The sequence below is a fragment of the Nocardioides sp. CCNWLW216 genome (genome assembly GCF_037120545.1).
GTDB lineage: Bacteria > Actinomycetota > Actinomycetes > Propionibacteriales > Nocardioidaceae > Nocardioides > Nocardioides lianchengensis.
Genome location: NZ_JBBBBJ010000009.1, coordinates 57672 through 108682, shown reverse-complemented (window position 1 = coordinate 108682; position 51011 = coordinate 57672). Strand labels below are relative to the sequence as shown.

The following is a 51011-nucleotide window of genomic DNA, read 5'->3' as shown; positions in this document are numbered from 1 at the left end:
GCCCCCCCCCCCCCGAGCGTCTCGAGTGGGGGGGGCGCGACCAACACTTGGGGCGGGCGCCCCCCCCCACCACTTGTGCTGACTCGGCGGGAGGCCCGGGGGTGGGTGGGTCAGGGGTTGATGCGGGCCTCGACGGCGGCGGGACGGAGGGAGTGCTCGATGGCCAGGGCGGCGCAGCCGACCAGGCCGGCGGAGTCGCCGTGGGCGGCGGGGAGGAACTGCAGGTCGCGGACGGCGGTCGCGGTGGCCAGGGCGTAGACGCTCTCGCGGATGCCGGCGACGAAGAGGTCGAAGGCGGAGGCCAGGTCGCCGCCGATGACGATGGCCTGGGGGTTGAGCAGGTTGACCGCGACGGCGAGGACCTCGCCGACGTGGCGGCCGGCGTCGCGCATCAGGCCGCGGGCGACCGCGTCACCCTCCAGCGCGAGGGCGACCAGGTCGCGGACGTGGGTGGCCGGCCGGCCCGAGGCGGTGAGTCGCTGGGCGAGGGCCCAGCCGCCCGCGAGGGTCTCCAGGCAGCCGGTCGCCCCGCAGCGGCAGACCAGCCCGTCGGCGTCCGGCACCCGGGTGTGCCCGATCTCGCCGGTGGTGCCGACCCGGCCGGTGACGATCCGGCCGCCGGACACCGTGCTCATCCCCAGCCCGGTGGAGGCCTTGACCACCAGCAGGTCGCGGACCGACGAGCTCGGGAACAGCTCGGAGCGGGCCAGCGCCTCGGTGTCGTTGGCGACCAGCAGCGGCGCGGGACAGACGTCGGCGAGGTACGGCGCCAGCTCGATGCCCTCCCAGCGACCCATGATCGGCGAGTCGACGCTCGCGCCCCGGACCGGGTCGACCGAGCCCGGCAGGCTCATCCCGATGCCGGCGACCGGAGGCTCGATCCCGACCAGCAGCTTGCCGAGCCGCTCGACGACCGCGGGCATCAGCTCGTCGGGACCGATCCCGACCTCGTGGTCGCGGGTGTCCCCCACCAGCTCGCGGCCGTCCAGGTCGAAGATCCCGAGCTGGCTGCGGGAGCGGCCGATCGCGGCCGCGACGACCACGGCGGCGTCCTGGTTGAAGACCAGCGCCCCGGGGGGACGACCGCCGGTGGACGGCAGCTCCTCCCCGAGCTGGAGCAGGCCCGAGTCCACCAGGGCCGAGACGCGGGTGACGATCGCGGTCCGCGAGAGCCCGGTCAGCCGGCGCAGCTCGGCGCGGGTGGTGGCCTGACCGGTCCGGACCAGCTGCAACAGGTCCGCGGCCGACGAGCCGGGCAGCACGAGACTCCCGGTCGTCGGGTCCAGCGGCGCGTTCATGGCCGGGATTGAATCACGCCGGAACCCAAGTCCGGGACCCTTCGATCTGAGAAAGTCCTAACTTCGGTTGCGCGGCGTACCTAAGTCTCCGTACCGTGGAGGCATGGAGATGCCCGAGACCTGTGACTTCACCGTCTTCGGAGGCACGGGCGACCTGGCGCTCCGCAAGCTGCTGCCGGCGCTCTACATGCGCGACCACGAGGGCCAGCTGCCCCCCGACACCCGGATCATCGCCGTGTCGCACAGCGACCTCGACGACGCGGCGTACCGCCTGCAGGTCCGGGCTGCGCTCGCCGAGCACCTCGCCCCCGGGGTGCTGCGCGAGGACGTGCTGGAGCGGCTGCTCGCGCGGCTGCACCACGTCACGCTGGACTTCTCCGACCCCGACGGCTGGCACCTCTTCCACGGGCTGCTGAAGGACCGGCCGTCGTACGACGAGACGGTCCGCGTCTACTACCTGGCCGTCGCACCGCGGATGTTCGGGCAGGTCTGCGAGCGGCTGGACGAGATCGGCGCCGTCGACGAGCACGCCCGCGTCGTCATGGAGAAGCCGATCGGCCACGACCTGGAGTCCGCCCGCGCGGTCAACGAGTCGGTCGGGCGGGTCTTCGAGGAGCGGCAGATCTTCCGGATCGACCACTACCTCGGCAAGGAGAGCGTCCAGAACCTCCTGGTCACGCGCTTCGCCAACACCTTCCTCGAGCCGCTGTGGAACTCCAGCTGGGTCGACCACGTGCAGATCACCGTGGCCGAGTCGCTGGGCGTCGGCTCCCGCGGCGGCTACTACGACCAGGCCGGCGCGCTGCGCGACATGGTGCAGAACCACCTGCTGCAGCTGCTCTGCCTGGTCGCGATGGAGCCTCCGACGTACGTCGACCGCGAGACCGTGCGCGACGAGAAGCTGAAGGTCCTCCAGGCGCTGAAGCCGATGACGCCGGAGGTCATCGACCGCGACACCGTCCGCGGCCGCTACGACGCCGGTCAGGTCGACGGCGAGGCCGTGGCGTCGTACGACGACGAGGTCGGCGCGGGCTCGCGCACGGAGACCTTCGTCGCCCTGAAGACCGAGGTGCAGAACTGGCGTTGGGCCGGGGTGCCGTTCTACCTGCGCACCGGCAAGAGGATGGACCGGCGGGCGTCCGAGATCGTGGTGGTCTTCAAGCGGCCGCCGCACTCGATGTTCCCGCAGGCCGAGGGCGTCACCACGCCGAACCGGCTGCACATCCTGGTCCAGCCCGACGAGGGCATGCGCCTGCACCTCACCGCCAAGGAGCCGGGTCCCGGGGGCTACCGCCTCCGGCCCGTCTCCCTGGACCTCGCCTACGCGACGGCGTTCGACCAGCGCCTGCCCGACGCCTACGAGCGGCTGCTGATGGACGTGATGAAGGGCAACCCGACCCTCTTCATGCGGCGCGACGAGGTCGAGGCCGCCTGGGCCTGGGCCGAGCCGGTCCTGCACCGCTGGGCCTCGACGCCCGAGCAGCCCCTGGGCTACCCCGCCGGAACCGCCGGCCCCACCGCCGCCGCGGCGCTCCTGGAGCGCGACGGCCGTACCTGGCAGGAGCTCGACTCGTGACCACTCCCCTCCACCCGGAGATCGCCGCCGTCACCGCCCGGCTCGTCGCTCGCAGCGAGCCGACGCGTACGGCGTACCTCGCGCGGATCCGCGCCGCCTCCGAGCGCGGCCCCGCCCGCGGGCGGCTGGCCTGCGCCAACCTGGCCCACGGCTTCGCCGCCTCCGAGCCCGCCGAGAAGCGGGCGCTGATCGGGTCGGTGAAGCCCAACCTGGCCATCGTCACCAGCTACAACGACATGCTCTCGGCGCACCAGCCGTTCGAGACCTACCCGCGGGCGCTGAAGAAGGCGGTCGTGAAGGCGGGCGGCATCGCCCAGGTCGCCGGCGGCGTGCCGGCCATGTGCGACGGCGTCACCCAGGGCCGCGACGGCATGCAGCTGTCGCTGTTCTCGCGCGACGTGATCGCGATGTCGACGGCGATCGCGCTCTCGCACGACATGTTCGACGGCGCGCTGATGCTCGGCGTCTGCGACAAGATCGTCCCCGGCCTGCTGATCGGGGCGCTCTCCTTCGGCCACCTGCCGACCGTGTTCGTGCCCGCCGGCCCGATGGCCTCCGGGCTGCCGAACGGCGAGAAGGCGCGCATCCGCCAGCTGTACGCCGAGGGCAAGGCCACCCGCGAGGAGCTCCTCGAGGCCGAGTCGGCGTCGTACCACTCGCGCGGGACGTGCACGTTCTACGGCACGGCCAACTCCAACCAGCTGATCATGGAGGTGCTGGGGCTGCACCTGCCCGGCTCGTCCTTCGTGAACCCCGACAACCCGCTGCGCGACGCCCTCACGCGGGCGGCCGCGACCCGCGCGGTCGAGATCACCCGGCAGGGCGGCGAGTACACCCCGATCGGCGAGGTCGTCGACGAGAAGGCCGTCGTCAACGCGTGCATCGCGCTGCTGGCCAGCGGCGGCTCGACCAACCACACCCTGCACCTGGTGGCCATCGCCAAGGCCGCCGGCATCGAGCTGACCTGGGACGACCTGTCCGACCTGTCGGCCGTGGTGCCGTCGCTGACCCGGGTCTACCCGAACGGGTCGGCCGACGTGAACCACTTCCACGCCGCCGGCGGGGTGCCGTTCCTGGTCCAGACGCTGCTGCGCCACGGACTGCTCCACGAGGACGTGCTCACCGTCTCGGGTCGTGGCCTGTGGCGGCACACCGCCGAGGCCAAGCTCTCCGGCGAGTCCGTCAGCTGGGAGGAGGGCGCCAAGGTCAGCGCCGACCTCGACGTCCTGCGGCCGGCGTCCGACCCGTTCGCGCCCGACGGCGGCGTCCGGGTGCTCTCCGGACCGCTCGGCCGGGCGGTCATCAAGACCTCGGCGGTGAAGCCGGAGCACCGGCTGGTCACCGCGCCGGCGATGGTCTTCGACCACCAGGACGACTTCCTCACCGCGTTCGGCGCGGGCGAGCTCGACGGCCGCGACCTGGTCGCGGTGGTGCGCTACCAGGGCCCGGCGGCCAACGGCATGCCCGAGCTGCACAAGCTCACGCCCGCCCTCGGCGTCCTCCAGGACCGCGGGCAGCGGGTGGCGATCGTGACCGACGGCCGGATGTCCGGGGCGTCGGGCAAGGTGCCGGCCGCCATCCACGTCACCCCCGAGGCCGCGCTCGGCGGCCCGCTGGCGCGGGTGCGCGAGGGCGACCTGATCACCGTCGACGCCGACGGCGGCCTGCTGTCGATCGACGTCTCGGAGTCCGACCTCGCGCTCCGCGAGTCCACCGGCCGCGCGCCGCTCGGCGACGAGTGGGCCGGGACCGGGCGCGAGCTGTTCGCGATGTTCCGGGCGAGCGTGGGCCCGGCCGACGCGGGTGCCAGTATCTTCCCCGGCGTGCCCACGCCCTTCCAGGAGGCCCCCGTTGTCCAGCCCGTCTGAGTCCTCGCTCCTCACCCTCGCCCCGGTCGTGCCGGTGGTGGTCGTGAGCGACCTCGCGCACGCCGTCCCGGTCGCGCGCGCCCTGGTGGCCGGCGGCCTGCCGGTCATCGAGCTCACCCTGCGCACGCCGGTCGCGCTCGACGCGATCCGGGCCATCGCCTCCGAGGTCCCGGACATCACCGTCGGGGCCGGCACCGTCACCTCCCCCGCGCTCGCCGCCGCGGCGGCCGAGGCCGGTGCGCAGTTCCTGGTCTCCCCCGGCGCGACCCCGGCCGTGCTGGCCGGGATGCGCGACACCGGGCTGCCGTTCCTGCCCGGCACCGCGACCGTCTCCGAGGCGCTGGCCGCGCTGGAGGCCGGCTGCACCGAGCTGAAGTTCTTCCCGGCCGAGGCCTCGGGCGGAGCGGCGTACCTGGGCTCGCTCGCCTCCGTCGTCCCGGCCGCGCGGTTCTGCCCGACCGGCGGGATCACGGCCGCGTCCGCGCCGTCGTACCTCTCGTTGGCGAACGTGGGCTGCGTGGGCGGCTCGTGGATCACCCCGGCGTCGGTGCTGGCCGCGGGCGACTGGGACCGGGTCAGCGCGCTCGCCGCGGAGGCGGCTCAGCTGGGCTGAGTCCCGCTGGCACCCCGCCGGTGGCAGCCGACGAGGTGCGGGTCGAAGACCCCGATCGCCTCCATCAGCGCGTACATCGTGGTCGGGCCGACGAAGGCGAAGCCGACCTTCTTCAGGGCTTTCGACAGGGCCTTCGACTCGGGCGAGGTGGTCGCCATCTCGGCGGTGTCGGCCCAGGCCGGCGGCTCGTCGGGCGCGAAGGAGAGCACGAAGGCCTCGAGGCCCTCCCGCTCGCGCAGCGCCACGGTGGCCGCGGCGTTGGTGATCGCGGCGTCGACCTTCAGCCGGTTGCGGACGATGCCGGCATCGGCCATCAGCCGCGCGCGGTCGGCGTCGTCGTAGGCCGCCACGACCTCGGCGTCGAAACCGGCGAACGCGGCGCGGAAGTTCTCGCGCTTGTTGAGGATCGTCGACCACGACAGCCCCGACTGGAACGCCTCCAGGGTGAGCCGCTCCAGGTAGGCCGACTCCCCGTGGACGCGGTTGCCCCACTCGGTGTCGTGGTAGTCGCGCATCACCCCGGGTCCGCTGCCCCACGGGCAGCGGGCGATGCCGTCCTCGCCGGTCACGGGTCCCATGGGGGCATCCTGACGTACGCCGCCGACAGTCCGCGGCGGCCGGTCAGGGCAGCAGCCGGTCGACCAGGGTCGCGACCACGTCGTCCACGTCGGTCGCGGGGTCGATCGAGACGGTCAGGCGGTCGAGCACCAGCCCGTCCATCGCGTAGTGGAACAACGCGATCTCGCGAGCCCCGCCCGGCAGGCCGGCGGCCTCGTTGTAGGCGACGTCCCCGGCGAAGCCGGCCACCAGCACCCGCTCCATGAGCGCACCCACCTCCGGTCGCCGGGCCGCCTCCAGCCGCAGCTCGAACCAGGCCAGAGTCACGTCCCGGTCCCGCAGCAGCCGCCGGGCGATGTCGCGGACGTGGCGCAGGTACGACGCCCGGTCCGGCGGGTCCGCGGCCAGGGAGGCCAGCACCTCGGGCTCGGGCGCCAGCCGCTCGCCGATGCGTCCGACCAGCCCTTCGAGCAGCGCCGCCCGCGAGCGGAAGTAGTTGGAGGTCGTGCCCGCCGGCACGCCGGCCCGCCGGTCGACCGCGCGGTGGGTCAGACCGCGCGCCCCCTCGGCGGCGAGCACGGTGATCGCGGCATCGGCCAGCTCGGTCCGCCGGGAGCTGTTGCGCGCCATCCGCCCAGAGTAGACGCAACCACTACAGGTGTTCTACTCTCCGCACCACTACATCTGTCGTGGAAAGGACCTGCCGTGCGCGAGCTCACCTACTACGTCGCCGTCTCCCTCGACGGCTTCATCGACGGCCCGGGCGGGGACGTGAGCCGCTTCCCGCTCGAGGGCGACCACATCGAGATGATCCTCCGCGACTACGTCGACACCCTGCCCGACGTCGGCCTGCGGGCCCTGGGCCTGGTGGCGACCGGTGAGCGCTTCGACACCACGCTGATGGGGTGGCGGACCTACGCCGCCGGCTTCGAGCACACCCGGGACCCGTACCCCCACACCCGCCAGTTCGTCTTCTCGCGCACCCGCACCGCGGCGGACGCACCGGACTCGATCACCGTCACCGACGAGGACCCGGTCGCCGTCGTACGACGACTCAAGAGCGAGCCCGGCACCGGCATCTGGCTGTGCGGGGGCGGGGCCCTCGCGGGGCGCCTCGCGGGCGAGATCGACCGGCTGGTGCTGAAGGTCAACCCGGTCGTGCTCGGCGGCGGGACGCCGCTGTTCCGCGATCCGGTGGTCGCGCCGGACTACCGGCTGGTGCGCAGCACGCCGTACCGCTCGGGGGTCGTGGTGAACGAGTACGCGCGTCGCTAGCGGCGCTCGCGCAGCCTCGCGTTGGGCAGCGCCGGGGCCGGGATCGGCGGGAGCGGGTCGTCGACGGGGATGCCGAACCGGCCGTCGACCAGCCCGTCGGGGGTGATCTGGGCCTGCCACTCCTCCCGGAAGGCGACCACCTCGTCGTGGCTGCGGCCGACGAAGTTCCACCACATCACGATGGCCTCGCCGAACGGCGGGCCGCCGAGGAGCAGCAGCCGGACCGGGTCGGCGCCGGCCCGCAGCGCGAGGGTGGCGGAGCCGGGCGGGACGTAGGCGAGCTCGTCCTTGTCCACGTCGGCGCCGGCCGCGGTGACCGTCCCGGCGTCGACCAGGACGCCGTGCTCGTACGACGGGTCGACGTCGAGGACCAGCGCGGCGCCGGGGTCGAGCAGCAGCTCGGCGCCGAGCAGCGGGGTGAACGTCGCGACCGGCGAGGTCTCGCCGAGCAGCGAGCCGAGGAACACCCGGGCCTCGAGGCCGTCGCGGGTGATCGGCGCGGGCGCGTGGTGGGCGAAGGTCGGCGCGGTGTCGCGGGCGGCCTCGGGGAGGGCGACCCAGAGCTGGGCGCCGTGCAGGGTCGTCGTGGTGGGCGGCGACACCTCGGAGTGGCTGATGCCGTGCCCGGCGGTCATCAGGTTGACCTCGCCCGGCCGGACCATCGCGTGGTGACCGGCGCTGTCGCGGTGCTCGATCTCGCCGGTGAACAGCCAGCTGACCGTCTGCAGCCCGGTGTGCGGGTGCGGGGCGACCTTCATCCCGCCGGTGTCGGCGACGTCGTCGGGGCCGTAGTGGTCGAGGAAGCACCAGGCGCCGATCAGCGAGCGACCGCGCTGGGGCAGGGTGCGTCGTACGCCCATGGCGCGGGGACCGCCCAGGGGGACGTCGCGCGGCGTCATGATCTCGACGCCGGGCACCACGTGCGCCGCGCAGGTCAGGACGTCGGGGTCGCGCTCGGGGTTGGTCATGCGCGCGCCGCGCAGTCCTGGGCGAGCACGCGGACCGTCGAGGCGGGGTGGCGCTCGAGCGCGGCCGCCGGGCGGATCGGCCGGGGTGTGAAGCCGCCCTGGCAGTTCGGACACACCCCGAGCAGCACGTTCTCGGCGCAGTCGCGGCACCAGGTGCACTCGAAGGTGCAGATCACCGCGTCGGGCGCGTCCGGCGGCAGGTCCTTGTCGCAGCACTCGCAGTTGGGTCGCAGCTCCAGCATGGGGTGATTCTCGCACCGGGTCGCGAGGAGTCGCGTCGGTCGTGGCTGGGTGGGCCGCAAAGGTTCATCGGCTAGCCGATGAAACTCACGCCGGGACGATGAACCTTCGTCGTCCCGGCGTGAGGTTCGTCGGCTAGCCGATGAAACTCTCGCTGGCCCCGCGACCACCACCGAGACGGATCAGGACAGCTGGTCGGGCTCGACGGTCCGCTTGGTCTCGTCGCCGCGGGTGTAGGTGCTGGCCAGGGTCGAGACGACCCCGGTCGTGCCGCCGTCGGAGGGGGTGAGGCGGACGATGATCGACTTGTACGCCGGCTGGTTGCTGCCCTCGGCGGTGTGGTCGAGGGCGATCAGCGGGTTGGTCTCGGGGTAGTACGCCGCCGCGCAGCCGCGGGGCTGGTCGTAGGACACCACCCGGAACGTCGGCACCTGACGGACCGAGCCGTCCTCCCACTCGCTGATGATGTCGACCAGGTCGCCCTCGGCGAAGCCCAGCGCGGTGATGTCGTCGGGGTGCAGGAAGATGACGCGGCGGCCGTTCTCGATGCCGCGGTAGCGGTCGGAGAGCCCGTAGATCGTGGTGTTGAACTGGTCGTGCGAGCGGATCGTCTGCAGCACCAGCTTGCCGGGCGGCACCTCCAGCACCTCGACGGGGCTCACGGTGAAGATCGCCTTGTCCACCTTGGTCGGGAAGGTCCGGGTGTCGCGCGGCGGGTGGGGCAGCACGAAACCGCCGGGCTGCGAGGCCTTCTCGTCGTACGACGCGCAGCCGGGGACGACCTTGGCGATCGTGCGTCGTACCTCGGCGTAGTCGGCGCGGTACGCCGCCCACGGCAGGTGGTGGCCCTGCCCGAGGGTGGCCTCGGCGATCGAGCAGACGATGTCGACCTCGGAGCGGAGGTACGGCGACGCCGGCTTCAGCGGGCCGTGCGAGGTGTGCACCGCCGACATCGAGTCCTCGACGCTGACCCGCTGCACGCGGCCGCCGGTGAGGTCGCGCTCGCTGCGCCCGAGGGCGGGCAGGATCAGCGCCTCGCGGCCGTGGACGACGTGGGAGCGGTTGAGCTTGGTGGAGACGTGCACGGTCAGGTCGGCCGCGCGCATCGCCTCCTCGGTGACGGAGGTGTCCGGTGCGGCCGAGACGAAGTTGCCGCCCATGCCGATGAAGACCTTCGCGTCACCGTCGCGCAGCGCCCGGATCGCGGCGACGGCGTCGTACCCGTGCTCGCGCGGGGGGTCGAAGCCCAGCTCGCGCTGGAGGCTGTCGAGGAAGTGACCCGGCGGGCGCTCCCAGATGCCCATGGTGCGGTCGCCCTGCACGTTGGAGTGGCCGCGGACCGGGCAGAGGCCGGCGCCGGGCTTGCCGATGTTGCCCTGGAGGAAGGCCAGGTTGGCGATCTCCTTCACGGTGGCGACGGCGTTGTGGTGCTGGGTGATGCCCATCGCCCAGCAGAAGACGGTCCGCTCGGACGCGGCCAGCAGGTCGGCGGTGTCCTCGATCTCGGCGCGGGTCAGGCCCGTCGAGCGGAGCACCTTGTCCCAGTCGAGCTCGGCCAGCGCGGCGGCGTACTCCTCGAAGCCGGTGGTGTGGCGCTGGACGAAGTCGCGGTCGACCGCGCCGCGCTCGATCAGCAGGGCCCCGAGCGCCTGCAGGAGGGCGAGGTCGCCGTTGCTGCGGATCTGCAGGTAGCGGTCGGCGAGGCCGGTGCCGTGGCCGACGACGCCGCGCACGTTCTGGGGGTTCTTGAACCGGACCAGGCCCGCCTCCTTGAGCGGGTTCACGGCCACGATCCTGGCGCCGTTGCCCTTGGCCTCCTCGAGCGCGGAGAGCATCCGCGGGTGGTTGGTGCCGGGGTTCTGGCCCAGGATCACGATCAGCTCGGCCCGATGGACGTCCTCGAGCGAGACCGACCCCTTGCCGATGCCGATGACCTCGGCGAGACCCACCGAGGTCGACTCGTGGCACATGTTGGAGCAGTCCGGGAGGTTGTTGGTGCCGTAGGCGCGGGCGAAGAGCTGATAGAGGAACGCGGCCTCGTTGGAGGTCTTGCCCGAGGTGTAGAAGACAGCCTGGTCGGGCTCGATCGCGGTGAGGTGTCGACCGATCGTCGCGAACGCGTCGCCCCAGGTGATCGGCTCGTAGTGGGTGCCGCCGGCGCGCAGCACCATCGGCTCGGTGATCCGGCCCTGCTGGTTGAGCCAGTAGTCGGTGTGCTCGGCCAGCTCGGCCACCGGGTGCTGCGCGAAGAACTCGCGTCCGATCAGGTCGCGGGTCGCCTCGTCGGCGACCGCCTTGGCGCCGTTCTCGCAGAACTCGGCCGTGTGCCGGTGGTCCGGGCTCGGGTCCGGCCAGGCGCAGCCCTGACAGTCGAACCCGTCGGCCTGGTTGAGCCGCAGCAGGGTCTGGGCGGTGCGCTTGACCCCCATGTGGCCGATCGCCCGCTTCATGCTCACGGCCACCGCCGTCGGCCCTGCCGCGTGGTCCTGCGGGGCGCCGACCTCGACGTCGGCCTCGTCGATCTCGCGCTGTCGTGAACGTCGGGCCATGACCCATGTTTACCCGGACCGCCGTACCGGTATGAGCACCCCCTGGCAGCAGGGTCGCACCACCCCCCGAACGGGTCATTTCCCGACCCTGGGGTCACCACTACCTTCCTGTTGAGTGCCGGCCCCTGCCCGGCCCGTCCCCCGAGGAGCCCGCATGTCCACGAACGAGCCCCCCGTCGACCCGCCCGCACCACCGCCGCAGGAGCCGCCCGCCGGGGGCCACCAGCCGTACGGTGCCACCCCGCCGCCCCCGCCTCCGGCCGGAACCCCGTACGGCGCGCCGCCGACCGGTCCGGCCTCCTGGGAGCTGGGCGCGGCCCTGTCCTACGGCTGGAAGAAGTTCCAGGAGGGCGCCGCCCAGTGGATCATCGCCGGCCTGGTGCTCTTCGTCGGCGTCGGCATCGCCTACGGCATCGGCTTCGTCATCATGATGCTGCTGACCAGCCCCGCCGAGTGCACCTACGACCCCGAGACGTTCTCGTCCACCTGTACCAACGGCTCCGGCTTCATCGTCACCATGATCGCCACCGCGATCCTGATCGCCCTGATCCTCTTCGCGAGCCTGGTGATCGGCGCCGGCCTCATCCGCGGCGCGCTCGGCGTGACCGAGGGACGGCCCTTCCAGGCCGCGTCGATCTTCAAGCTCGACAACCTGGGTCCGGTCGTCGTCACCAGCCTGCTGATCGCAGCGGGCACCTTCGTCGGCTACCTCCTCTGCTTCCTCCCGGGCATCGCGTTCGCCATCGCGACCAGCTACAGCCTCTACTTCGTGATCGACAAGGGGCTCGCCCCGGTCGACGCCATCAAGGCGAGCATCAACCTCGTCAAGGACAACCTCGGCAACGCCCTGGTCTGGGCGATCGTCGGCTACCTGGTCGCTGGCGCCGGCGCCATCGCCTGCGGCGTCGGTGTGCTGGTCACCTACCCGCTGGTGCTGATCGGCACGGCGTACACGTACAAGATGCTGACAGCCCAGGACGTCGCGGCCTGAGCCACGCGCATCGCCTCGGACGCCGTACCCGCCACCTCGGCGGGTACGGCGTCCGGCATTTCACGCCCGCACGTGTCGTGGTCGCCGTCCGTTCACCGCTCGCCGAGAGGGTGCGGGCGTGCGCATCGCCCAGCTGGCCAACTTCATCGGCCCCGCCTCCGGGGGGATGAAGACCGCCGTCGCCGCCCTCGGGCGCGGGTACGCCGGCGCCGGGGCCGAGCGGCTGCTCGTCGTACCGGGGCCCGTCGACGCGCGCACCCGCACGCCCGAGGGTCTCGTCGTGCAGCTGCGGGCGCCGCGGGTCGGGGGCGGCTACCGGCTGATCGTGGAGCCGTGGCGGGTGATCGACGTGCTGGAGGAGTTCGGGCCGACGTCGGTCGAGTCGAGCGACAAGCTGACCCTGCTGCCGGTCGCTCGCTGGGCCCGGCGGCACGGGGTCCGGACGGTGCTGTTCTCGCATGAGCGGCTGGGCGACATGCTCGCGATGCGCACCGGCCTCGACGCCACCTCGAAGGTGTCCATCGCGCTGCTCAACCGGCTGCTGGTGCGCAGCTTCGACACCGTGGTCGTGACGTCGGCGTACGCCCGCCGGGAGTTCCAGGCGCTCGCCGACTCCGCCGGATGCCCGGTCGAGCAGGTGCCGCTCGGGGTCGACCTGGAGACCTTCCGCCCTCCCCGCCCGGCTCCGCCGCGCCCCGTCGACGGGGTGCTGCGGCTGGTCCACGCCGGGCGGCTGTCTCGCGAGAAGTCGCCTCACCTGGCCGTCGCGACCGCCGTCGAGCTGCATCGGCGCGGGGTGCCGCTGCGCCTCGACGTGTACGGCGAGGGCCCGCACCGCGACGAGCTGCTCGCCCTGGCCGGCGACGCGCCGGTCGTCTTCCACGGGTTCGTCGACGGCCGCGCCGACCTGGCCCGCCGGCTCGCCGCCGCCGACGTCGCACTGTCGGTCTGTCCCGGCGAGACCTTCGGCCTGGCCGTGCTGGAGGCGCTGGCCTGCGGCACCCCGGTCGTCACCGCGGACCGGGGCGGTGCCCGCGAGCTGGTCGACGCGGCCTCGGGTGGCTGGGGGGCTCCCGACGCGGCCTCGCTGGCCGACGCGGTGCTGGAGGTCGCGGCCCGGCCGGTCCCGGTCCGCCGGGCGGCGGCCCGGGCGCGAGCGTCCCTCTTCCCCTGGTCGGCGACCGTCGACCGGATGCTCGGCGTGCACGCTGGGCGGCTCGTCGTACCGCTGGGGGCCTAGGGGTGCGGTCGCGGCGGTGAGCTGTCCACCGTTCTGATCGCGCAGAAGGTGGGCCGGCCACCGTGGATCAGGCGTGTCGCACGGACACGCCGCTGCGGCGGTGCGCCAGCCACCGATCGCCTGCCCGGATCGGTGGACTGCTCACCGCTGCCCCTGGAGCAGCCCGCGGCGGGAGCGTCGTACGGCGGAGCAGAGGCATGCGGGTGTCACGCGCGGAGGCGGGGCGGGGTTGACGTCACTTGTGGGCTGCGGGGGTTTCGACACGCTCAGGACTTCGTCCTTCGCTGCTCAACCACCGGGGGGCTTCGTCCTTTGCTGCTCAACCACCGGAGTCGCGCGCCCAGGTCCAGGAGTAGGCGTCGTCCTCGACGGCGAGGCCGCCCTCGCCGAGCTCCAGCGGGGCGAAGGTGTCGACCATGACGGCGGACTCCTCGAAGGCCTCGGCGCCGAGGGACGCCTCGATCGCCGAGGGCTGGGGGCCGTGGGGGTGGCCGCCGGGGTGCAGGGAGATCGAGCCGAGGCCGATGCCGGAGCCCTTGCGGGCCTCGTAGTCGCCGGCGACGTAGAACATCACCTCGTCGCTGTCGACGTTCGAGTGGTAGTAGGGCACCGGGATCGCGAGCGGGTGGTAGTCGACCTTGCGGGGCAGGAAGTTGCAGACCACGAAGTTGCGGCCCTCGAAGACCTGGTGCACCGGCGGCGGCTGGTGGACCTTGCCGGTGATCGGCATGTAGTCCACGATGTTCAGCGTGTAGGGGTAGAGGCAGCCGTCCCAGCCGACCACGTCGAAGGGGTGGGTCGCGCAGGTGAGCCGGGTGCCGACCACGCCGGCGCTGGTGCGGTGCTTGACCAGCACCTCGACGTCGGCGCCCTCGACCACCAGGGGTGCGGAGGGGCCGTGCAGGTCGCGTTCGCAGTACGGCGCGTGCTCCAGCAGCTGGCCGTAGCGGGAGAGGTAGCGCTTCGGCGGGGCGACGTGGCTGTTCGACTCGATCGCGTAGAGACGGGAGGACGACGCCGGCACCCAACGGTGCGTGGTCGCCCGCGGGATCACCACGTAGTCACCGGAGCGGTACGGCACCACGCCGAAGACCGTCTCGACCACTCCGCTGCCGGACTCGACGAAGACGCACTCGTCGCCGGTGGCGTTGCGGTAGTACGCCGAGGGCGCGTCCCCGGTGACGACGTACGAGATCCGGACGTCGGCGTTGCCGAGCACCAGCCGGCGGTCGACCACCGCGTCGGGGTTTCGAGACGGTTGCTGCGCAACCTCCTCCACCACCGGGGGGAAGAGCGCGTGCAGGCGCAGGTGGCGGGGCTTCAGCGGGTGGTTGGGGACCGTCCGCTGCGACGGCAGCTCCCAGACCTCGCTGGCCGTGATCGCCGAGGGGACGCCCCGGTGGTAGAGCAGCGAGGAGTCGGACGAGAAGCCCTCCTCCCCCACCAGCTCCTCGCGGTGCAGCCGCCCGTCGGGGCCGCGCTGCTGGGTGTGCCGCTGCCGCGGGACCTCGCCGACCAGCCGGTAGTACGCCACGATCCACCCTCCGAGCATGTCCGTTTATCGGACATCTGGTGCCGATATGTGCCGGTAGGGTAGTCGCGTGCCTCCCACCACGGAACCCTTCTGGACCGCGCTGGTCGACGACGCAGCGATCTTCCCGCCCGGCGACGCGGACCTCGTCGAGGCCGCTCACGCCTACGCCGTCCGCGACGAGCCGCTCGTCGGCAGCTTCGTGCTCCGCGACACCGACCTGCCCGTCGTGGCCGCCGCGACCGGGACCGACCTGCCGGTCTCCGTCGTCCTCACCGGCGGCGCCGGCCAGGTCGCCGGGCCCGCCGCGCTGTGCACCCGGAACGGGGTCCGGCTGGCCGGCTTGGAGGTCGCCCTGCGCGACCCCGACGACCTGCCCGGCAACGCCCGCCGGGTCGTCGCCGCGGTCGACGCCGCCCGCGCGGACGGTGCGCTCGACGAGGACACACCGGTGTACGTCGAGCTGCCGCCGACCGCGCCGTCGTACGGCTGGCTCGCGGCCGCCGACGAGGTGGCCGGGGCCGAGCTGCGGCTGAAGTACCGCACCAACGAGGCACCGGCCCGCGACCTCGCGGCCTGGATCGACGCGGCCCTGGACCGCGAGACGCCGTTCAAGTGCACCGCCGGCCTGCACCGCGCGCTGCGCCACGACCCGGGCCACCACGACGCCGGCCACGGCTTCCTCAACGTGCTGCTCGCGACGGTGCGTGCCTTCGACGGCGCGGGCGCCGACGAGGTGGTCGCGACCCTCGAGGACCGGGCGCCGGACCTCGACGCCGCCGAGCTGGCCCGCGGGCGGCGCTGGTTCACCTCGTTCGGGTCCTGCTCCCTCGACGAGCCGCTGGCCGACCTGCGGGTACTGGGCCTCGCATGAGCGGCTTCGGGATCGACCACCTCCCCTACGGCGTCTTCTCGGTGGCGGGCGGTGAGCGGCGCGTCGGCGTACGTCTGGACGACGCGGTCGTCGACCTGGCGGAGCTGACGGGGCGACCGGAGTTCGCGCAGCCGTCGCTGAACGCCTTCCTGGGCCTGGGCCCGGAGGTCTGGCGGCAGACCCGCGAGGAGCTGACCGAGCGGGTGTCCGACGCCCCGTCGGTCCCGGTCGACGACGTCGTCCTGCACCTGCCGTTCGAGGTCGCCGACTACGTCGACTTCTACGCCTCCGAGCACCACGCGACGAACGTCGGGCGGATGTTCCGCCCCGACCAGGAGCCGCTGCTGCCGAACTGGAAGCACCTGCCGGTGGCCTACCACGGCCGCGCCGGCACGGTGGTGGTCAGCGGGACGCCCGTCGTACGCCCGCAGGGACAGCGGCCCGGCGGCGCGTCGTACGGCCCGACGGAGCGGCTGGACATCGAGGCGGAGCTGGGCTTCGTGGTCGGCGCCCCGAGCCCGCTCGGCACCCCGGTGGCGTACGACGCCTTCGGCGACCACGTGTTCGGCGTGGTGGGGCTCAACGACTGGTCGGCGCGCGACGTGCAGGCGTGGGAGTACGTGCCGCTCGGGCCGTTCCTCGGCAAGTCCTTCGCCACCTCGGTCGGCGCCTGGGTGACGCCCCTCGCGGCGCTCGACGCGGCCTGGTGCGACCTGCCGGGCCAGGACCCCGAGCCGCTCCCCCACCTGCTGCCGGCGGTCGGGACCCCGCGCGGGCTGGACATCGAGGTCGAGGTGGAGCTGGACGGCGAGGTGGTGAGCAGGCCGCCGTACCGCACGACCTACTGGGGACCGGCGCAGATGCTGGCCCACCTGACCTCCAACGGCGCCTCGCTGCGCACCGGCGACCTGTTCGCGTCGGGGACGATCAGCGGGCCGGCGGAGGACCAGCGCGGGTCGTTCCTGGAACTGTGGTGGGGCGAGCGCTTCCTGGAGGACGGCGCCGAGGTGGTGCTGCGCTACACCGCGCCCTCGACCAGCGGGGCGCGGCTGTCGCTGGGCGAGGTGCGCGGCCGGGTCGAGCCGGCGCGCACGTAGGTCACCGCGGCCCAGCCCCCGACCAGGAGCGCGGCCCAGACGTAGGCGTCGCCGACCAGGTGCTCGGGCAGGCCCCAGGCCAGCTCGCGGTCCTCGCGGTGCGGCGGCCACCAAATGCAGGCCGACGTGAACAGCGCCGTCCAGGCCACCGCGATCGCGCGGGAGCGCCGCCACAGCACCACCGCCGCCGGTGCCGCCCAGACCCAGTGGTGGCTCCACGAGACGGGCGAGGCGAGCAGCATCGCGAGCGCGCCCAACACCAGGGCGAGACCGGGCTCGCCGCGCCGCCACCAGAGCCCGCCCAGGACCAGCAGGCCCCCGGCCGCGGCGCCGGCCACCGCCAGCCAGAGCAGCGTCGGCGGCTCGTGACCGAGCAGCCGCACCAGCACCCCGTTCACCGACTGGTTGCTGCTGAAGGACAGGCCGCCGATCCGGGTCGGGTCCCACAGCGTGTGGGTCCAGTACGTCGCCGAGTCGCCCGCCGCCGCCAGGAACCCCAGCGCCACGGTGCCCGCGAAGGCGGCCACCGCCCGGACCGCCGGCACCCGCCGGCCCGCGAGCACCAGCAGCGCGACGAAGACCAGCGGGGTGAGCTTGATGCCGGCGGCGACGCCGATCAGCACCCCGGCCGTACGCCGGTCCGGCCGCAGCACGTCGTACGAGACCAGCAGGAGCAGGAACAGGTTGACCTGCCCGAAGGAGAGCGACTGCCAGACCGGCTCCAGCAGCAGCGCGCCGGCGGACAGCGCGACCACACCGGACGGTGGCCACGCGGGCAGCAGCAGCCGCAGCACGGCCAGCAGCGCGGCCACGCTGGCGGCCGCCCAGCCGGCGGCCAGCAGCACCGGCGGCAGCTCGGCCAGCGGCGCCATCAGGACCGCCGCGAAGGGCGGGTAGGTGAACGGGAGGCCGGCCGCCTCGACCGCGCCCCCGTCGTACAGGTCGGCGCCGGAGGCGAGCGTCGCGCCGCCGAAGCGGTAGACCTCGAGGTCGATGAAGCCGCGGACCTGCTCGACCCGGCCGGCGATGAGGGCGGCGACCAGGAGGAGCAGCCACGTCAGGGGACGGCGAGCCACCGTGACCTCACGATCTTGTCGAGGCGCACGCGGGCGCGGCGGGTGAGCAGCAGGACCGGGACCAGGACGGCCACCGTCATGCTGCCGAGCACGATCGCCAGGTAGGCGCCGTGCAGCGAGGAGTCGAGCGGCGCGACCAGCCCGAGGACGACGGACGCGGCGAGCAGGCCACTGGCGGCGACCCGGCTCAGGTGCATCGCGGCCAGGAACGGGGTGACCCAGAGGAAGTACCAGAGGTGCACCACCGGGCTCAGCACGACCAGGGTGCCAATGACGGTGGCGACCGCGGCGACGGCCGTGTCGCGGCGCCCGGTGGGCCAGGTGAGCGCCACCCAGACCGCGACGCCGACGGCGGTGAGGGTGCCGGTCTGGCGGACCAGGTCGAGGAAGAGCGCGTTCGGGAGTCCGGTGCCGGCCACCCGGGCCACCCAGTCGAACGCGCCGCCGACCAGGGTGGTCAGGGACAGCGGGGTGTTGACGGTGGCCGGCACGGTCAGCCCGCCGAGCCAGCCCAGGCCGAGCCCGGTCACCAGGCTCAGCCCGACCAGGGTCCCCAGCGAGACGGCCGCGACCGCGGCGAGGCGTCGTACCCGCTCGGCGGTGGAGGCCAGCAGCGGAAGCGAGACCAGCGCGACCGCGAGACAGACCAGCCCGCCCGGCGCCTTGACCGCCGCCGCGCACCCGCCGAGCACCGCCGCCCCGACCCAGCCCCGCTCGGCCGCCACGACCAGCGCCGCCGCCATCAGGCCGACCATCAGCAGGTCGTTGTGGAGGCCGCCGACGCCGTTCGCGAGCATCAGCGGGGAGGCCAGCGCGACCGCCGAGGCCATCGCCGGGTTGAGGCCGGTCCAGCGGGCCATCCGCGGGACCGCCCAGGCCAGCAGCACCAGGCCGAGCAGCGCGACCGCCCGGTGCCCGATGGCCAGGATCCACGGGTTGCCGGTGAAGTCGGCGAAGAAGTCCCCCGCGACCAGCGGCAGCGGCCCGTACGGCGTGACCGTCTCGAGCCACATCGGGTCGACGGCCTGGACGACGGGGCCGTGCAGGACCGACGGACCGTGGTCGTAGGGCGAGATCCCGAGGTGGGCCATCATCCCCTGCGCGGCGTAGGACCAGCCGTCGCGGGAGAACAGCGGCGGCGCGATCACCAGCGGCGCGGACCAGACGACGACGGCGTGTCGGACCAGCGCGAGGGCGTCGTCCTGCTCCTCGCCGACCGCCACCGCGACGTGCCGGCACAGGGCCAGCCAGGCGGCCGCGAGCAGCCCCAGCCCGAGCAGGACGACGGTCAGCCCGACCATCCGCCCGGCCTCGGAGCCGCGGATCGCGACCAGGGACTCCGACCTCAGCAGCTGGGTCGACCGGGGCAGTGTGGAGACCACCAGGCCGCCGAGCAGGACCAGCACGCTGCCGGCCAGACCACGAGTGAGCACGTGCGGAGGCTAGGAAGGGCGTCTTTCTCGCGCGTGAACTGCACCGGTCGGGGTGACCACGAACCCCCTACGATCCGGCTATGGGTCTGCTCACCCCGCTCGCCGTCCGGATCGGCGCCCTCCCGTGGATGCCGAGGCTGCTCCCGCAGGTGGTGTGGACCGATCGGCGCCTGCAGTCGCTGACCGGCGGGCGCTACAGCGTGCTCGACATCGCCGGGCTGCCGAACCTGGTGCTCACCGTCATGGGCCGCAAGTCCGGCCTGCCCCGCTCGACCCCGCTGCTCTGCGTCCCGTACGACGGCCGCTGGCTGGTCGCGGGGTCCTACTTCGGCGGCCCCGAGATGCCGGTCTGGGTCCACAACCTGCGCGCGGCCGGCGAGGCGACGGTCCGCGTCGGGCGGACGTCGTACGACGTGACGGCGCGGGAGGTGACCGGTGACGAGCGGGCCGACCTGTGGCAGGTGATGCTGCGGACGTGGCCGAACTTCGCGACCTACGAGAAGCGCACGGACCGGGTCATTCCCGTCTTCGAGCTGGCCCCGAGGACGTAGGTTTCTCCGGGTGTCGTTCGGTCAGCATCCCGCCCCCAGCCACGCGATCGCCCACCTGAGCGATCCCCACCTGCTCGCCGAGGGCGTCCGTCAGTACGGCGTCGTCGACACCGAGCAAGGACTGCGACGGGCCCTGGAGCGGCTGGCCCACCTGCCGGTCCCCCCGCAGGCGCTCGTCTTCACCGGCGACCTCGCCGACAAGGCCGAGCCGGCGGCGTACGCCCGGCTGCGCGAGGTCGTCGAGCCGGCCGCCGCGGCGCTGGGCGCCGAGGTCATCTGGACGATGGGCAACCACGACGAGCGGGCGGCGTACTCGCGCGGGCTCTTCGACGTCGACCCCGACGACCCGGACGCGTGCCAGGACCGGGTGCACGAGGTCGCCGGGCTGCGGATCGTCGCCCTCGACACCAGCGTGGTGGGCTACCACCACGGCGAGCTGACCGACGACCAGCTGGCCTGGCTGGCCGACGTGCTGGCCACGCCCGCGGAGCACGGGACGATTGTGGCGATGCACCACCCGCCGGTGCCGACGCCGATGCTGCCGGCCGCCGAGGTGATCGAGCTGGCCGACCAGCACCGGCTCGCCGACGTGCTGCGCGGCACCGACGTCCGCACGATCCTCGCGGGACACCTGCACTACTCGACGTACTCCACCTTCGCCGGCATCCCGGTCTCGGTGGCCTCGGCGACCTGCTACACCTCCGACCCGGCCCCGCTGGAGCGGTTCGTGTCGGGGGTGGACGGCCACCAGTCGTTCACGATGACCCACGTGTACGACGACCGCGTCGTGCAGACGATCGTCCCGCTGGCCGAGGCGCCGGAGCTGACCGGCTTCCCCTCCGACGTCCGGTCCCAGGTCGAGGCGCTCACCCACGAGGAGCGCCGCGAGCACCTGTCCAGGAAGGACTCGGCCTTCAACAACGAGCTGGAGAGTCACGAGCCCCGCTGACCCCCGGCCCTCGACGTGGTGGGGTCAGGCGGCGGGGGCCACGTAGTCGGTCGAGTCGCCGGTGACGACCACGTAGAACCGCTTGCGGTTAGGGGCGGTGGTGACCTGGCCGTCGCTGAGGCGGGGGCTGACGACGAGGTGCTCGGCGGTGTTGGTGCCGGTCGGGGCGCAGGCCACGACGCCGGCGATCGCACACTGGGTCGCGGTGATCTCACCGGAGAACTCCGGGTTGGCGTCCGGGTTCAGCGAGCGGCCGTTGGTGATGGTGTCGCCGTTCTGGTCGACCTGGTTCTGCAGGGCGATGGTGGCGATCACGGCGTTGTCGCTCAGGTCCTCGTTGGCGTCGATGTAGACGTTGCCGACCGCGCCGGCGGGGGCCCCGGGGGCGTCGTACGCCGAGGCGACGGTGAAGCCGCCGGACTGCGCCTCGATGGTGCCGTCCGCGGCGACGAGCGCCCAGCGGCCGGTGCCGGCGGGACCCGCGTCGCCCTTCTCGCCCGCGGGCCCGCGGTCGCCCTTCGGGCCCGGCTTCAGCACGCCGTCGCGGAAGTCGCGCGCGCGCAGCGACTGGTCGGCGATGTCGGCCGAGTAGATCGAGCCGTTCTTGATGTCCTTGCCGGTGAGCTGCACAGCGGCGTACGACGTGCCGCCGGTGGCCACCACGAGGGCGAGCACGGACACGATCAGGCTGGGGGTGGGACGGCGCATGAGGACGACCTTTCGGGAGGGAGATGGTGCCCGCTGTTCGGAGCCGCCGGCCTCCCGGATGGGTCTCAGATCACACCACCCGCGCGGGCGCCGTCCTCGACCGCCCCGCGGATCAGCCCGAGACCGGTGCAGTCCCCCACCGGCGTGACGGGTACGCCGGGCAGCCGCGCCACCAGGGCGTCGTGCAGCGCGAGGTCGGGGCGGGCCTCGCCGGCCAGCACGAGTCCGCGGCGAGCGCGCGCGTCGTACCGCCGGCGGGGCGGAAGGCCAGCCCGCCCGGCGTGATCCGCTCGACGACCGCGCCGACGTGGCAGGTGACGCCGAGCCGGTCGAGGCGGTCCATGTGCTCGGTCCGGCGCTTCCAGCCGACCTCGGGCGCGAGCGCGGGGCCGGCCTCCAGCACCGTGACCAGCCGACCGCGGGTGGCCAGCAGCTCGGCCAGCTCGATCGCCACCAGGTCGCCGCCGACCAGCGCGACGCGGCGCCCGAGCGGGAGCCAGGCGCGGCTCGCGGCGCGGACCAGCCCGGGCCGGACGAGCGGGAGGCTCGCGAGCCGCTCGCGCAGCTCGACACCGCGACGGACGTGGGGCAGGTGGTCGCCGGGCGGCTCCGGCACCTCGATCCGACCTCCGGTCGCGACCACGACCGCGTCGGGCGCCAGCGCGGCGACCAGGTCGGGCGTCGCCGCGGTCCGCAGGCGTACGTCGACCCCCGCGCGCTCGACCTCGTCACGCAGCCAGGTCAGGAACGGCTCGTTCTCCGGGTGCACGACCGCCGCCCAGACCAGCGCCCCGCCCAGCCGCCGGCCCCGCTCGAGGAGCGTGACCCGGTGCCCGCGACCGGCCGCGACGCGGGCGGTCTCCAGCCCGGCCGGCCCGCCGCCGACGACCACCACGTGCCGGGCCCGGGTCGTCGGAGTCGGGAGCAGCTCGAGCTCGCGACCGGTCCGGGCGTTGACGGCGCAGTCGACCGAGAAGCGCTGCTCCAGGGAGTCGATGCAGTTCTCGCAGGAGATGCAGCGGCGGACCCGCTGGTGCCGGCCGGTGGCGAGCTTGCGGGGCAGGTCGGGATCGGCGAGCAGCGGCCGGGCCAGGGCCACGAAGTCGGCCCGCCCCTCGGCCAGCACCCGCTCGGCCAGCACCGGGTCGTGCAGCCGCCCGACCGCGATCACCGGCACGTCGACGACCTGCTTGACCGCGGCCGCCGCGCCCACGTTCAGCCCGTCGCCGTCGTCGGCGCCGTTCACCATCCGGGTGACCAGCCGGTCGATCACCCCGCCGCTGACGTGGAAAGCGGCGACGCCGGCCTCGACCAGCAGCGGCGCCGCCCCGGCGGTGTCCCAGACCGGCCGCCCGCCGGCCACCCGCTCGTAGCCCGAGATGCGCAGCGTCACCGGCAGCTCGACCTCGGCGCGGATCGCCGCCAGCACCTCCAGCAGCAGCCGCAGCCGGCCCTCCGGGCTGGTGCCGCGGTAGCGGTCGGTGCGCCGGTTGCGCTGCGGGGCGAGGAACGAGCCGATCATCATGTAGCCGTGCGCGGCGTGCAGCTCGAGGCCGTCGTACCCCGCCTCGGCGACGCGGCGCACCGCCGCCCGGTAGAGGTCGAGCAGGGCCGCGATGTCGGCCTTGGTCATCTCCGTCGAGGGCCGGCCGGTGAGGTACGACGGGATCACGCTCGGGCCGAGCGAGGTCACGCCGTGCATCTCCGGGCCGAGCCCGTCGGGGCCGGCGTGCACGACCTGGGGCTGGATCCGCGCGCCGTGGGCGTGCACCGCCTCGACCAGCCGGCGGTGCGCGGCGACCGCCTCGTCGGTGCCGAGGTGCAACCCGCCGGGGGTCTCCGGGTGCCGGTGGTCGATCCCGGTCGCCCCCAGCGTGACCAGGCCGACGCCGCCCGCGGCCCGCTCCGCGAAGTAGGCGACCGTGCGCTCCGAGGGCAGCCCGTCGGGCGTGCCGTACATGGTCTCCATCGGCGACATGACGATCCGGTTGCGGATCGTCATCTCCCCGATCCGGCCGGGCCGGAGCAGGTGTGGGAAGTCAGCCACGCCCGGCGTACGCCGCCTCGACGAACCGCCCGCCGAACGCGCGCAGCGGCAGGTCGGCGCTGGTGACGATCCCCGGTGGTGCGGCGACGACCGCGGGGATCGCGTTCAGGGCGGGCATGCCGGTGACCGTCATGCCGATCGCGGCGAACGCCTCGACCGAGGAGAAGTCGGTGCCCGGCTTCGGCAGGATCAGGTGCTTGCTGTGGATGACCGGGTCGCCCTGGATCCTGGTGACGTAGCAGCCCTGGACGTCCCACTTCGGCTCGGTCAGCGGCGTCATCTGCCACTCCAGGTGCAGCTCGACCCGGGGTACGCCGGCGACCCGGCCGACGTACTGGAACGCGGCGCCGCCGACGGAGCCCTCGGGGAGGACGTACCAGCCCAGGTCGACGTCCTTCGTGCAGGCGCCGAGCTGGTAGTCGAAGGTGACCTCGTCGAGCTCGATGCCGAAGCAGTCGGCCATCAGGTGCACGCCGTCGCCGAAGACGCGGGTGCCGAGCTCCAGCAGCCGCGGCACCTCCGGGTCGTCGACCGGGCGGCCGAAGCCGCAGTTGGCCCAGGTGTCGGCGGAGTGGTGGCAGGAGACGTCGACGGACTCCAGGCAGGTGACGTTCTCGATGTCGGCGACGTCGGCGGAGTGCACGGTGGTGAGGATCTGGGCCAGGCCGGGGTTCATGCCGGTGCCGTAGAACGTCGACCCGCCCCGCTCGCAGGCGGCGGCGATCAGCTCGGTCTCGGTGGCCCCGTCGGGGCGCCGGTGGTTCGCGTCGCGGTGGTGGCCGGTGATCCAGTCGGCCGTCGTCACGACGTCGATGCCGGCCTCCAGGACCCGCACGTAGAGGTCGACGTCGGGCCACACCCCGTGGAAGGTCAGCACGTCCGGCTCGGCGGCCAGGATCTCCTCGACCGTCCCCGTGCCCCGCACCCCGATCGGGCCGATGCCCGCGATCTCCCCGGCGTCGCGGCCGATCTTCTCGGGCGAGTAGCAGTGCAGCCCCACCAGCTCCAGCTCCCGGTGTGTCTGCAGCCGCTTGACCATCTCGGTGCCGACGTTGCCCGTGGCGACCTGGAAGACGCGGATCATGCCGGGCAACGTAGGCCCGCCCTCACCTTCGGGACAAGGGTCGTCCGAATAGCCGGCCTGCGGACTCGGCGGGATCGTCCACAGGTCAGGCGGCGAGGGTACGGCGCAGGCGGGTGGTCGTGGCCGCGACGGCGGCGGCGACCAGGGCGGCGAAGACGACCAGGACCGGCTCGGGCGACACCGCCAGCAGCGCGGCGCCGACGGCGAGCACCGGGAGGGTGATGCCGGCGTAGGCGACCAGGAAGACGGCAGCCAGCACCTCGCCGCGGCTCTCGGCCGGCGCCAGGCCCGCGGCCAGGGCGACCGACGCCTTGAACACCAGGCCGACCCCGGCACCGGCCACCACACCGCCCACGACGAACAGCGGGAGCGCCGACAGCAGGGCGCCGGCCACCACGCCGGCGAGCCCGACCGCGGTCGCGGCGGCGCCGTACCCGAGCTGGCGGGCCAGGGGCCAGCGGGCGGCGACGACCTGGGCGGCCGACGCGGAGCCGAAGACGCCGAAGACCACGGCCCCGGCGACCAGGTGGTCGCGCTGGTCGAAGACGGTGACCAGGAAGGTCGGGGTGAGGGACGTGAAGAGCCCGAGGACGGCGAAGGCGGCGAACGCCGCCGCGCCGGCCGCGGCGAAGGTGGACCGTGCGGCCGCGGGGACGGCCACCCGCTGCGGCCGGTACGCCGGGCGCTGCTCGGCCCGGACCACGGTCTCGGGCACCAGGGCCACGGCCAGCGCGGCCACGACGAGCAGCACCAGGAAGACGAGGTACGGCGTGTGCAGCGGCCGGTCGACGGTCTCGGCCAGCACCCCGCCGACGAGGGCGCCCAGCGCCAGCCCGCCGATGTTGACGACGCCCGCGACGGTGCCGGCCGCCCCCGGACCGTCCTCCGGCCGAGCGGCCAGCCGGAGCTCGCTGAGGTGGGCGGTGGCGGTGGCGGCCAGGGTGCCGACGCCGAGCCCGCAGAGCAGCCGGGCGGCCAGCAGCACCGGCAGGGCGGTGGACTGCAGGAAGACGATCGCGGAGACCACCTCGACCAGCACCGAGACCAGGATCATCGGCCGGCGCCCGAGCACGTCGCTGAGGTGACCGGCCAGGTAGAGGCTGGCCATCACCCCGACCGCGAAGGCGGCGAAGACCGCGGTGATCGCGAGCGGCTCCAGGCCGTCGACCTGCTGGTAGATCGCGTAGAGCGGGGTGGGGACGGTCGCGAAGGCCATCACGGCGAGGAAGGCCGCGGCGACGACCCAGAACCCGAGGCCGTGGCGCAGTCGCCAGGGAGCATCGGGGACGGACGGCGTGGCGAGGGTGCTGGTCATGGCTCCAGCGTGCGCGTCGAGATCGTGCGGGTCCAACGCAGAATCATGGACTCAATCATCGATAGGATCGATGCATGGACATCCGCTCGCTCGAGCAGTTCGTGGCCGTGGCCGAGGAGCTCAACGTGACCCGGGCGGCGGCGCGCGTCCACGCGGCCCAGTCGACGGTCTCGGCCGCGCTGCGCAGCCTGGAGCGCGAGCTCGGCGCCACGCTGCTGGAGCGGACCACGCGCAGTGTCCGGCTCACCCCGGCCGGCGAGCGCGTCCTGCCGGCCGCCCGGGCCGCCGTCGCCGCCGTCGAGGAGGCCCGCGACCTGGCCCGGGAGTCGACGGCCGGGCTGCGCGGGAAGGTTCGGCTCGGCACGTTCAGCGCGATGGACCTGATCGACCTGCCCGCCGTGATCGCCGGGTTCCGCCGGCAGCACCCGGGGGTCGAGCTGACGCTGGGCGTCTCCCCGCGGGGCTCGACCGGCCTCCAGGAGGACCTGCTGCGCGGTCGGCTGGACGTCGCGCTCGTCAGCCCGCACGGCGAGACCGAGCTGGCGTCGTACCCGCTGCGGTCCTTCCCGTTCGTCGCCGTGCTGCCCGAGCGGCACCGGCTCGCCGGCCTCCGCCGGCTGCGGCTCGCCGACCTGGCCGACGAGGACTGGGTCGACACCCCGCCGGGCTTCGGCAACCGGGTGGTGCTCGACGAGACCCTCCGCCAGCGCGGCCTGACCCGGCGCCTGGTCGTCGAGGCGGGCGACCTGCCGTCGGCCGCGCGGTTCGTGCGGGCCGGGCTCGGCGTCGCGGTGCTGCCCGACGCCGTCCCGATGGACGGCTGTGCCCGGGTGCCGGTCGTCGACGCCCCGGACGACTGGGAGCTGCACGTCGCCGTACGACGCACGCCGCCGCCGGGCGCCGCCGCCCGGGCCCTGCTCGCCGCGCTCCGCGACCAGGCCGCCCGCCCCCGCCGACCCGTCACTGGATGACCACTTTTCGCGGCGTGTCGGTCAGCGATCGACGGGTCGGCCCGACTGACGCCGTACGACGACCCGTCGATCGGCGACCGACACGCCGACAGAACAGGTACCTGAGTGACGGGTCGGCTCAGGCGGCGGTCCAGCCGGCGTCGACGGCGAGGATCGCGCCGGTGACGAAGGAGGCGTCCGCGCTGGCGAGGAAGGCGATGGCGCTGGCGACCTCGGACGGCTGGCCGATCCGCGGGATGGCGTGGTGGGCGGCGATCATCGAGTCCATCAGGGCGGTGTCGCTGCCGCCGGCGACCTTGCCGTTGGCGATCAGCGGGGTGTCGATGAGGCCGGGGGCGACACAGTTGGCCCGGACGCCCTCGGCGCCGTGGTCGAGGGCCATGGCGCGGGTGAGGTTCTCGACGCCGGACTTGGCCGCGCAGTACGCCGAGCGGTTGCGCTCGCCCACCGTGCCGATGGCCGAGGAGATGGTGACGATCGCGCCGCCGCCCTGGCGCACGAAGACCGGGATGGTCGAGCGGCAGATGTAGAAGACGCCGTCGAGGTCGACGTCCATGATCGTGCGCCACTCCTCCAGCGAGGTGTTGACGACGGTGTCGCAGCGGTCCACGCCGGCGGCGGTGACGAGCACGTCGATCCGGCCCAGCTCGTCGGCCACGCCGGTGACGACCGCGTCGATGCCGGCCGCGTCGGCCACGTCGGCGACCCGGGCGTGCGCGCCCGCGCCGAGCTCGGCCACCGCGGCGCTCAGCGTGGCCTCGTCACGGTCGAGCAGGACCACCTGCGCCCCCTCGTCGAGGAGCCGCCGGGCGGTGGCCAGGCCGATGCCCGACGCCCCTCCGGTGATGAGTGCTACCTGGCCGTCGAACCGGTTCATCGTGCTGCTCCTCAGGGGTCCACAAGGGGTCGTGACGTCGTACGCCGTCCAGTGTCATCCGGTCCGCCGAGCGCGTCCAGACTTTTGTCAGACTTTTTGATGCTTTTGTCTGACGAAACGTCTACAGTCGGTCGCAGACCACCCGAGGAGGACCGATGACCGAGCGCGCGACGGCGTACCGCCGTGACGGCCTGCACGGCCAGCTGGTCCACGACCTCGGCCGCCAGATCGTCACCGGCGAGCTGCCGGTCGGGGCCCCGCTGCCGACCGAGGAGCAGCTCGGGAAGGTCTACGGCTCGGGCCGCTCGGCCGTCCGCGAGGCGACCAAGGTGCTGGTCGCCAAGGGGCTGGTGGTCTCCAAGCGCAAGGTCGGCACGATCGTGCAGCCCGAGACCGCCTGGAGCCTGCTCGACCCGGACGTGCTGGCCTGGCGCTACGAGAACGACCCGACGGCGCTCCACCTCGACCACCTCGCCGAGATGCGGGTCGTCCTGGAGCCCGAGGCCGCGCGGCTGGCCGCGCGGGCCAAGGACCGGACGGTGGTGCGCGCCATCCAGGAGAGCTACCACCGGATGGAGGAGACGCTCGACGACCCGGACGCCTTCATCGTCCACGACCTGGCCTTCCACCGGGCCGTGGTCGAGGCCGGCGGCAACGACCTGCTCGTCCACCTGCACTCGGTGATGGAGGTCGCGCTCGCGGCCGCCCGCCAGGTGCACACCCGCAACGTGCGCCGCAACAAGCGCACGCTGCCCGCCCACCGCGCCGTGCTCGACGCGATCGTCGCCAAGGACGCCGACCAGGCGTCGGCGCTGATGCGCGAGGTCGTCACCGGCGCCGCCCACGACATCCGGCGCGACCGCCGTACCCGCTGAACCCAGGAGATCCCATGCCCGTCCTCGACGGCTACCGCGTCCTCGACCTCTCGATCGCCATGGCCGGCCCGCTGGCCACCATGCGCCTCGGCGACCTCGGCGCCGACGTCATCAAGATCGAGCCGACCACCGGCGAGTGGCAGCGCCACGTCAGCGCCGGCGGCGCGGTCGGCAACGAGGTCAACGCCTCGTTCCTCTCCCTCAACCGCAACAAGCGCAGCCTCGCGGTCGACCTGAAGAGCGACGAGGGGAAGGCGCTGCTGGCCAGGCTGGTCGCGACCGCCGACGTCGTGCTGCAGAACTACCGCCCGGGCGTCGCGGCCCGCCTCGGCGTCGACTACGAGACCCTGCGCGCGATCAAGCCCGACCTGGTCTACGTCTCCATGAGCGGGTACGGCGAGTCCGGCCCGTACGTCGCCCGACCCGGCCAGGACCTGCTCCTGCAGTCGCTCGGCGGCGCTCTCTACAGCGCCGGCACACCGGAGCAGCCGCCCCAGGCGGCGCCGTACTTCCTGGCCGACGCGATCACCGGCTACTCCGCCTTCGAGGCGGTCCTGGCCGCGCTGCTGCACCGCGAGCGCTCCGGCGAGGGCCAGCTGGTCGAGGTCAACATGCTCGACGCGCTGATCGCCATGCAGATGCAGGAGCTGTCGGTGCGCACCGTCGGCGGCGTCCCGCAGAGCCGCAGCACCGAGGTGCACGCGCACACCTACATCCGGGCGCCGTACGGGATCTACGCCACCTCCGACGGGTACGTCGCGCTCGCGTTCGCCGACCTCGGCGTGCTGGCCGAGGCCTTCGACGAGCCCGAGCTGAAGGCGTTCGACGCCGAGCGCGACGGGTTCACCCACCGTGACGAGATCTCCGCGCTGGTGGCCCGCTGCCTGGCCACCCGGACCACCGCGTGGTGGCTGGAGGACCTCGGCGGGCGCGGGGTGTGGGTCGGCCCGGTCAACTCCTACGACGACCTGCTCGACGACCCGCAGGTGCAGCACAACGGCTCGTTCGTCACCTACGACCACCCCACCGAGGGCGAGGTCACCACGCCGGGCTTCGCGTTCAGGATGGCCGCGACGCCGGCCACCGTGGCCCGCCCGGCGCCCCTGGTCGGGCAGCACACCGACGAGGTGCTGGCCGAGGTCGGCCTCAGCGCGGCCGAGGTCGGCGCGCTCGTGGAGGCGGGGGTCGTGCGCCGATGACCGGGCTCCGCGGCATGACCTGGGACCACCCGCGCGCCTACCTGCCGCTGCAGGCCTTCGCCGGGCGCCTCGCGGCGCCCCGGATCACCTGGGACCGACAGTCGCTGGCCGACTTCGAGGCCCGACCGCTCGAGACGCTGGCGCCGTCGTACGACTTCCTGGTCGTCGACCACCCCGGCCTCGGCCACGCGATCGCCACCGGCGCGCTGCTGCCGTGGGACAAGGTCTTCACGGGCGACGAGCTGGCCGTCTGGGCCGCGGCGAGCGTGGGTCCGACCTGGGCCAGCTACACCCTCGACGACCAGCAGTGGGCGCTCCCCATCGACGCCGCCACCCAGGTGGGCGTGCGCGCCGCCGACCTGACGACGCCGCTGCCCACCGCCTGGACCGACGTCCCCGACGCCAGCCGCGAGATCGCGACCACCCTGTGCCTGGGCGGCCCGCACGCCTTCCTGATGCTGCTCGCCATGTGCGCCGACGACGACCGCCGCTCCCCCGACCTGCTCGACCCGCAGGTCGCCGAGCAGGCCCTCGACCTGCTCACCTGGCTGTGGCGGACCGTGGACCGGACGACCTCGCTCGGCGACCCGATCACCGTGCACGAGGCGATCGCCGCCGGCGCGGCCGACTGGTGCCCGCTCGCCTACGGCTACGCGTCGTACGCCGCCGGCCGCACCGGTGCCCGCCCGCTGGCCTGGGCCGGCGCGCCGTCGTTCGCGACCGACCGGCCGGGCAGCGTCCTCGGCGGCACCGGCCTCGCGCTGTCCGCCCACCGCGACACCGACCTGGACGACGTACGACGCTGGGTGACCGCCTTCCTCGCCGACGACGTCCAGACCGCCCTGGTGCCCTCGACCTCCGGCCAGCCCGCGCACCGCGGCGCCTGGGACAGCCCCGAGGTCGACCGGGACTGGGGCGGCTACTACTCCGCCACCCGCCGCTCGGTCGACACCGCCTGGGTCCGTCCCCGGTACGACGGCTGGGTCGCCCTGCAGGACGAGGCCTCGGAGCTGGTGCGCGAGGTCGTCGACGGCCGCGCCCGCGCCGCGGCGGTCGTCACCGAGATCAACGAGAGGTTCCGCAGCGCATGAGCGAGCACATCGGCTTCGAGGTCGCCGACGGCGTCGGGGTGATCACCCTGCGCCGGCCGGAGAAGCTCAACGCCGTCACCAAGGACATGAGCTCCACGCTGCTGGAGCTCGTCGAGACGATGGACGACCGCGAGGACGTGCGGGCGCTGGTGCTCACCGGCGCCGGCGAGCGCTCCTTCTGCGTCGGCAGCGACATCGGCGAGGTCGACGGCTACCCCGACCCGTGGCAGTTCCGGAACCGCCGCGACTACTGCGACGCGCTGCGCGCCCTGCGCCTGCCGGTCATCGCGGCCGTCAACGGCCTCGCGTACGGCGGCGGCCTCGAGCTCGCGCTCTCCTGCGACGTCCGTCTGGCCAGCACCACCGCCCGCTTCTGCGCGGCCGAGATCAAGCTGGGCTGGATCGGCGGCGGCGGCGTGACCGCGCTGCTGTCCAACGCCGTGTCGTCGAGCGACGCGGCGCTGATGCTGCTGACCGGCGACCCCGTCGACGCCCCGGAGGCGCTCCGGACCGGACTGGTCAGTCGGCTGCACGAGCCGGACGAGCTGCTCGACGCCGCCCTCACGCTGGCCCGCACGATCGCGGCCCGGCCCCCGATCGCCGCCCAGTCGGCGAAGGCCAACCTGCTGGCCGCGCGCAGCATGGCGCTCGAGCCGGCCATCCAGTACGAGCGCGAGATGCAGGCCATCTGCATGGCCACCCAGGACGCCGCCGAGGGGCGGCGCGCCTTCGCCGAGAAGCGACCGCCGGTCTTCACCGGCCGCTAAGGAGTCCCGAGAATGCTGATCATCCGCTACGTCCACGACGACCAGGTGCTGGTCGGCCTCGAGAGCGACGGGCAGGTCCGGGCGCTGCCCGTGGCCACCCTGGCCGAGCTGCTGCGGCTGCCCCTGGCCGAGCTCCGCGCGGTCTGCGAGGCGGTCACGGCGCCCGCCGTACCGCTCGAGGGGGTGCGGCTGCTGCCGCCCGTCGACGGCCTCACCGAGGTGTGGGCCGCCGGCGTCACCTACCAGCGCTCCAGCGAGGCGCGCCAGGAGGAGTCGGGCGTGCCCGACGTCTACTCCCGGGTGTACGACGCCGCGCGGCCCGAGCTGTTCTTCAAGTCCGTCGCCTGGCGGGCCGTCGGCGACGGCGAGCCGATCGGCGTCCGCGAGGACTCGCCGGTCAACGTGCCCGAGCCCGAGGTCGTCGTGGTGGTCAACGCCGCCGGCGAGACGGTCGGCGTCAGCGTGTGCGACGACGTGTCGTCGCGCTCGATCGAGGGCGAGAACCCGCTCTACCTGCCGCAGGCCAAGCTCTACCACGGCGCCTGCGCGGTCGGCCCCGGCATCCGGCCGGTCTGGGAGGTGCCGGACCTCTACGACCTCGGCGTCACCCTGGTCGTCACCGGCGCCGACGGCACCGTGCGCTGGAAGGGCGAGACGTCCACCCGGCTGCTGCACCGCACGTACGACGACCTCGTCGAGCACCTGCGCCGGCAGTCGACGTTCCCCGACGGGGCGCTCCTCTCGACCGGCACCGGCCTGGTGCCCGACCTGGACTTCGACCTGGTCCCCGGCGACGTCGTCGAGGTCTCGGTCGCCGGCGTCGGCACCCTGCGCAACCCGGTCCTGGCCGCGTCGGCCGAGCACTTCGCCTGGCTGTCCCCCGACCCGGCGCGGCGGCCGTGAGCCTGCCGGCGTCGGTCTTCGGCGACTGGGTCCGGATCGAGACCGAGTACCTCCAGGCCTGCGGGCTCCCGCTGTGGCTGCACGCGCTGCCGCACGAGGGCGGGCTGGTGCTGCTCGACAGCGGCACGTCGATCACGCCGGAGACCTCGGTGCGCGGCCGGCTGGCCGGTGCGGGTCACCGGATCGAGGACGTCTCACTGGTCGTCAACAGCCACGCGCACCCCGACCACATGGGCGGCAACGCGGCCCTGGCCGCGGTCAGCGACGCGGTCTTCGCCGCCCCGGCCGCCGAGGCCGCGTGGCTGGAGGACAACGACCGGGTGATCACCGAGCTGTGGGAGGCCAACCCGGACGCCTACCGGCTCAGCGCCGAGGAACGCGCCGAGATCGCCGGCCTGTACGGCGAGCGCGTCCGGATCGACCGGCTGCTGCGCGACGGCGACGTCCTGGACGGCTCGTTCGGCCGCCTCGAGGTGGTCACCACCAGCGGCCACTCCCCCGGCCACATCGCGGTGCGCGACCTGGACCGCGGGCTGCTCTTCACCTTCGACGACGTGCAGGGCGCGGGCGTCCCCATCGCCGGCTCGGCCGAGTGGCTGGCTCCGCTCTACCACGACGTCGACCGCTACCGGTCCGGCCTGCGGCGACTGCTCGACCTCGACTTCGCCGCGCTGGTCCCCTCGCACGGCGACCCGCTCGATCCCGCCGCCGGGCGCGCGCGGATCCAGGAGAGCCTGGACTTCGTCGACCGCGCGACCGACTTCGTCCACGACCACCTGACCCGGCACGAGGTGGTCGGCGTGCGCGACCTGGCGATCGCCATCGGTCGCGACCTGGGCCCGTTCGGCGGGCCCAACCTGCAGACCGTCTCCCTCGCCCGCGCCCACCTCGACGACCTGGCCCGCCGCGGCCTCGCCGGCGCCCGCTGGCACCTCACCCCCGACCCGACCCAGAAGGACTCATGACGCTCATCCAGGGCACCGACCCCCGCACCGGCGAGCCGGTCGGCGAGGCCTACGCCGCGACCACCCCCGACGAGCTGGAGCAGCTGCTCGCGGCCGCGGCCGCCGCGGCCCCGTCGTACGCCGCCTCGGAGCCGGGCGTGCGCGCCGGGCTGCTGCGCGCGCTGGCCGACCGGCTGGACGAGAACGCCGCCGCGCTGGCCGAGCTGGGCAGCCTCGAGTCCGGCCTGCCGCTGGGCCGGCTGACCGGCGAGGTCGGCCGGACGTCCGGGCAGCTGCGGCTGTTCGCGACGGTGGTCGAGGAGGGGTCCTACCTCGAGGCGACCCTCGACCCCGCGGTCCCCACCGCGACGCCGCCGCGGCCCGACCTGCGCCGGGTCCTGGTGTCCCTCGGCCCGGTGCTGGTCTTCGGCGCCTCGAACTTCCCGCTGGCCTTCAGCGTCCTCGGCGGCGACACCGCCTCCGCCCTCGCGTGCGGCTCGCCGGTGCTGGCCAAGGTGCACGACTCGCACCCGGGCCTCTCGGCGACCGTCCTCGACCTGGCCGCGACCGTCGTGGCCGAGCAGGGCCTGCCCGCCGGCGTGATCGGCGCGGTGCGCGGCAACGACGCGGCCCTCACCGCCCTGCGCGATCCCCGGATCAAGGCGGCCGGCTTCACCGGCTCGACCCACGTGGGCCGGATGCTCTTCGACGCCGCCTCCTCGCGGCCCGACCCGATCCCGTTCTTCGGCGAGCTCGGCAGCATCAACCCGACGATCGTCACGCCCTCGGCCGTCGCCGCCCGCGGCGCCGCGATCGTCGACGGGTACGTCGACTCCTTCACCCTCGGCACCGGCCAGTTCTGCACCAAGCCCGGCCTGCTCTTCCTGCCCCGCGGCCACGGCCTGGCCGACGCCCTGGCCGCCCGGGTCGGTGCCGCCGCCCCCGCGCCGCTGCTCAACGCCCGGATCCGCACCGCCCTCGACGACGGGGTCGCCGCGCTGTCGGCGGCCGCGACCCGGCTCGCCCGCGGCGAGGACGCCCCGGCCGAGGGATCCTGGGCCTCGCCGTCGGTCTTCGTCACCTCCGCCGCCACCGTCGCCGCCGACCCGACCGTCACCGAGGAGGTCTTCGGCCCGGTCTCCGTCGTCGTCGAGTACGACGACCTCGACGACCTGGCCGTCGCGCTCCGCTCGGTCGAGGGCAGCCTGACCGCGACCCTGCACGTCGAGGACGACGACTCGCTCCCGCTCGACGAGCTGGTCGGCCTGGTCGCCGCGCGCGCCGGCCGGGTGCTGTTCAACGGCTGGCCGACCGGCGTGGCCGTCAGCTGGGCGCAGACCCACGGCGGTCCCTGGCCGTCCACCACCTCGGCGCAGCACACCTCCGTCGGCGCGACCGCGATCCGCCGCTGGCTGCGCCCCGTGACGTTCCAGGACGCGCCGGACGCCGTACTCCCCGCGTCGCTGCGCGACGCCAACCCGTGGGGCCTCCCGCGGCGCCTGGACGGGGTGCTCGTCCTGCCGTGACGCTCCGATAGTCCCTGACCTCCTGCAGGCTCGTGGCCCGCGGAAGGTCAGGGACTATCGGTCAGGTCGGGCGGACCCGGAGGTGGGTGACGCCGCCGTCGACGTCGAGCGCCGTACCGGTCGTGGAGCCGTTGCGGGGCGAGGCCAGGTAGGCGACGGCGTGGGCGACCTCGGCCGGGGTGACCATCCGGCCGGTGGCCTGGCGGGCGTCCATGGCGGCCCGCTCGGCGACCGGGTCGGGGAAGTTCTGCAGCAACCGGTCCACGAAGCCCGTGTGCACCGTGCCGGGGCACACGCAGTTGACCCGGATCCCCTCGCGGACGTGGTCGGTGGCCAGCGCGAAGGTCAGCGACATCACCGCGCCCTTGGACGCGGAGTAGAGCGCGCGCTGCGGGAGCCCGTTCAGGGCGGCGATCGAGGACAGGTTGACGACCGCCGCCGCGGACGACGCCCGCAGGTGCGGGAGCGCGGCCGCGGTCACCCGGGCGATGCCGGTGACGTTGACGTCGAGGACCCGGGCCCAGGTGGCGTCGTCGTTCTCCTCGACGGTGCCGACGGCGGAGATGCCCGCGTTGTTCACCAGTACGTCGAGGCCGCCCAGCTCGGCCCCCACGCGGGCGACCGCCGCGTCGACCGACGCCCGGTCGGCCACGTCGCAGACGACCGGCAGCGCGCCGTCCGGCGCCGCGGACGGGTCCAGGTCGAGGGCGGCGACCCGCGCTCCCCGGGCGAGCAGCTCGGTGACGACGGCCGCCCCGATGCCGGCGCCGCCGCCGGTGACAGCCGCGACCAGGCCGTCGTACTCACCCGGACGAGGCACGGGGGTGGTCATGCCTGCTCGAAGGTCTGCCGGGCCGTGCCGAGGCCGGCGATGGTGAGCTCGACGACGTCGCCCGCGCGCAGGTAGGGCTGGCCCTCGATGCCCATCGCGACACCCGCCGGGGTGCCGGTGTTGATCAGGTCGCCGGGCTCGAGGACGAGGAACTGCGACAGGTACCAGATGACGTGCGCGACGCCGAAGACCATGTCGGCGGTGGTGCCGTCCTGGCGGACGGTGCCGTTGACCGACAGCGACAGCCGCAGGTCCTGGGGGTCGGCGACCTCGTCGGCCGTGACCAGCTCGGGGCCGAGCGGGTTGAAGGTCTCGCAGCTCTTGCCCTTGTCCCACTGGCCGCCGCGCTCGAGCTGGAACTCGCGCTCGGAGACGTCGTGGGAGACGGCGTACCCGGCGACGTGCGCGAGCGCCTGCTCGGGCGACTCCAGGTAGCGCGCCTTCGTGCCGATGACGACGCCGAGCTCGACCTCCCAGTCGGTCTTCACGGACTTCCGCGGCACGTAGACGGTGTCGAACGGGCCGACCACGGTCGACGGGTCCTTCATGAAGAGCACCGGCTCCTCGGGGATCGCGGCCCCGGTCTCGGCCGCGTGGTCGCGGTAGTTCAGCCCGATGCAGAGGATCTTGCCCGGCCGGGCGATCGGCGCCCCGACCCGCAGGTCCGCCACGCCCTCGAGCGGGGCCAGCGAGCCGGCCGCCACCGCCGAGCGGACGGCGTCCAAGCCGCCGCCCGCGAAGAACGCGGGCCCGAGGTCGGCGGTCACCGGGCGCAGGTCCAGGTGGGTGCCGTCGACGATCACGGTGGGGATCTCGGCACCGACGGGGCCGAGGCGGGCGAAACGCATGGTGTTCTCCTAGGTGGGTTCAGCGGGTGACCGGGTCGGGCCGGTCGAGGGTGTCCAGGTCGGCGCGGGTGGGCAGGCCCTCCCAGTCGCCGGGCGACAGGCAGGCGAACGCGCCGCAGCGCACCGCCGTCGCCAGTCGGGTCGCGGGGTCGCGGCCGGCGAGCAGCTCGGCCAGGTAGCCGGCCACGAAGGCGTCGCCGGCACCCACGGTGTCCACGACGGGTACGACGACCGCCGGGACGGCGAGCCGCTCGCCGCCGACGATCGCCCGGCAGCCGTCGGCGCCGCGCTTCAGCACCACGTCGCCCGCGCAGACAGCGGCCAGCTCGTCGAGCAGCGCCTCCGGGTCGGTCGTCGCGGTGCCGGTCAGCAGCCGGGCCTCGTCCTCGCCGGCGAAGACCACGGCGGCTCGGGCGGCGAAGGACCGGTAGACGGAGGCGGCGTCGCGCGCGCCCCAGACCCCGGCCCGGTGGTTGACGTCGAACGAGAGCGGTACGCCGGCCCCGGCCGCCCGGTCGCGCACGTGCAGCGCGGTCGCCAGGGCGGTGTCCGACAGACCCGGGGTGATGCCGGTGAGGTGCACCAGCCCGGCGTCGTCCACCAGCCCGGGCGGTACGTCGGCCGGCCGCAGCCGGCTGCCCGCGCTGCCGGCCCGGTGGTAGAGCACGGTCGTGGCCAGCGCGCTGCGTCGCTCCTTGGTCATCAGCGCGGTCGGGGCGTCCGGATCGGACACGGAGACCACGGAGAGCCCCTCGGCGCGGAGCTCGCGCAGCACCCGCTCGCCCCACGGGTCGGCGCCCACCCGGCCCAGCCAGGTCGCCGGCCCGCCGAGGCGCCGTACGCCGATGGCGACGTTGCTCTCCGCCCCGCCGATCCCGACCGACGCGGTGGTGGCGTGCCGCAGCGGCCCGGTCACCACCAGGCCGAGCGTCTCGCCGATCGTGAGCAGGCCGGTCATCGGCCGAGCCAGCCCCCGTCGACGGGCAGCGTGATGCCGCTGACGTAGTCGGAGGCGCGGCTGCACAGGAAGACGGTGGCGCCGGCGAGGTCCTCGCCACCGCCCCAGCGACCGGCCGGGATCCGCTCCAGGATCGAGCGCGAGCGGTCCGGGTCGTCCTGCAGGGCCTGGGTGTTGTCGGTGGCGATGTAGCCGGGGGCGATCGCGTTGACGTTGACGCCGCGACCCGCCCACTCGTTGGCCAGCGCCTTGGTCAGCCCGGCGACGCCGGACTTGGAGGCGGTGTAGCCGGGCACGTTGATGCCGCCCTGGAAGGACAGCAGCGATGCGGTGAACACGACCTTGCCGGAGCCGCGCTCCAGCATCGGCGCGGCCAGCGCCTGGGTCAGCGCGAACTGCGACGACAGGTTCACCGCGATCACCTCGTCCCACAGCTCGAGCGCGTGCTCGGCGGCGGGCTGGCGGCGGATGGTGCCGGCGTTGTTGACCAGGATGTCGGGCGCCCGCTCGGCCAACTCCGCCCCGAGGGCGAGCACGGCGGACCGGTCCGCGAAGTCGCAGCGCCGCCCCTCGAAGGACCGCCCGGCGGCCCGCACCAGGCGGCCGACCTCGGGGACGTCCTCCAGCTGCGCCGAGACGCCGATGACGTCGGCGCCGGCCTCGGCCAGGGCCACCGCCATCGCGAGGCCGATGCCCCGGCGGGCACCGGTGACGACGGCGGTCCGCCCGGTCAGGTCGAAGAGGTCGCTCATGCCGGCACCGCCTGGGTGTCCACGAGGACCTTCATGGCCCGACCCGACTCCAGGGAGGCGAACGCCTCGGCCACCTCGGAGATCGGCAGCACGGCGGTGATCATCGTGTCGGCCGGGATCGACCCGTCGGCGATCAGCGCCGCGGCCCGCTCGAAGTCGGCCCGCTCGTAGACCCGGGCGCCCAGGATCCGCAGCTCGCGCCAGAAGACGCGCTGCAGGTTCACCGGCACCGGCTGCGGGTGGATGGCCACGACCACGACCGTGCCGCGGACCTTGGCGACCGCGGTCGCCGCGAGCACGGCCGGGGCCGCGCCGGAGACCTCGAAGACCACGTCGGCCCCCGCCTCGCCGGTCCAGGCCTCCACGTGGGCGACCAGGTCGCCCGCGGTCGGGTCGAAGGTCTCGTGACCGAGCGACGCGATGGTCGCGCGCCGGCCGGCGTCGGGCTCGGACACCAGCACCCGGGCCCCGGCGGCCGCGGCGACGACGGCGATCAGCACGCCGATCGGCCCGCCGCCGAGGACGACCGCGGTGTCGCCCAGGCCGACCTCGGAGCGCCGTACGTCGTGGACCGCGACGGCGACCGGCTCGACCAGCGCCCCGTGCTGCAGCGGGACGTCGGCGCCGAGGCGGACCAGGAGGTCGGCCCGGACGTTCCAGCGGCCCTGCAGGGCGCCGGGGCTGTCGATGCCGACGAAGTCGAGGTGCTGGCAGACGTGCTGGTGGCCGGCCCGGCAGGCCGGGCAGGTCCCGTCCCAGGCCAGCGGCATGACCGTGACCGGGTCGCCGACCGACCAGCCGGTGACGCCCTCGCCGAGCGCAGCCACGGTCCCCGACATCTCGTGCCCGATGATCGCCGGCATCGCGACGCGGGCGTCCATGGCGCCGTGCAGGATGTGCAGGTCGGTGCCGCAGATGCCGACGTACGCGACCTCGACCTGCACCTCCCCGGGGGCGGGGACGACCGGCTCGGCCTCGGCGACCTTCAGGGTGCCGTCGCCGACGTACGACGCGGTGAGCATGGGGTTCTCCTCTAGACGGGGGTGAGCTCGGCCCAGAGCGCGTCCGGGACCGGTACGCCGAGCCGGCGGACCGACTCGGCGACCTGCCCGGCGGTGCGCAGGCCGGCGACGACGGACACCACGGCGGGGTGGCGCAGCGGGAACTGGAGGGCGGCCTCGGGCAGGCTGACGCCGTGCCGCTCGCAGGCGTCGGCCATGGCGTGCGCCCGGCGCAGCACCGCGGGGTCGGCCTGCTGGTAGTCGAAGGTCGCGTCGGAGGGCGGCCGCGGATTGGCCAGCAGCCCGGAGTTGTACGGCGCCGCCGCGACCACCGAGACGCCCCGCTCGGCGCACGCGTCGAGCAGCGGCTCGCCGGAGCGGTCGAGCAGGGTCCAGCGGTTGGCCAGCATGACCACGTCGACGTCGGTCTCCTCGACCAGCCGCAGCGGGACGGCGATCTGGTTCATGCCGACGCCGATCGCACCGACCAGGCCCTGGTCGCGCAGCTCGGCCAGCGCGGGGACGCCGTACCGGACGGCGTCGTCGGCGTGGTCGTCCGGGTCGTGCAGGTAGACGACGTCGACCCGGTCCACGCCGAGCCGCTCCAGGCTGGACTCGAAGCTGCGCAGCACGCCGTCGCGGGTGAAGTCGAAGCGCCGGACCAGGTCGTCGGGCACGTCGAAGCCGCCGCTCTCCAGGTCGGAGCCGGTGGGCGCGGGGTTCGGCTCGAGCAGCCGGCCGACCTTGGTGGACAGCACCACGCCCGGCAGCCCGGCGACGGCGGCGCCGAGCCGGCGCTCGGAGAGGCCGAGGCCGTAGTGCGGCGCGGTGTCGAAGTAGCGGACGCCGGCCTCGTGGGCGGCGACCGCCGCGGCGGTCGCGTCCTCGTCGGGCGTGGCCCGGTAGAGGTTGCCGAGGGAGGCCGCGCCGAAGCCGAGCTCGGTCAGCGCGATCCCGCGGCGCCCGATCGTGCGGGTCCTCATGACGCCAGCCCGTAGACGCGGGCGGCGGTGCCGCCCCAGACGGCAGCCGCCTCGGACGCCGAGAGCCCCGCGAGCAGCTCCTCGCTGACCTCGACCCAGCGGGCGTACGACGTGTCGGCGAGCAGGCTCACCGGCCAGTCCGAGCCCCACATGACGCGGTCGGCGCCGAACGCCGCCAGCACGGTCTCGACGGCGGGCACCAGGTCGGTGACCGTCCAGGCCTGCCAGTCGGCCTCGGTGACCAGGCCGGACAGCTTCACCGACACATGCGGGTGCGCGGCCAGCGCCGCGACGTCGCGACCCCAGTCGGCGAGGTCGCCGCCGAGCCCGGGCTTGCCGGCGTGGTCGAGCACGAACGTCGTCCCCGGCGTCGCCGCCACCGCCGCGGTGACGACCGGCAGCTGGGCGGGCGAGACCACGACGTCGTAGGCCAGCCCGGCCTCACCGAGGTGCTCCAGCGAGCGTCGTACGACGGGCCGCGCGAGCCAGTCCGGGTCGGGCTCGACCTGGAGCTGGTGGCGCACGCCGACCAGGTGCTCTCCGCCGGTCAGCGCGCGCGCCTCGGCCACCTCGGCGCCGAAGGAGTCCGCGGTCAGGTCGACCCAGCCGACCACGCCGAGGAGCCGCGGCTGCTCGGCCGCGAGGGCCAGCAGCTCGTGGGTCTCCTCGACGCTGGCGACGGTGTGCACGACGACGGTGCCGTCGATCCCGGCGGCGTCCAGCTGCGGCAGCAGCTCGTCGTACGCGAAGGAGCGCTCGAGGGGGGCCAGGCCGGCCGTCCACGGCTGCGGTCGGCGGGCCAGGTCCCAGAGGTGGTGGTGCGCGTCGATCCTCACGGGTTGAGGCGCCGCCCGGTGGCGTTGTCGAAGAGGTGCACGGCCGTCGGGTCGGTGGTGACCCGGATGGTCGAGCCCTTCTGGTGGCCGACCTGGCCGGGGACCCGGACGACGACGTTGCTGGGCGTGCCCTCGACGCCGGAGGTGCCGTAGACGTAGGCGTCCGCGCCGAGCTCCTCGACCAGGGTGACCTTGACCGGCAGCCCGTCCTGGCCCTCGCCGACGACCCGGAAGGCCTCGGGGCGCACGCCCAGGGTGACCGGACCGGTGGCGGCCGCGGCGGCGGCCCGGTCGACCGGGATCTCGTGCCCGCCGACGACGGCGTGGCCCTCGCGGAGCTCGCCCTCGATGAGGTTCATGGCGGGCGAGCCGATGAAGCCCGCGACGAAGAGGTTCGCCGGCTTGTCGTAGAGCGCGAGCGGCGTGTCCACCTGCTGCAGGACGCCGTCCTTGAGCACCGCGACCCGGTCGCCCATGGTCATCGCCTCGACCTGGTCGTGGGTGACGTACACCGTCGTGATCCCCAGGCGCTGCTGCAGCGCGGCGATCTGGGTGCGGGTCGAGACCCGCAGCTTGGCGTCGAGGTTCGACAGCGGCTCGTCCATGCAGAACACCTGCGGCTGGCGGACGATCGCGCGCCCCATCGCGACCCGCTGCCGCTGACCACCCGAGAGGGCCTTCGGCTTGCGGTCGAGGTAGGCGTCGAGGTCGAGCAGGGACGCTGCCTCCTTGACGCGGGCGGCCCGCTCCTCCTTGCCGACGCCGGCCATCTTGAGCGCGAAGGCCATGTTCTCGGCGACGGTCATGTGGGGGTAGAGCGCGTAGTTCTGGAAGACCATCGCGATGTCGCGGTCCTTGGGCGGCAGGTGCGTCACGTCGCGGTCGCCGATCCGGATCGACCCCGACGTCACCTCCTCCAGGCCCGCGAGCATCCGCAGCGAGGTGGACTTGCCGCAGCCGGACGGTCCGACCAGGACCATGAACTCCCCGTCCCGGATCTCCAGGTCGAGGGCGTCCACGGCAGGGGTGGTCGAGCCGGGGTAGAGGCGCTGGGCCTTCTCGTAGGTCACGGCGGTCACAGCGTAGGGCTCCCATCGGTGGTGGCGACCCCGTTGGCCAGGGGTGCGAAGAGGTGCGGCTCCGGCGAGATCAGCCGGCGGCCCGCGCGGTGCGGGCGGACGTGCGGTCCGGTGCTGAGGCCCCAGTCGGCCTGCTCGCCGAGACCGGCGATCGCGGCCTCGTCGACCTCCAGGCCGAGGCCCGGGGCCTCGCCGAGGACCAGGTGCCCGTCCTCGAAGTGCTGGTCGGCCCGGATCCCCTCCGGGAAGCCGAGGTCCTGGACCTCGGTCGCCAGGTGGTTGGGTACGGCGGCCGCCGCGTGCGCGAGCGGGTTCGCGTTGTAGCCGACCGGGCTGACGGGCAGCTCGAAGGCGTGGGCCAGCGCGGCCACCCGCAGGAAGTGGGTGATGCCCCAGACGCTGCCGGTCTGCACGATGTCGACCGCGGCGTGCTGGATCAGCGGCCGGAACTGCTCGAGGCCGGTCAGGTTCTCCCCGGTCGCGACCGCGGCGTCGACCGCCCGGACGACGTGGGCGTGACCCTCGACGTCCCAGCGGCGCACCGGCTCCTCGACCCAGGCCAGCGGGACCCGCTGCTCGATCCGGTGCAGGTAGCGGATCGCCTCCTTGCGCGACCACGACTCGTTCGCGTCGAGCATCAGCGACGGCTGGCGGCCGCCCGCGGCGTCGGCGTACAGGTCCCGGACCGCCTCGAGCCGGCGGATGTCGGTGGCGATGTCGAGCCCGCCCTTGAGCTTCACGGCCCGGAAGCCGCGGTCGGCGAACTCCTGCTGGACCTGGAGCAGCCGCTCGTCGTCGAGCGGTCCGTCCAGCCCGGAGGCGTAGCCGGGGACGACGTGGTCGCGGGCGCCGAGCAGCCGCCACAGCGGCTGGCCGGCGGCCTTGGCCTTCAGGTCCCACAGGGCCATGTCGAAGGCGCCGATCGCGCCGAACGTCACGCCGCCGTGGCCGGACTTGAAGACCCAGGCCAGCATCCGGTCGTAGAGCGCGGTGGTGGCCCGCGGGTCCTCGCCCTCCAGGGCGGGGAACACGGTGTCGAGGCCGGTGTGGCTGCCCAGGCCGACCCCGGTCAGGCCGGAGTCGGTCTCCAGGAGCACGACCGGGACGACGGTCTTGCCGGACTCGACGTACCCGTTGACGTCGCCGATCGGGCGGCCCCAGCGGTGCAGGGTCGAGAGGGTCCGGTAGCCGGTGATGCGCATCGGCTCAGCCCTTCGTCGATCCGGCGGTGACGCCGTCGGTGATCTGCTTCTGGAAGAACAGGTAGACGACCAGGACGGGCAGTGCCGCCATCACGACGCCACCCGCGAAGAGCGGGATGTTGTCGGAGTACTGGCCGCGCAGGGCGGTCACGCCCACCATCAGCGTCCGGTGGTCGGCCGACTGCATGGTGAGCAGCGAGATCAGCACGTCGTTCCAGCAGAACAGCGCGTTGAGGATGCCGACCGAGACCAGCGCCGGGCGGCCCAGCGGCAGCATCAGCCGCAGGTAGATGCCGAATGTGCTGGCCCCGTCGATGCGGGCCGCCTCGATGATCTCGCCCGGGATCCGGCTGTAGTAGCTGGTCATCAGGAAGACCGTGAACGGCAGGAACTGCGCCGTGTAGGCCAGCACCAGCCCGGGGTAGGTGTCCAGGAGCCCGATCTGGCCGAGGACCCGGAAGAACGGGACCATCACGACCTGGAACGGCACCAGCAGGGCGCCGAGGATCAGCAGGAACGCCGCCTTGCTGCCGCGGAAGTGCAGCTGGCTGAAGGCGAAGCCGGCCATCGACCCGAAGACCAGCAGCAGCGCGACGCTGCCGAGGGTGACGATGGTCGAGTTCAGCGCGTAGGTGCCGAGCCCGGAGGTCTGCCAGGCGTCGACGAAGTTGTCGAGGCCGAAGGTGTTCGACAGGCCGAAGCGGTCGAGGACGTACTCGCGCCGGGTCTTCTGCGAGACGTTGAGGGTGAACAGCAGCGGGTAGATCGTCGCGATGGCGAGCAGCGCCATCGGGATCGCGATGACCCAGCGGCTGAGACCACGGGTACCCATCAGGACTCCTTGGTCGCGCGCTTGAGGAGGCGCAGCTGGGCGAAGCCGACGACGAGCATCAGCACGAAGAGCACGATCGACGCGGCCGAGGCCAGCGCGGGACGGTTCATCTGGCCCTGCTGGGTCCAGATGTAGAGCTCGGGCAGGTACGTCGCCCCGCCCGGACCGCCGCCGGTCATGATGTAGAGCAGGCCGAACATCCCGGTCAGCATCCCGATCATCGTCGTCACGAAGACGAACTGGATGGTCTGGCTGAGCTCGGGGATGATCACGTGCCACACGGTCTGGCGCAGGTTGGCGCCGTCCGAGCGCGCGGCGTCGAGCAGCGACTGGTCGACGGTGGCGAAGCCGGCCATGAAGATCACCAGCGCCATGCCGAAGGTCGCCCAGATGTGCACGCCGATCACGGTGAACATGGCGTACGTCGAGTCGCCGAGCCAGTCGATCGGCTCGATCCCGACCTTCTCCAGCAGCTGGTTGGCCGGCCCGTCGAAGGACAGCACGACGTTGAAGATCGCGCCGATGATCACCGGGCTGAGCACGACCGGAAAGAAGTAGACGCTGCGGTAGAGCCGGTAGCCCGGCACCTTCAGGAAGAGGAAGGTGGCGAGCAGGCCGGGGATCGCGACCGCGACGGGGAGCGCGAGCAGCAGCAGCCCCACGTTCTTCATCGCGGTCCGGAAGACCTCGTCGTCCCACAGCGTGCGGTAGTTGTCGAGGCCGACCCAGGCGCCGTTGGCGTCGCCGTCGCCGGTGAAGGAGAAGTTGGCCCCCATCACCAGCGGCACGATGCGCAGCAGCACCACGATGAGGACGGCGGGCAGCACCAGCAGGTACGGCACCACCCGGTCCTCGGTCCAGCGGGGCCGCCGGCCGGAGCCGGCGGCCCGCTGACCGGTGCGGGTCGAGGGAGGGGTCGTCGCACCGGGGGTCCCGCCCGGCACCCGGGCGGAGCCGGGGTCGCCGGCGTCCGTCCGGGTGCCGAGGCGAGAGGTGTTCATGTCGGTCACTTGTCCGACGCCGCCAGCTGCGCGAGCGCGTCGTCCACGGTGACCTTGCCGTCGATCAGCTGCTGCGAGAGCCGGTGCAGCAGGTCGAGGGTGTCGGCCGAGAGCACGGTGTGCAGGTTCGGCTTGGACTCGGGCAGCCAGGACACGATGTCCGCGACGACCGGGATGCCGGAGTCGGAGGTGTCGATCGTGGTGTCCGAGGCGATCGCGCCGGCGTCGGCGTAGAACGCGGTCAGCGCGTCGGTGCTGGAGAGGCTGTCGACCAGGTCGTAGGCCAGCTCCTTGTCGGCGGTCCACTCGGTCACGCCGTACCCGATGCCGCCCTCGGCGGGCATCAAGGACTGGCCGCCCTCGTTGACGATCGGGCCCGGGTAGACACCGAGGTCGTCGCCGAGGAACTCGTCGAAGCTCTTCCAGTGCGCCACGTCGGAGATCAGGCCGACCACGTTGCCGGACTCGCCGCCCTGGAACTTGGTGAACTCGTCCATGAACATCGCGGTCGAGTTCACGCCGTCGTTGAACCAGCCGTCCTCGTTCTGCTGGACCCACATCTCGAAGAGCTGCTTGACCTCGGGCGAGGACCAGTCGCGGTCGCCGGCCAGCCACGCGTCGTACTGCTCGGGGGTGAAGACGCCCGGGCCGAAGGTCGACAGGTGGAACTCCATGCCGATGCCCTCCTTGTTGCCCAGGGAGAAGCAGTCCTTGTCGATCTTGGCGATCGCCTCGCAGACGTCGGTGAGCTCGTCGTACGTCGTCGGCGGGGCCTCGGGGTCGAGACCGGCCTCCTCGTAGATCTTCTTGTTGTAGTAGAAGGGCTCGCCCTGCAGCGTGATCGGGACGGCGTAGGTCTGGTCGGCGTCCTGGAACGCCTCCCAGCCGGCCAGCCGCTCCTCGTTGTCGCCGAGGTAGTCGTCGAGCGGCACCAGGGCGTCCACGCGGTCGCGCAGCTGCGCGCCGCCGTTGAACAGCACGACGTCCGGGCCGGAGCCCGACTCGATCGCGGTCCCGAGAAGCGTGTAGTAGTTGTCGAACGGCTGGGCGACGAACTCGACCTCGACGTCCGGGTGCTTCTTCTCGAAGTCCTTCTTCGCCGCGTCGACGTAGGCCTTCGCGGTCGGGTCGCCGGACTTCCAGTCCCAGACGACGAGCTTGCCGCTCTCGCCGCCTCCCTCGCTGCCGCCGCCGTCATCCGACGCCGCGCCGCACGCGGCGAGGGTCAGCACCAGGGGCGCGATGGCCACGGCGGCGAGCCGCGTGGAGAACCGACGGGACCGGGTCCCGTTGGGGAGTGCTGCGGGCATGGAGGCGCTCCTGATTTCGCTGGATCTTGTGGATGCTGTGACTGCTGCCACAACCCCGCCGTGCGCTATCATCGAACGTATGATGTCTGACGTCAAGCGTTTGGGAGAGATCGGGGTCACACCGGTCCAGGCCACTCCCCGACGCCCCCGCGAGCGGCTGGCGCAGGGCGTCGTCTCCAGCCTGATCGACACCGTGGTCTCCGGCGCGGTCGGGGTCGGCGAGGCACTGCCGCCCGAGCCGCTGCTGGCCGAGTCGTTCGGCGTCAGCCGCAGCACCGTCCGCGAGGCGGTCAAGCTGCTGGAGGCCAAGGGGCTGGTCGAGGTCCGCCAGGGGCTCGGCACCGTCGTACGGCCCGAGGACGACTGGAACCTCCTCGAGCCCGACGTGCTGGCGGCCGCCTGCCGCCACGAGCAGGGGCTGGCCGTCCTCGACGAGCTGGTCCGGGTCCGCGCCTCGCTCGAGTCCATGCTGGCGATCCAGGCCGCGACCCGGGCGAGCGACGCCGACCTGGCCGAGATCGCCGACCTGCACGCGCGGATGGAGCGCGAGATCGCCACGCCGTACGCCTTCATCGAGACCGACGTGCTCTTCCACGACCGGATCATGCGCGCCGCCGGCAGCCGACTGGCCAGCTCGATCGTCCGGACCGTCCACGACGAGGCGCGCACCAGCGCGCTCTACGCCGGCCACCCGACTCCCGAGGGCTGCCGGACCAGCAACGGCGAGCACGCCGAGATCCTCGCCCGCCTGCTCGCCCGCGACCCGGCCGGCGCCGCCGCCGCGATCGGCGAGCACATCACCCGCGCCTGGGACCGCCGCCGCCCCGCCGCGAGCCCCTCGCCGGCCGATTAGCCCGCACCCTCTCGCTGGTCGAGTAGCCCCGCGAGGAACGGGCGGGGCGTATCGAGACCACCACCAAGGGTCTCGATACGTTCGCTGGCGCTCACTACTCGACCAACGAGCAGAGGCCCCGCCAACCCTCACCCCACCCTGTCGCTGGTCGAGTAGCCCCGCGAGGAACGAGCGGGGCGTATCGAGACCACCGTCCACAGGTAGCGATCGTGGCCGTTGCTCCGCCGCGCGATGCGCCCGAGCATCCACGCCATGGCCTACACCTACATGCTGCTCTGCTCCGACGGCTCGTTCTACGTCGGCAGCACCCGCGACCTGGAGCACCGTCTCTACGAGCACCAGATCGGCGAGGGTGCGGCGTACACCCGCCGTCGCCTCCCGGTGCAGCTCGTCTGGCACGAGGAGCACGAGAACGTCGGGGCGGCGTTTCACCGCGAGAAGCAGGTCCAGAACTGGAGTCGCGTGAAGCGATTCGCCTTGATCAGACAGGACTACGCCGGCCTGCCGGCGTTGGCGAAGAAGGACTTCAGCCCGCGGCGGGACCGCTCGGACGAGACCGGATGAGCTCGCGCCGGGTCTCGATACGCTCGCTGGCGCTCGCTACTCGACCAACGAGCAGCCCTCACCTTCGCTGGTCGAGTAGCCCCGCGAGGAACGAGCGGGGCGTATCGAGACCGCGCCACCGCGGGTCTCGATACACTCGCTGGCGCTCCCTACTCGACCAACGAGCAGCCCTCACCTTCGCTGGTCGAGTAGCCCCGCGAGGAACGAGCGGGGCGTATCGAGACCACACCACCGCGGGTCTCGATACGCTCGCTGGCGCTCGCTACTCGACCAACGAGCAGGGCCGTCAGGGCAGCGCATCGACCAACGAACGAGGCCCGGCGACCAGCGGGCCGACTGGCGGGTGGCGACCCGCCGGCAGCCGAGCGCAGTGAGCGTACGTCATACGTTTGAGGTACGTCACGAGATTCGTTGCCCTATGCTCCCGCCATGCCCAGCGACGTACGACCCGGCTTCCCGTTCGCCGAGAAGCGTGACCCGTCGCCCATGCTCGGCGTCGCGGTCGTCGACGCCCTCGTCGACGCGATCGTCTCCGGGGCGGTGCAGCCGGGTGACCTGCTCCCGCCCGAGGGGCCCCTCAGCGACCAGTTCGGCGTCAGCCGCACGGTGATCCGCGAGTCGGTGAAGCGGATCGAGGAGAAGGGGCTGGTCACCATCGCCCGCGGGCGCGGCACCTCGGTGCGCCCGACGAGCTCCTGGAACATCCTCGACCAGGTCGTGCTGACCTCCTTGATCAAGCACGACGACTCCCTCGGCGTGCTCGACGAGCTCAGCGTCGTCCGCGCCCAGCTGGAGTCGGTGATGGCGGCCGACACCGCCCAGCAGCGCTCCGACGTCCAGCTCAAGGAGCTCGAGGAGCACCTGCAGCGGATGCGCGAGGCGCTGCACGACGAGGCCGTGTTCCGGGCCGCCGACATCGCCTTCCACGAGACGGTGATGTCGTCCTCGGGCAACCGGCTGGCCGAGAGCATCGCGCGCATCCTCTTCGACCGCGCGCTCGAGAGCACGAGGTACCACGGCGTCGATCCGAGCGACAACTTCCAGGTCACGCTCGACGAGCACGAGGCGATCTTCGCCGCCATCGCCGCCCGCGAGGCCGCGCAGGCGCAGGCGAGCATGAACCGGCACATCCTCGACGCGTGGCAGCGCCGCCGGCTGCCGACCCAGAAGGCGCGGGGCCTGTGACCGAGCGGCACGGCCTGGTCGTCGACCTCGTCCCCGAGAAGCGCGAGGAGTACCTCCGCCTGCACGCCGCCGTCTGGCCGCAGGTCGAGCAGACGCTCCGTGACTGCCACGTCACGAACTACTCGATCTTCGCGATCGACGACACCCTCTTCGCCTACTACGAGTACGTCGGCACCGACCACGCAGCCGACATGGCCCGGATCGCCGAGGACCCGGTCACCCGCGAGTGGTGGACCCACACCGACCCGTGCCAGACCCCGTTCAACCCTGGACGCGACCCCGCCGCCACCGGCTGGCGCGAGGCCACCGAGGTCTGGCACCTCCACCCCTGAGACCCACTCTCGCCTGGAGAAGAGATCGCCGAGGCGGCGGCACCATCCACAGGTCAGATGGCCTCGTGGGGGATGGCGAGGACCTGGAGGACGCGGTGGGCGATGGAGCCGTCGAGGGCCTCGAGGGTGAGGCTGCGGCCCATCGCCTCGCTGCCACGGATGGCGCCGACCAGGACGGACACCGCCTGCGAGCAGAGGTACGACGCGTCGCTGAGGTCGACCACCAGCGCGGGAACACCGCCGTGGGTCTCGAGGGCGCTGCGCAGGGCCGGGACGCCCAGCTCGTCGAGGTCGCCCTCGACGCGTAGCCGGCCGGGGCCGTCGGACTCGATCCGGCAGGACGGGAGGGGCACCCCGACACGGTAACCACCTACCGTTCATCTCGATGCGGCAGCGTGTCCCCGTGCCCGACGCCCACGACCCGACCGCCGCGCTCCTGCGCGGCGACCAGGCCCCGCCCGCCCGCACCCTCGTCGAGGTCTTCCGCGCCACGGTCGACCAGGCGGCCGACGAGCCGGCGGTCGACGCCGGCACCGGCGCGCTGACCTACGCCGAGCTCGCCGAGGCGGCCGACGAGCTGGCCGCCGAGCTCAACGCGCTCGGGGTCGGCCGCGGCGACAAGGTCGGCGTCCGGGTCGGCTCCGGCACCACCGATCTGTACGTCGCGATCCTCGGCGTCCTGCTCGCGGGGGCGGCGTACGTGCCCGTCGACGCCGACGACCCCGACGAGCGGGCCCGGCTGGTCTTCGGCGAGGCCGACGTCGCCGCGGTGGTCGGCAACGACCTGGCCGTCGCCGTACGACGTCCGGGGCCGCCGCGCGAGGCCGAGGACCCGGGCCTCGACGACGACGCGTGGGTGATCTTCACGTCCGGCTCGACCGGCACGCCCAAGGGCGTCGCGGTCAGCCACCGCAGCGCCGGCGCGTTCGTGGACGCGGAGTCGCGGATGTTCCTGCAGGCCGAGCCGCTCGGCGTGGGCGACCGGGTGATGGCCGGCCTGTCGGTCGCGTTCGACGCCAGCTGCGAGGAGATGTGGCTCGCCTGGCGGTACGGCGGCTGCCTGGTCCCGGCGCCGCGCGCCCTGGTGCGCAGCGGCATCGACGTCGGTCCGTGGCTGGTGGCCAACCGGGTCACCGTGGTGTCGACCGTGCCGACCCTGGTCGCGCTGTGGCCGGCCGAGGCGCTGGCGCGGGTGCGGCTGCTGATCATGGGCGGCGAGGCCTGCCCGCCCGAGCTGGCCGCCCGGCTCGTCGCGCCGGGTCGCGAGGTCTGGAACACCTACGGCCCGACCGAGGCGACGGTCGTCGCGTGCGGCGCGCAGCTGACCGGTGCCGGTCCGGTGCCGATCGGCCTGCCGCTGGACGGCTGGGACCTGGCCGTCGTCGACGCCGCGGGTCAGCACGTCGCGCCGGGCGAGACCGGCGAGCTGATCATCGGCGGCGTCGGCCT

General features: G+C 73.5%; 50 protein-coding genes (1 of these 50 only partly in view). 23 read left to right on the top strand and 27 right to left on the bottom strand.

The annotated features are described in order from the left end of the window. Positions 1 to 110: 110 nt before the first annotated feature. Positions 111 to 1298: an ROK family transcriptional regulator gene (locus tag V7S47_RS19105; RefSeq protein WP_090857186.1), complete on the bottom strand. Its 1188-nt coding sequence runs from the start codon at positions 1296 to 1298 to the stop codon at positions 111 to 113. Positions 1299 to 1401: 103 nt separating this feature from the next. Between V7S47_RS19105 and zwf the strand changes: the two genes are divergently transcribed. From zwf to eda, 3 genes are read left to right on the top strand one after another with little or no spacing between them, the layout of a single operon-like run. Then, a complete protein-coding gene (gene zwf / locus V7S47_RS19100; protein WP_336563069.1) occupies positions 1402 to 2874 on the top strand; it encodes a glucose-6-phosphate dehydrogenase in 1473 nt (490 codons plus the stop codon). Beyond that, on the top strand, positions 2871 to 4742 hold the full coding sequence (gene edd / locus V7S47_RS19095) for a phosphogluconate dehydratase (RefSeq protein WP_336563068.1): 1872 nt from the start codon (positions 2871 to 2873) through the stop codon (positions 4740 to 4742). The genes zwf and edd overlap by 4 nt, the downstream gene beginning before the upstream one ends. Next, the gene (eda, locus tag V7S47_RS19090; RefSeq protein ID WP_336563067.1) at positions 4726 to 5355 is read left to right on the top strand and encodes a bifunctional 4-hydroxy-2-oxoglutarate aldolase/2-dehydro-3-deoxy-phosphogluconate aldolase; all 630 of its coding nucleotides are present in this window, start codon (positions 4726 to 4728) and stop codon (positions 5353 to 5355) included. The genes edd and eda overlap by 17 nt, the downstream gene beginning before the upstream one ends. Here eda and V7S47_RS19085 read toward each other — a convergent pair. Continuing rightward, positions 5343 to 5933 carry a DNA-3-methyladenine glycosylase I gene (locus V7S47_RS19085; RefSeq protein WP_336563066.1) on the bottom strand — a complete coding sequence of 197 codons (591 nt, stop codon included), beginning with the start codon at positions 5931 to 5933 and terminating at the stop codon, positions 5343 to 5345. The genes eda and V7S47_RS19085 overlap by 13 nt on opposite strands. 43 nt (positions 5934 to 5976) lie before the next feature. Beyond that, a complete protein-coding gene (locus V7S47_RS19080; protein ID WP_336563065.1) occupies positions 5977 to 6543 on the bottom strand; it encodes a TetR/AcrR family transcriptional regulator in 567 nt (188 codons plus the stop codon). 75 nt (positions 6544 to 6618) lie between these two features. On the opposite strand from V7S47_RS19080, the gene V7S47_RS19075 reads away from it, so the two are divergent. Further along, positions 6619 to 7188, top strand: a complete 570-nt coding sequence (locus V7S47_RS19075; protein WP_336563064.1) for a dihydrofolate reductase family protein — start codon at positions 6619 to 6621, stop codon at positions 7186 to 7188. On the opposite strand, the gene V7S47_RS19070 is transcribed toward V7S47_RS19075, so the two are convergent. From V7S47_RS19070 to V7S47_RS19060, 3 genes are all read right to left on the bottom strand, one after another. Then, on the bottom strand, positions 7185 to 8156 hold the full coding sequence (locus V7S47_RS19070; protein ID WP_336563063.1) for a pirin family protein: 972 nt from the start codon (positions 8154 to 8156) through the stop codon (positions 7185 to 7187). The genes V7S47_RS19075 and V7S47_RS19070 overlap by 4 nt on opposite strands. Further along, entirely contained in the window at positions 8153 to 8398 is a 246-nt protein-coding gene (locus V7S47_RS19065) for a DUF1272 domain-containing protein (RefSeq protein ID WP_336563062.1), read from the bottom strand. Before V7S47_RS19065 ends, V7S47_RS19070 begins: the two co-directional genes overlap by 4 nt. A 180-nt stretch (positions 8399 to 8578) precedes the next feature. After that, positions 8579 to 10945, bottom strand: a complete 2367-nt coding sequence (locus V7S47_RS19060) for an FdhF/YdeP family oxidoreductase (RefSeq protein ID WP_336563061.1) — start codon at positions 10943 to 10945, stop codon at positions 8579 to 8581. Positions 10946 to 11099: 154 nt separating this feature from the next. On the opposite strand from V7S47_RS19060, the gene V7S47_RS19055 reads away from it, so the two are divergent. After that, positions 11100 to 11936 (top strand): hypothetical protein, encoded by an 837-nt coding sequence (locus V7S47_RS19055; protein ID WP_336563060.1) that lies wholly within the window; start codon positions 11100 to 11102, stop codon positions 11934 to 11936. 166 nt (positions 11937 to 12102) lie between these two features. Then, positions 12103 to 13176, top strand: a complete 1074-nt coding sequence (locus V7S47_RS19050) for a glycosyltransferase (protein ID WP_442945365.1) — start codon at positions 12103 to 12105, stop codon at positions 13174 to 13176. Positions 13177 to 13495: 319 nt separating this feature from the next. On the opposite strand, the gene V7S47_RS19045 is transcribed toward V7S47_RS19050, so the two are convergent. After that, a complete protein-coding gene (locus tag V7S47_RS19045; RefSeq protein ID WP_336563057.1) occupies positions 13496 to 14710 on the bottom strand; it encodes a homogentisate 1,2-dioxygenase in 1215 nt (404 codons plus the stop codon). Positions 14711 to 14777: 67 nt separating this feature from the next. Here V7S47_RS19045 and V7S47_RS19040 point away from each other — a divergent pair, with 67 nt between their 5' ends. Then, a complete protein-coding gene (locus tag V7S47_RS19040) occupies positions 14778 to 15581 on the top strand; it encodes a hypothetical protein (protein WP_336563056.1) in 804 nt (267 codons plus the stop codon). After that, the gene (locus V7S47_RS19035) at positions 15578 to 16678 is read left to right on the top strand and encodes a fumarylacetoacetate hydrolase family protein (protein WP_336563055.1); all 1101 of its coding nucleotides are present in this window, start codon (positions 15578 to 15580) and stop codon (positions 16676 to 16678) included. Before V7S47_RS19040 ends, V7S47_RS19035 begins: the two co-directional genes overlap by 4 nt. On the opposite strand, the gene V7S47_RS19030 is transcribed toward V7S47_RS19035, so the two are convergent. Then, complete coding sequence (locus tag V7S47_RS19030; RefSeq protein WP_336563054.1) at positions 16600 to 17754, bottom strand: glycosyltransferase 87 family protein; 1155 nt, start codon at positions 17752 to 17754, stop codon at positions 16600 to 16602. The two genes, V7S47_RS19035 and V7S47_RS19030, sit on opposite strands and share 79 nt — an antisense overlap. Beyond that, complete coding sequence (mptB, locus tag V7S47_RS19025; RefSeq protein WP_090857143.1) at positions 17736 to 19187, bottom strand: polyprenol phosphomannose-dependent alpha 1,6 mannosyltransferase MptB; 1452 nt, start codon at positions 19185 to 19187, stop codon at positions 17736 to 17738. Before mptB ends, V7S47_RS19030 begins: the two co-directional genes overlap by 19 nt. 80 nt (positions 19188 to 19267) lie before the next feature. Between mptB and V7S47_RS19020 the strand changes: the two genes are divergently transcribed. Together V7S47_RS19020 and V7S47_RS19015 are read left to right on the top strand one after the other, a co-directional pair. Further along, positions 19268 to 19738 carry a nitroreductase family deazaflavin-dependent oxidoreductase gene (locus V7S47_RS19020; RefSeq protein ID WP_336563053.1) on the top strand — a complete coding sequence of 157 codons (471 nt, stop codon included), beginning with the start codon at positions 19268 to 19270 and terminating at the stop codon, positions 19736 to 19738. A gap of 10 nt (positions 19739 to 19748) precedes the next feature. Further along, the gene (locus V7S47_RS19015; RefSeq protein WP_090857137.1) at positions 19749 to 20687 is read left to right on the top strand and encodes a phosphodiesterase; all 939 of its coding nucleotides are present in this window, start codon (positions 19749 to 19751) and stop codon (positions 20685 to 20687) included. Between the two features lie 24 nt (positions 20688 to 20711). On the opposite strand, the gene V7S47_RS19010 is transcribed toward V7S47_RS19015, so the two are convergent. From V7S47_RS19010 to V7S47_RS18995, 4 genes are all read right to left on the bottom strand, one after another. Then, a complete protein-coding gene (locus V7S47_RS19010) occupies positions 20712 to 21395 on the bottom strand; it encodes a hypothetical protein (RefSeq protein WP_090857134.1) in 684 nt (227 codons plus the stop codon). A 112-nt stretch (positions 21396 to 21507) separates the two neighbouring features. Beyond that, positions 21508 to 23442: an oxidoreductase gene (locus tag V7S47_RS19005; protein ID WP_336563052.1), complete on the bottom strand. Its 1935-nt coding sequence runs from the start codon at positions 23440 to 23442 to the stop codon at positions 21508 to 21510. Then, positions 23435 to 24526, bottom strand: a complete 1092-nt coding sequence (locus V7S47_RS19000) for an NAD(P)H-dependent amine dehydrogenase family protein (RefSeq protein ID WP_090857128.1) — start codon at positions 24524 to 24526, stop codon at positions 23435 to 23437. Before V7S47_RS19000 ends, V7S47_RS19005 begins: the two co-directional genes overlap by 8 nt. 85 nt (positions 24527 to 24611) lie before the next feature. After that, entirely contained in the window at positions 24612 to 25841 is a 1230-nt protein-coding gene (locus tag V7S47_RS18995; RefSeq protein WP_336563051.1) for an MFS transporter, read from the bottom strand. A 74-nt stretch (positions 25842 to 25915) separates the two neighbouring features. Between V7S47_RS18995 and V7S47_RS18990 the strand changes: the two genes are divergently transcribed. Continuing rightward, positions 25916 to 26812, top strand: coding sequence for a LysR family transcriptional regulator (locus V7S47_RS18990; RefSeq protein ID WP_336563050.1), 897 nt, complete (start codon positions 25916 to 25918; stop codon positions 26810 to 26812). Between the two features lie 118 nt (positions 26813 to 26930). Here the strand turns inward: V7S47_RS18990 and V7S47_RS18985 are convergent, their stop codons facing one another. Beyond that, entirely contained in the window at positions 26931 to 27689 is a 759-nt protein-coding gene (locus V7S47_RS18985; protein WP_336563049.1) for an SDR family NAD(P)-dependent oxidoreductase, read from the bottom strand. Between the two features lie 155 nt (positions 27690 to 27844). Between V7S47_RS18985 and V7S47_RS18980 the strand changes: the two genes are divergently transcribed. The 7 genes from V7S47_RS18980 to V7S47_RS18950 are packed head-to-tail and all read left to right on the top strand — an operon-like array spanning position 27845 to position 34994. Beyond that, the gene (locus tag V7S47_RS18980) at positions 27845 to 28564 is read left to right on the top strand and encodes a FadR/GntR family transcriptional regulator (RefSeq protein ID WP_336563047.1); all 720 of its coding nucleotides are present in this window, start codon (positions 27845 to 27847) and stop codon (positions 28562 to 28564) included. Between the two features lie 14 nt (positions 28565 to 28578). After that, entirely contained in the window at positions 28579 to 29763 is a 1185-nt protein-coding gene (locus V7S47_RS18975) for a CaiB/BaiF CoA transferase family protein (protein ID WP_336563046.1), read from the top strand. Next, entirely contained in the window at positions 29760 to 30854 is a 1095-nt protein-coding gene (locus tag V7S47_RS18970) for a hypothetical protein (protein ID WP_336563045.1), read from the top strand. The genes V7S47_RS18975 and V7S47_RS18970 overlap by 4 nt, the downstream gene beginning before the upstream one ends. Beyond that, the gene (locus tag V7S47_RS18965) at positions 30851 to 31621 is read left to right on the top strand and encodes an enoyl-CoA hydratase/isomerase family protein (RefSeq protein WP_336563044.1); all 771 of its coding nucleotides are present in this window, start codon (positions 30851 to 30853) and stop codon (positions 31619 to 31621) included. The genes V7S47_RS18970 and V7S47_RS18965 overlap by 4 nt, the downstream gene beginning before the upstream one ends. A 12-nt stretch (positions 31622 to 31633) precedes the next feature. Continuing rightward, positions 31634 to 32524 carry a fumarylacetoacetate hydrolase family protein gene (locus tag V7S47_RS18960; RefSeq protein WP_336563043.1) on the top strand — a complete coding sequence of 297 codons (891 nt, stop codon included), beginning with the start codon at positions 31634 to 31636 and terminating at the stop codon, positions 32522 to 32524. Then, the gene (locus V7S47_RS18955) at positions 32521 to 33489 is read left to right on the top strand and encodes an MBL fold metallo-hydrolase (RefSeq protein WP_336563042.1); all 969 of its coding nucleotides are present in this window, start codon (positions 32521 to 32523) and stop codon (positions 33487 to 33489) included. The genes V7S47_RS18960 and V7S47_RS18955 overlap by 4 nt, the downstream gene beginning before the upstream one ends. Next, a complete protein-coding gene (locus V7S47_RS18950; RefSeq protein WP_336563040.1) occupies positions 33486 to 34994 on the top strand; it encodes an aldehyde dehydrogenase (NADP(+)) in 1509 nt (502 codons plus the stop codon). Before V7S47_RS18955 ends, V7S47_RS18950 begins: the two co-directional genes overlap by 4 nt. A 61-nt stretch (positions 34995 to 35055) precedes the next feature. Here the strand turns inward: V7S47_RS18950 and V7S47_RS18945 are convergent, their stop codons facing one another. Genes V7S47_RS18945 through V7S47_RS18890 form a run of 12 tightly spaced genes read right to left on the bottom strand, consistent with a single transcriptional unit; the run spans position 35056 to position 46628 of the window. Beyond that, positions 35056 to 35826 (bottom strand): SDR family NAD(P)-dependent oxidoreductase, encoded by a 771-nt coding sequence (locus V7S47_RS18945; RefSeq protein WP_336563039.1) that lies wholly within the window; start codon positions 35824 to 35826, stop codon positions 35056 to 35058. After that, positions 35823 to 36674 (bottom strand): fumarylacetoacetate hydrolase family protein, encoded by an 852-nt coding sequence (locus V7S47_RS18940; RefSeq protein WP_336563037.1) that lies wholly within the window; start codon positions 36672 to 36674, stop codon positions 35823 to 35825. Before V7S47_RS18940 ends, V7S47_RS18945 begins: the two co-directional genes overlap by 4 nt. Before the next feature lie 19 nt (positions 36675 to 36693). Beyond that, positions 36694 to 37632 carry a sugar kinase gene (locus tag V7S47_RS18935; RefSeq protein ID WP_336563036.1) on the bottom strand — a complete coding sequence of 313 codons (939 nt, stop codon included), beginning with the start codon at positions 37630 to 37632 and terminating at the stop codon, positions 36694 to 36696. Continuing rightward, positions 37629 to 38384 carry an SDR family oxidoreductase gene (locus tag V7S47_RS18930; protein WP_336563035.1) on the bottom strand — a complete coding sequence of 252 codons (756 nt, stop codon included), beginning with the start codon at positions 38382 to 38384 and terminating at the stop codon, positions 37629 to 37631. The genes V7S47_RS18935 and V7S47_RS18930 overlap by 4 nt, the downstream gene beginning before the upstream one ends. Further along, entirely contained in the window at positions 38381 to 39406 is a 1026-nt protein-coding gene (locus V7S47_RS18925; RefSeq protein WP_336563034.1) for a zinc-dependent alcohol dehydrogenase, read from the bottom strand. Before V7S47_RS18925 ends, V7S47_RS18930 begins: the two co-directional genes overlap by 4 nt. Before the next feature lie 11 nt (positions 39407 to 39417). Then, the gene (locus tag V7S47_RS18920) at positions 39418 to 40368 is read right to left on the bottom strand and encodes an aldo/keto reductase (RefSeq protein WP_336563033.1); all 951 of its coding nucleotides are present in this window, start codon (positions 40366 to 40368) and stop codon (positions 39418 to 39420) included. Then, positions 40365 to 41204, bottom strand: coding sequence for an amidohydrolase family protein (locus tag V7S47_RS18915; protein ID WP_336563032.1), 840 nt, complete (start codon positions 41202 to 41204; stop codon positions 40365 to 40367). The genes V7S47_RS18920 and V7S47_RS18915 overlap by 4 nt, the downstream gene beginning before the upstream one ends. Further along, entirely contained in the window at positions 41201 to 42283 is a 1083-nt protein-coding gene (locus V7S47_RS18910; RefSeq protein ID WP_336563031.1) for an ABC transporter ATP-binding protein, read from the bottom strand. Before V7S47_RS18910 ends, V7S47_RS18915 begins: the two co-directional genes overlap by 4 nt. Beyond that, positions 42280 to 43485 (bottom strand): mandelate racemase/muconate lactonizing enzyme family protein, encoded by a 1206-nt coding sequence (locus V7S47_RS18905; RefSeq protein ID WP_336563030.1) that lies wholly within the window; start codon positions 43483 to 43485, stop codon positions 42280 to 42282. Before V7S47_RS18905 ends, V7S47_RS18910 begins: the two co-directional genes overlap by 4 nt. A 4-nt stretch (positions 43486 to 43489) precedes the next feature. Next, on the bottom strand, positions 43490 to 44317 hold the full coding sequence (locus V7S47_RS18900) for a carbohydrate ABC transporter permease (RefSeq protein WP_090857065.1): 828 nt from the start codon (positions 44315 to 44317) through the stop codon (positions 43490 to 43492). Further along, entirely contained in the window at positions 44317 to 45318 is a 1002-nt protein-coding gene (locus V7S47_RS18895) for a carbohydrate ABC transporter permease (protein WP_336563029.1), read from the bottom strand. The genes V7S47_RS18900 and V7S47_RS18895 overlap by 1 nt, the downstream gene beginning before the upstream one ends. 5 nt (positions 45319 to 45323) lie before the next feature. Further along, a complete protein-coding gene (locus V7S47_RS18890; protein WP_336563028.1) occupies positions 45324 to 46628 on the bottom strand; it encodes an ABC transporter substrate-binding protein in 1305 nt (434 codons plus the stop codon). Between the two features lie 79 nt (positions 46629 to 46707). Between V7S47_RS18890 and V7S47_RS18885 the strand changes: the two genes are divergently transcribed. The 4 genes from V7S47_RS18885 to V7S47_RS18870 all read left to right on the top strand — a co-directional run bounded on the left by V7S47_RS18885 (position 46708) and on the right by V7S47_RS18870 (position 49562). Then, the gene (locus V7S47_RS18885; RefSeq protein ID WP_336563027.1) at positions 46708 to 47481 is read left to right on the top strand and encodes a FadR/GntR family transcriptional regulator; all 774 of its coding nucleotides are present in this window, start codon (positions 46708 to 46710) and stop codon (positions 47479 to 47481) included. A 252-nt stretch (positions 47482 to 47733) separates the two neighbouring features. Continuing rightward, positions 47734 to 48045, top strand: coding sequence for a GIY-YIG nuclease family protein (locus V7S47_RS18880; RefSeq protein ID WP_336563026.1), 312 nt, complete (start codon positions 47734 to 47736; stop codon positions 48043 to 48045). A gap of 429 nt (positions 48046 to 48474) precedes the next feature. Next, positions 48475 to 49230 carry a FadR/GntR family transcriptional regulator gene (locus V7S47_RS18875; protein WP_336563025.1) on the top strand — a complete coding sequence of 252 codons (756 nt, stop codon included), beginning with the start codon at positions 48475 to 48477 and terminating at the stop codon, positions 49228 to 49230. Continuing rightward, positions 49227 to 49562, top strand: a complete 336-nt coding sequence (locus V7S47_RS18870) for an L-rhamnose mutarotase (RefSeq protein ID WP_336563024.1) — start codon at positions 49227 to 49229, stop codon at positions 49560 to 49562. The genes V7S47_RS18875 and V7S47_RS18870 overlap by 4 nt, the downstream gene beginning before the upstream one ends. A 53-nt stretch (positions 49563 to 49615) precedes the next feature. Here the strand turns inward: V7S47_RS18870 and V7S47_RS18865 are convergent, their stop codons facing one another. Continuing rightward, positions 49616 to 49915: an STAS domain-containing protein gene (locus V7S47_RS18865; protein WP_090857049.1), complete on the bottom strand. Its 300-nt coding sequence runs from the start codon at positions 49913 to 49915 to the stop codon at positions 49616 to 49618. Between the two features lie 50 nt (positions 49916 to 49965). Here V7S47_RS18865 and V7S47_RS18860 point away from each other — a divergent pair, with 50 nt between their 5' ends. After that, positions 49966 to 51011 carry the 5' end (the start) of a Pls/PosA family non-ribosomal peptide synthetase gene (locus V7S47_RS18860; protein WP_336563023.1) on the top strand. Its footprint extends 2809 nt past the window's final position, so only the first 1046 of its 3855 coding nucleotides appear in the window; it begins with the start codon at positions 49966 to 49968; its stop codon lies off the right edge, out of view.

Coding starts and splice junctions, on each gene's coding strand:
- V7S47_RS18950 (WP_336563040.1), top strand. CDS start 33,486: ATGACGCTCATCCAGGGCACCGACCCCCGCACCGGCGAGCCGGTCGGC.
- V7S47_RS18890 (WP_336563028.1), bottom strand. CDS start 46,628: ATGCCCGCAGCACTCCCCAACGGGACCCGGTCCCGTCGGTTCTCCACG.
- V7S47_RS18920 (WP_336563033.1), bottom strand. CDS start 40,368: ATGAGGACCCGCACGATCGGGCGCCGCGGGATCGCGCTGACCGAGCTC.
- V7S47_RS18875 (WP_336563025.1), top strand. CDS start 48,475: ATGCCCAGCGACGTACGACCCGGCTTCCCGTTCGCCGAGAAGCGTGAC.
- V7S47_RS18945 (WP_336563039.1), bottom strand. CDS start 35,826: ATGACCACCCCCGTGCCTCGTCCGGGTGAGTACGACGGCCTGGTCGCG.
- V7S47_RS19105 (WP_090857186.1), bottom strand. CDS start 1,298: ATGAACGCGCCGCTGGACCCGACGACCGGGAGTCTCGTGCTGCCCGGC.
- V7S47_RS18940 (WP_336563037.1), bottom strand. CDS start 36,674: ATGCGTTTCGCCCGCCTCGGCCCCGTCGGTGCCGAGATCCCCACCGTG.
- V7S47_RS18980 (WP_336563047.1), top strand. CDS start 27,845: ATGACCGAGCGCGCGACGGCGTACCGCCGTGACGGCCTGCACGGCCAG.
- V7S47_RS18970 (WP_336563045.1), top strand. CDS start 29,760: ATGACCGGGCTCCGCGGCATGACCTGGGACCACCCGCGCGCCTACCTG.
- V7S47_RS18975 (WP_336563046.1), top strand. CDS start 28,579: ATGCCCGTCCTCGACGGCTACCGCGTCCTCGACCTCTCGATCGCCATG.
- V7S47_RS18900 (WP_090857065.1), bottom strand. CDS start 44,317: ATGGGTACCCGTGGTCTCAGCCGCTGGGTCATCGCGATCCCGATGGCG.
- V7S47_RS19070 (WP_336563063.1), bottom strand. CDS start 8,156: ATGACCAACCCCGAGCGCGACCCCGACGTCCTGACCTGCGCGGCGCAC.
- V7S47_RS19050 (WP_442945365.1), top strand. CDS start 12,103: ATGAAGACCGCCGTCGCCGCCCTCGGGCGCGGGTACGCCGGCGCCGGG.
- V7S47_RS18990 (WP_336563050.1), top strand. CDS start 25,916: ATGGACATCCGCTCGCTCGAGCAGTTCGTGGCCGTGGCCGAGGAGCTC.
- V7S47_RS19080 (WP_336563065.1), bottom strand. CDS start 6,543: ATGGCGCGCAACAGCTCCCGGCGGACCGAGCTGGCCGATGCCGCGATC.
- V7S47_RS18935 (WP_336563036.1), bottom strand. CDS start 37,632: ATGACCGGCCTGCTCACGATCGGCGAGACGCTCGGCCTGGTGGTGACC.
- V7S47_RS18925 (WP_336563034.1), bottom strand. CDS start 39,406: ATGCTCACCGCGTCGTACGTCGGCGACGGCACCCTGAAGGTCGCCGAG.
- V7S47_RS18960 (WP_336563043.1), top strand. CDS start 31,634: ATGCTGATCATCCGCTACGTCCACGACGACCAGGTGCTGGTCGGCCTC.
- V7S47_RS19060 (WP_336563061.1), bottom strand. CDS start 10,945: ATGGCCCGACGTTCACGACAGCGCGAGATCGACGAGGCCGACGTCGAG.
- V7S47_RS19035 (WP_336563055.1), top strand. CDS start 15,578: ATGAGCGGCTTCGGGATCGACCACCTCCCCTACGGCGTCTTCTCGGTG.
- V7S47_RS19010 (WP_090857134.1), bottom strand. CDS start 21,395: ATGCGCCGTCCCACCCCCAGCCTGATCGTGTCCGTGCTCGCCCTCGTG.
- V7S47_RS18880 (WP_336563026.1), top strand. CDS start 47,734: ATGGCCTACACCTACATGCTGCTCTGCTCCGACGGCTCGTTCTACGTC.
- V7S47_RS18885 (WP_336563027.1), top strand. CDS start 46,708: ATGATGTCTGACGTCAAGCGTTTGGGAGAGATCGGGGTCACACCGGTC.
- V7S47_RS18930 (WP_336563035.1), bottom strand. CDS start 38,384: ATGAGCGACCTCTTCGACCTGACCGGGCGGACCGCCGTCGTCACCGGT.
- V7S47_RS19055 (WP_336563060.1), top strand. CDS start 11,100: ATGTCCACGAACGAGCCCCCCGTCGACCCGCCCGCACCACCGCCGCAG.
- V7S47_RS18985 (WP_336563049.1), bottom strand. CDS start 27,689: ATGAACCGGTTCGACGGCCAGGTAGCACTCATCACCGGAGGGGCGTCG.
- V7S47_RS19000 (WP_090857128.1), bottom strand. CDS start 24,526: ATGATCCGCGTCTTCCAGGTCGCCACGGGCAACGTCGGCACCGAGATG.
- V7S47_RS19085 (WP_336563066.1), bottom strand. CDS start 5,933: ATGGGACCCGTGACCGGCGAGGACGGCATCGCCCGCTGCCCGTGGGGC.
- V7S47_RS18965 (WP_336563044.1), top strand. CDS start 30,851: ATGAGCGAGCACATCGGCTTCGAGGTCGCCGACGGCGTCGGGGTGATC.
- V7S47_RS18995 (WP_336563051.1), bottom strand. CDS start 25,841: ATGACCAGCACCCTCGCCACGCCGTCCGTCCCCGATGCTCCCTGGCGA.
- V7S47_RS19020 (WP_336563053.1), top strand. CDS start 19,268: ATGGGTCTGCTCACCCCGCTCGCCGTCCGGATCGGCGCCCTCCCGTGG.
- zwf (WP_336563069.1), top strand. CDS start 1,402: ATGGAGATGCCCGAGACCTGTGACTTCACCGTCTTCGGAGGCACGGGC.
- V7S47_RS19065 (WP_336563062.1), bottom strand. CDS start 8,398: ATGCTGGAGCTGCGACCCAACTGCGAGTGCTGCGACAAGGACCTGCCG.
- V7S47_RS18895 (WP_336563029.1), bottom strand. CDS start 45,318: ATGAACACCTCTCGCCTCGGCACCCGGACGGACGCCGGCGACCCCGGC.
- V7S47_RS18905 (WP_336563030.1), bottom strand. CDS start 43,485: ATGCGCATCACCGGCTACCGGACCCTCTCGACCCTGCACCGCTGGGGC.